The organism is Kitasatospora sp. NPDC004531 (assembly GCF_053602195.1).
In genome coordinates this window covers 55,768-112,426 of sequence record NZ_JBSGDD010000004.1, presented here as the reverse complement: position 1 = coordinate 112,426, position 56,659 = coordinate 55,768, and the positions used below count along the sequence as shown (strand labels likewise).

Here is a 56,659-nt window from a genome sequence, read left to right as displayed (position 1 = left end):
GGCGCGCACACCACCATCACCACCCGCTTCCCGAACGACGCGATCCGCCGCTTCTCGGCGATGCCGGACAGCGCCGAGTGGATCCACCGCCTGAAGGTGGTCGGCATCGACCTGCGCGACCCGGCGCAGGTGATGGCGCTGGCCGACGAGGTCGCCGCGGACGGCCCGCTGGACATCCTGATCAACAACGCGGCGCAGACCGTGCGCCGCTCCCCCGCCGCGTACCGGGAGCTGATCGCCGCCGAGTCGGCGCCGCTGCCCGCCGGGGCGCTGCCGGCCTCCACGGTGATCGGCCGGTTCGGCTCGGGCGCGGTGGACGTGCCGGCGCTGCCCGGGCAGAGCCGCTCCGAGCAGCCGGCGGTGAGCGCCGAGGAGGTCACCTCGCTGGCGCTGGTGACGGGCGGGGCCTCGCCGGAGCGGATCGCGGCGGGCACCGCGATCGACGCCGGCGGCCTGGTGCCGGACCTGGCGGACACCAACAGCTGGGTGCAGACCGTCTCCGAGGTCGGCCCGATCGAGCTGCTGGAGGTGCAACTGTGCAACTCCACCGCCCCGTTCATCCTGATCAGCCAGCTGCGTCCGGCGATGGCCGCGTCCACGGCGCGCCGCAAGTACGTGGTGAACGTGTCCGCGATGGAGGGCGTGTTCGAGCGCGGCTACAAGGGCGCCGGCCACCCGCACACCAACATGGCCAAGGCCGCGCTGAACATGCTGACCCGCACCAGCGCGCAGGAGATGTTCGAGACCGACGGCATCCTGATGACCGCCGTGGACACCGGCTGGATCACCGACGAGCGCCCGCACCCGGACAAGATGCGCCTGCACGAGGAGGGCTTCCACGCCCCGCTCGACCTGGTGGACGGCGCGGCGCGGGTCTACGACCCGATCGTCCGCGGCGAGTTGGGCGAGGACCTGTACGGTTGCTTCCTGAAGGACTACCAGAAGGGCAAGTGGTGACGGACGCCCAACTCCCGGTCGGTCCGCACCCGTTGCCGCAGCTGCCGGGCGCGGGTGCCACGCACCCGTTGCCGCCGCTGGTCGGCGCGGGCGTGATCGTGCCGACCGGGGACGGGCGGGTGCTGGTCGGGCGGCGCACCACGGCCGGCGAGCCGCCGACCTGGAGCCTGCCCGGCGGCAAGGTCGACCACCCCGGCGAGTCCTTCGAGCAGGCCGCGGCCCGGGAGTTGGCCGAGGAGACCGGCATCGTGCTGCCCGCCGAGCAGATGCGGGTGCTGGCGGTGCTGCTCGACCACGAGCTGGGCCGCACCCGGGTGACGGCGGCGGTGCTGGCCCCGCCGAGCCTGGCCGAGGCGCTGGTCACCGAGCCGCACGCGTGCGCCGGTTGGGAGCGCTTCCCGGTGGACGCCCTGCCGGAGCCGATGTTCTACCCCTCCGCCCAGGTGCTGGCCGCCTGGCTCCCGGAGCACCGCGCTCCGGTCGGCACCTGGCGCTACCCCGCGAACCCCTGACGCCGGACAGTTCGGACCCGGATGGTCCGGATGCGTATTGTGCGGCTTTCCCGACCGGGCCGCCGGGCCACCGCCCCGCCGCCGCCGGCCCGTCCGGCCCGCGCCAAGTCCCGTTCCGCCGCCGAAAGTTCGTCCACCCGCACACCCCGTGCGGCCTGCGACGACGGCAGTTCGACGCGGCCCTCGGCGGCGCCCGCCCCGGCCCCCGGCCGGCGCTGCGGCCAAGATCCGCACGCCGCGGCAAGGTATCAGTTCACCGACAATGCGGGAAACACTGGAGTTTGGCAGGTGGTCGGCGGCGTGCGGTATGTGTATCGTCGCAATGCGCTATCAGGGACTTACCGCGGGCAGCAGCTGGGGGCGGGGCAATGGCTGTGCAACTACCATCGGGGCTCAGCGGGCTGGTCGGCCTGCTCGGTGTCAAATTTCCCGGTGCCAATGAAGACGAACTGAACCAGCTGGCAAGCCAGTTGGAGAAGTTCGCAGGTGCTCTGGACTCCGCCCAGATGGCGGCCGACAAGGCACTGACGATGCTCCACGAGGTGTACAAGGGCGCCTCGGCGGACCGGCTCTCGGAGCTGTGGAGCACCATCACCAAGTACTCGAAGGTCATCGTCGAGGCCTGCCAGACCATCGCCAAGGTGCTGCGCGCCGCGGCCGTGGTGGTCGAGGCGGCCAAGACCTCGTCGATCGTCCAACTCTTCTCCATCCAGGCGAGCCTGGCGGCGGCCTCCTCCACCGGACCGTGGAGCACCGCGGCGGTGCTGCGGCTCGGCCGCGAGCTGATGAACCGCCTGCTGTCCGAGGCGGTCGCCCGGCTCGGCCAGACGCTGCTGCGCCCGATCGAGGACATGATCGTCAAGGCGGCGCAGCACATCGTGCCGACCCCGGCCAACAACTCCAACGGCCAGGGCTTCGACGTCGACGTCGCACAGGTCGCGCAGTGCGCGGCCGACCTTCGGCGCGGCGCGGACGACATCGAGTCGCACGGCATGGACTTCAAGCGGATCGCCTCCGGCCTCAAGATGGGCGAGGGCAACGACCCGTTCGGCAAGCTGGCGATCCAGGTCGCCGAGAAGATCCTGCAGACCATCGTCGAGGACGTGCTCAAGCGCATCCTCGCCTCGTTCCGGGACACCGCCGGGAAGATGGACAAGCTGGCGGGCAACCTCAACGACAACGAGGACAGCACGGGGACGGCGCTGAACGGCATCGCCTCGCTGGTGTCGAACCCGCTCAGCCCGAACATGTCCTCCGGCACCGGCACCGGTCTCAACTCGACGGGCGGCCGGGTCGGCGGCGGCGGCTCGGCCGACGCCGGGCTGGCCGCGTTCACCGCGCTGATGCCCAAGCTCGGGCCGGTCGGCAGCGGCGGCTCGCGCGGCGGCGGCAGCGGCGGCAGCGGGATCGACACGCTGGGCCTCAAGGGGCCGAACCTGGGCGCCATCGGCGGCGGGGGCGGCCACGCGGGCGGCGGCGGGGGCGGCGGCGCCGACTCCTCCGGCTCGGGCGGCGTCGGCGGCGCGGGCGGCTTCGCCACCCGGCTCACCCCGCCCGGCGGCAGCAGCGGCAAGAACGGCGCGCTGCGACTGGGCACCAGCCTGGAGGGCGACCGCCACGACGGCGTGGCCGGCGGCGGCTCCGGCTCGTCCTCCGGCTCCACCGGTACCAGCACCAACAGCGTCTCCGGCCGCCCGATGCCCGCCGGCATGATGGGCGGAATGCACATGGCCGGCGGCTACGGCCCGGTGGGCGGCAGCGGCATCCGCGGCGCGCAGCGCCGGGGCGGCCAGACCGGCGGCGGCAACTCGGGCGAGAACGGCGAGAACCCGGCCGACGGCGTCATCGCCGACCCGAGCATGATCGCCGCCGGCGCTCCCGCCCTCCAGCTCGGCCGGGTCGCCCCGGTCCGCCGCGAACCCGGCGAGGAGCGCGCCGAACGCGACGACCGCTACGACGACGACTTCGACGCCGACCTCTCGGACCTCCCGGACTTCACCGAGTTCTCCGACCCGGTCTGACCACCACCCCGAAGGCCCCGCCCGGACACCACCCGGGCGGGGCCTTCGGCATTGCCGCACGGACGAACGCGCGCCGCGAGCCGCCCGCCTGCGCCTCTCCGGGCCCGCCCGCGCTCGTCGTGCGAACCCCTCCCGCCCCCTGCGCATCTTCTTTCCCTCCCCTTCTGTTTCCCCGGACCACTTCCCTTGAATTGACCGTGAACGGTAAACTTTCCCCCTTGGTGGTATGGACCACGAACGAAGGCGGTGGCTAGGGTCGTTTTCGGCCCGCACCCTCGAACCTGCGACGGGACATGTCCGTGACCGACACTCTGGCGGCACCCGATGCCGACGGCTCTCGCTACGAGGCCGATCGGCTCGACGCGACCGCCGCCTGGGTGGCCCGCCACCGGCCGCCCGGCAGTGGTGCGCTGGCCGAAATCGGGGCCAGGGACGGCGCGTTGACCGGTCGGCTGCTGCGGGCCGGCTACACCGTGCACGCCGCCGAGCCCGATCCGGCGCTGCGTCAGCGGCTGCTCTCGGCGTTCGGCCGCCGCACCCGCCTGCGGCTGAGCGCCGCGGACCTCGCGACGCCGCCGCCGGTGCGCCGCCGCTTCGGGGCGGTGCTGCTGATCGAGGCCCTCCAGGCGGGCCAGGACCTGGAGTTGCTGCACGCGCTGCCCACCGATCTGCTGTTCGTCGCGCTCGCGCCGCCCGCGCTGGACGGGCGCCTGCGGCCGTGGCTGTCCACCCAGCAGGGCTGGCTGCTGGTCGAGGAGATCGATCTCGCGGCCCCGCGCGCGGCCACCCGCCGCCCGGCCCCGGGCAGTCGCGGCGTCCTGCTCCGTCGCGCGGGTTGACCCCGAAGGTCCCCGACTCCCCGTCAGCGGCCGGCCCCACCGGCTACGCTGCCGCCGTGTCGATCTCCGGAACCGCCGCCTACACCGACCGCTCCGCCCTCCCCCGACCGGTGCGCCGCGCCGTCGAGTTGGCGGAGCGTCTCGGCTTCGCCGCGTCCTGCCGCCCGGAACAGGGCCGCCTGCTCCAGGCCCTGGCCGCCGGCGCGCCCGCCCGGATCGGCGAGACGGGCACCGGCTGCGGCGTCGGCCTGGGCTGGCTGCTGGCGGGCCGGCGGCCGGGGGTGCGGGTGGTGAGCGTCGAGCGGGACGCCGAACGGGTGGCTGCCGTACGGGAGTTGTTCGCGGACGTCGCGGACCTGGAGATCGTCCACGGCGACTGGTCGGCCCTCGCCGCGCACGGCCCGTTCGACCTGCTGGTGCTGGACGGCGGCGGCAACGGCAAGCGGTCCGCGCCCGCCGACCCGGACGCCCTGCTGACCCCGGGCGGCACCCTGGTGGTCGACGACCTGACGCCGCTCACCGCCTGGCCCCCGACCCACCTGGACCGCCCGGACACCGGCCGCACCGCCTGGTACGACCACCCGTCGCTGCTCACCACCGAGGTCCGCCTCGCCCCGGACCTCGCCACCCTGCTGGCCACCCGCCGCCCCTGACGCCGGGCCGGCGGCCGCTCAGTACCCGATGGCCTCCCGCAGCAGCAGCACCGTGCCCTGCGCGAACCGCGTCGGCGCGTTGAACACCACCAGCTGGTTGACGGCGCTGGGCACCCCGTAGGCGGCCTCGGTGCGCACCGTCTCCAGCGGGAGCGCGTGCTCCTCCAGCCGGCGCAGCGCGGCGGGCAGGTCGGGGACGACCTTCTGCGCGCCGACGATCCAGATCACCCGGGCGGCGCCGCCGGTGGTGGCGGGGAGCTGGCTGCCGCTGCCGGAGGCGAGCACCACGGAGCCGGTCTCGGTGACGGCGGCGACGCTGCCGACGACCACGTCGGGGCCGGCGAGCAGGGTGCGGATCCCGTCGGCCTCGGTCTCCCGGTCCATGGTCAGGACGCGGGGCTTGACGGCCCGGGGGTAGCGGTCGCCGGCCAGGTCGTCGTCGATGCCGGAGAGCCGGAGGGTCTCGCTGGAGTAGGCGTAGACGCTGTCCTTCTCGTCGACGAGTTCGCGGACCCGGGCCCGGGCGGCGTCGGCGTCCGGCAGGATCTCCACGGCGAAGCCGCGGGCGGTGAGCGCGTCGGCGGCGCGCCGCAGGCTGTCCGCGGTGGCGGGCTCGGTGTACCGGGGCGTCTCGGCCCCCTGGCCGCCGGGGGCGGCGCCGCGGAGCGGGGTGGTGTCCAGGTAGCGGAGTTCGTAGACCCGCTCGGTGAATCGCCAGCCGTCCGGGGTGCGCCGGTAAGTGTCGTGGTAGATGGCGTAGTTGAGGCCTTCGAGGCCGCCCCGGGTGCGGGCGATCTCGTGCATGTGGGCGCGCCCGGTGGCGGTGTCGCCGTCGATGGTGATCGCGCCGGGGTGGGTGTTCTGGACGAAGAACACCCACTGTTCCTGGAGCTTCTCGCCGCCGAGGCGGATCTGTTCGGGGCCGGTCAGTTCGATCGGGATGTTGGGCATCCGCAGCACGCCGTCGGCGGTGAACAGTCCGGCGAGGCGGGCGCGGTCGCGCATCATCACGGCGTCGGTGAACTCGGTCTGCAGTGCCTGGATCTCCACGCGGTCGGCGATCGCCTGGAAGGTGGTCATCATGGTCTCCGTTCGTCTCCCGGCCGGTGCCGGTACCGGTACGACCGGACGGCCGCGCGGAATGTGAGGCGGGGGGCCGTGTCACATTCCGGCGCCCTGTCCGGTCGTACCGGTGGGAGACCCGATCACCGACCGAGGGGACGACGCACCGTGGACCTGGCCCAGCAGCAGACCGATCCGGACGACGCGATCATGGGCGAGCGCCGCCGGCTGACCAACCTGGCGTACCGGCTGCTCGGCTCGCTGGCCGATGCCGAGGACGTCGTGCAGGAGACGTACGCCCGCTGGTACGCGCAGACCGAGCGGCAGCGGGCCGCGATCGAGTCGCCCGGCGGGTGGCTGACGACGGTGGCGGGGCGGATCTGCCTGAACCTGCTGGGTTCGGCGCGGGCCCGCCGGGAGCGCTACGTGGGCGAGTGGATCCCGGAGCCGCTGCCCGCGCACCGGGACGGCGGCGACGCCGACCCGGCGGACCGGATCACCCTGGACGAGTCGGTGCACATGGCGTTCCTGGTGGTGCTGGAGTCGATGACGCCGGCGGAACGGGTGGCGTTCGTGCTGCACGACGTGTTCCAGTACCCGTTCGCGGAGGTGGCGCAGGTGCTGGGCCGTTCGGCGGCGGCCTGCCGCCAGTTGGCGACCTCGGCCCGCCGCCGGATCCGGGCGGCGCCCGCGCCGGCCACCTCGGCGACCGCCCAGGCGGGTGTGGTGCGGGAGTTCAGGCGGGCCTGGGAGGAGAAGGACGTCCGCGCCCTGATGGACCTGCTCGACCCGGACGCCACGGTGGTCGCGGACGGCGGCGGCCTGGTCGGCGCGCTGCTGGAGCCGCTCACCGGCCGGGAGAACATCGTCCGGGCGTATCTCGACTCGTCGCGTTTCGGCGTCCGCACCACGTTCCTGGAGCGCACCGTCAACGGCCAGCCGGGCCTGGTCGCGCAGGTGGACGGGGTGACGTCCACGGTGTTCGCGTTCCGGGTGGCCGACGGCCGGATCACCCACATCTGGGGGGTGCGCAACCCGGAGAAGCTCCGTCCGTGGACGGCGGCCGACGGCGGCGCGCCGGCCTGAGGGATCACCAAGTAGCCGGTGGCAGGCGGGTGTTGGTGATCCGGAGGGGGTCGGCGGCCTGCCATTCGATCATCATGATGGTGGCGTCGTCGGTGAGGGTGTCCTCCTGGTGCTCCAGGATCGCGTGCATCAGGCGGCGCAGCGCCTCGGGGGCGGGCTCGCCGGCGGCGGTGGCGCGGATGACGAAGTCGGTGAAGCGTTCCAGGCCGAAGAACTCGTGGTTGGCGCCCTTGGCGTCGACCACGCCGTCGGTGTAGATCAGCAGCCGGTCGCCGGGCTGGAGGGAGGCGGTGCGCACGGTGCGCGGGCGGTCGGCGAGGCGGGACAGGCCGAGCGGCAGCTCGCCGGGCCCGGCGAGGGCGTCGGCGACCACCTGGTCGGCGCGGATCAGCAGCGGCGGCGGGTGCCCGCAGTTGGCCCAGTGCAGGGTGCCGGTGGCGAGGTCGAGGCGCAGGAACACGCCGGTGGCGAACCGGTCGGGGTACCAGGTGTGCAACGCGTCGTCGATGGTGGCGACCAGGTCGGGCAGGTCGGCGCCGTTGCGGCGGGCGTTGCGGCAGGCGCCGAGGGCGAGCGCGGCGGTCAGGCCGGACGCCAGGTCGTGGCCCATCGCGTCCAGGACGGCGGCGCGCAGCACCCCGTCGGCGAGCGAGTGCTCGAAGGCGTCGCCGCCCAGGTGGTAGGCGGGCTCCAGGACGGCGGTGCAGACCGCCCGGTCGGTGCGGACGGTGCGCGGCGGCAGGAACGCCCGGAGCATCTCGGCGGGCAGGCTCATGGTGTCGGAGCGGGTGCCGTGGGCGTAGCTGTCGCTGGTGGCTAGTTTTGAGGTGATCATCATCGCCAGCAGCACGGTCAGCAGCCGGCAGCGGCGGATCGCCTCCCGGTCCAGGGCGGGGGTGCGCAGGCCCAGCACGCCGAGCCGCTCGGCGCCGTCCGCAAGCGGGAACCAGGCGACCAGGTCCGTGCCGCCGTCCTCGGCGACCCGCATCTCGCCGGTGCGGAAGGCCCAGCCGGCCAGCGTGCCGTCGATCGGCAGGTCGCTCCCGTCGCCGCCCATCGCCACCAGCCGGTGCTGCTGGATGTCGGCCAGGTACACGGCGCTGCTGCCGAGGCCGAGGGCCCGGGTGTACTCCTCGGCGATCCGGGGCGCCTCCCGCGGGTCGAGGGTGCGCCCGGTCACCAGGAAGCGTTCCAGCAGCAGCTCGCCGTGGTTCAACGGCAGGGTCTCGTCGGGCATGGTTCCCAGCCCATCCCGGATCGGCCGCCCGCGCGCGCCGACACGGTCCGCAGGCGGCCGAACGGCTGGCCGGGGCGGGCCCGGCCGGCCGGTTCGGCGCGCTACATCCCGGTCTGCCCGTCCAGCAGTTCGCGGACGATGTCCAGGTGGCCGTTGTGCCGGGAGGTCTCCTCGATCAGGTGCAGCAGCACCCATCGCAGGTCCATCTGCCGGCCGTCGCGCATCGGCCTGACGGACTTCGCGTCCAGGTCGTGCTCGGCGACCAACTCGCGGTAGCGGGCGCTCTGTTCGCGGTACTCGGCGATCAGCTGCGCCAGCGGCACCTCAACGGCGGTGCGCATCTCCGGGTCCGGGTCCTCCTCGGTGGCGTGCACCAGCGGCCCGGTCTGCTCCCTGCCGAGGAAGACCACCTCCAGCCACCAGTTCTCGTTCCACCGCAGGTGGTTGATCAGGCCGCAGACCGTCATCAGCGGCGAGCCCGGCAGCGGCGACCTGCGGGCGTCCTCGGCGGAGATCCCCTCGCACTTGGCCACCGCGGTGGCCCGGGCGTAGTCGAGGAAGGTGGTCAGCTGGGTGCGCTCGTCCCAGGCGGGAGGCGTATCGGTTCGCTCAGTCATCGCGGGCAGTCTGCCGCACGGTTGACGACCGGTCGAACCGATTTCCGCCGCCGCGTCCCGGCCGTCGGCCCCCGCCGTCGGCCCCGTCACCGCCGCCGGAGCCGCCGCCGTGCTCAGCCGAGGTGGGCGACGCCGCCGTAGCAGCCCGCCTGCGCGTCGGTGACGGGCGCGGTGTCGGCCTCGGGGTTCCACCGGGGGCTGGCCACCACGCCGGGGTCGAGCAGCCGCCAGCCCTGGAACAGGCCGGTGATCTCGTCCCGGCTGCGGGCCTGCAGGTCGGTGCCGGAGCTGCGGTAGACCTGCTCCATCCGGGCGGTCGCCTCGGGGTCGAAGTCGGCGGTGAAGTGGCTGATGACCAGGTAGCTGCCCGGTGCGAGGCGCGAGGTGAACGCCTCGACCACGTCCTGGGCGTGCTGCCCGGGCCGGTCGGCGACGAAGTGCAGCACCGCGACCATGCTGAGCGCCACCGGCCGGTCCAGGTCGAGGGTCTGCGCGGCGGCGTCGAGGATGGTCGCGGCGTCGCGGATGTCGCCCTGGACGTACGCGGTGCGGCCCTCGGGGGTGCCCTCCAGCAGTGCCTCGGCGTGGGTGAGCACGATCGGGTCGTTGTCCGCGTAGACCACCCGGGCGGCGGCGTTGACGCCCTGGGCGACCTCGTGCAGGTTCGGCGAGGTCGGGATGCCGGTGCCGATGTCCAGGAACTGGTCGATGCCGAGTTCGGCGATCGTCCGGGTGGCGCGGCGCATGAACGCGCGGTTGGCGCCCGCCGCGAGCCGGGCGTTGGGGAAGGCGTCGAGCGCCCGGCCGGCGGCCTCCCGGTCGGCGGGGAAGTTGGTCACGCCGCCGAGGTAGTAGTCGTACATGCGGGCCGAATGGGCCTGGTGGATGTTCAGGTTGATGCCGATCTGCGGCGTCTGCTGAGCGCTCTCGTCAGCCATCGCGCGTCCCCCCTGGTCGCCGAACTCTCGTCCTCCGCCCCGGCGTACCGGGGCTGTGCCCCCTCGCGCCGCGGTGGCGCGATCATGGCGCACCCCGTGCGTGGAGCTCATCAGATCATGCACCTGGAACGGCCGGACCACCAGGCTGGTCGCGTCCCCGTGGACTCCATGCCCACCGCCGCGCCCGCCGATTCCTCCCCGCGCCCGCCGACCGGGTACTGTCGCTCCGCATGCCTCAACTGGCCGTCCTGCTTCCGGTTCTGTGCTCAGAATGTTCGGGGAGTTCCGTTTTCACCACAGCGATCCCGATACGCTGAAATGGTGGTGTGAGGGAGGCGAGAATCCCCTCGTCGGGGCGGCACGGGGCAGCACGGGGCAGAGCACGGCAGAACAGGGCGCGGCAGAGCAGGGCACGACAGGGCAGAGCACGGCAGGGCAGGGCATGGCATCGGCGTCCGGCGCGAGGGGGGACGCGGACCGCGATCCGATCGGTGCGGGAGTGGCACTCCCGCTGGGAGGGGTGACAGTGGACCCGGAGTTCGGATTGGCGGCACCGCAGCGGCGCGATCAGCTGACCTTCGACGCGTTCTGCGAGACCCACGAGCAGGCGTGGCTCGCGGCGGCACGGGCCTGCCGACTGTCCGAGGAGCGGGCGCACGCGGTGGTCGACGCCGTCCGCGACTGGCTGTGGGGCGACTGGCAGATGCTGCTGCGCGAACCCGCCCCGGCCGCCTCCGCGTGGCGGGTCCTCAAGGAGGAGATCGCCAGGGCCGGCCTGGCCGAGAGCGCCGAGCACGCCGAGAGCGCCGAACAGGCCGGGCCCGCCGGCTCCGACCCCGAGGACGAGTGGCGGGCCGCGATCCGCACCGCCATGCACCGCATGCGGCTGACCATGGAGTTCGCCCCGGACGTGAACGGCACCTACGAGGCGATCCTCTCCCTGCCGGAGCGCCAGCAGGACGTGATCATCCTCCGCTACGCGCTGGACCTGCGGGACGAGACCGTCGCCGAGTACCTGGACTCCACCGTGGTCACCGTCCGCTCGCACGCCCGCCACGCCACCGACCGCCTCAAGGAGAAGCTCGCCCGGAGGAACGCGTGAGCGGAAGATCCGCCGCCGCGAAGGTGGTGCTGGAACGCAGCCGCGGCGCGGCCCCGGCACCGCTGCGCCTGGCGCACCGGCAGGCCAAGCACGAACTGGCCATGCTGAGTTCGCTGATCCTGGCCAACCCGGCGGCGGCCGGCTCGCTGGCCAAGCTCGTCGACAGCGAGGTCGAGCGCCCCGACGGCGCGCTGGTCCTGGGCGTCCTGCTGCACCTCGCCGACTACGAGGAGGGGGCGCGCTTCTGGTGGGAGTTCGCGGCCGGCGGCGGCAGCCACCTCGCCGCGTCCTGCCTCTGGTTCTGGCACCAGTCGCGCGGCGAGCCCAGGGACGCCGACTTCTGGCGGCTGCAGGCCGAGTCGCTCGCCGAACTCCCGCAGCCCGCCTGGAAGTTGCACTCCCCCGAACGCCCGCTGGTGCCGCACAGCGTCCGCGCGGAGATACTCGCCCTCTGCAAGCAGGGCATGGCCCCGCGCCTGCCTCCGCGGCTGGCCGCCGTCCTCAAGTCGCTGCCGGTGGAGGAGGACGACGGCGACTGGCCGGAGATCCCGCACTGGAGTCCCGACGTCGTCCACCACCTCCGCAGCGCCGCCGAGGACCACTGACTCCCCCCGCCCGCACGGGGGGAGCCGGGGGTCGTCAGGCCCGGACGGGGGGTCAGGCCCGGGCGGCGTCGCGCTCCAGCAGCGCCACCACCGCCTCGGCGATCCGCGCCGCGAACGGATCCCTGACCGCCGCCCAGTGGTCGGCCGCCACGTCCACCAGCGCCATGTCGGGCCCGAGCAGGGCCCGCCAGTGCGCGACGGCCTCCTCGGGCAGCTCGGCGGCCACCAGCACCGACGGCACGTCGACCGGTTCGTCGGAGACGTACGCGCCCACGGCCGCCCAGTGCCTGCGGATCGCCCCGAACCGCTCCCGCAGCACGTCGACCGTCATCGAGGACCCCGCGGCGTCCACCAGCGCCGCCAGCACGCTCAGCCCGTGGTCGGTGTCCCCGGGCGACAGCCGCAGCTCCGCCGGGACCAGGGCCGGGGCGTCCACCGCCCGCAGGATCGTGTGGACGAACGAGTCCAGCTCGCCGTCGGCCTCGCTCGCCGCGCTGCCGTCCGGGGCGGGCGGGTCGATCAGCAGCAGCCGCGGCGGCGTGGCGCCGTCGTCCCGCATCCGCAGCGCCATCACGTAGCCGAGCAGGCCGCCCAGCGACCAGCCGCCGAGCACGTCCGGCAGCGGCCCGGCGCCCAGGTTCTCCCGGTGCCGGTCGGCCATCGCCTCGACGGTCTCCTGCTCCCCGTCGGGCGACAGCGTCACCCGCCAGGCCTCCGGCAGCGCGTTCGTCAGGTCCTGGTAGGTGGACTGGTCGGCGCCGCCCGCCGGATGGACGAGGTGCAGGTGCGGCGCGCCCGGCTCGCCCTGCCGCAGCAGCACGGTGCGCCCGGGCGGCCGGTCGGCCTCCGCCGGTTCCTGCCCGGTGAGCTCGATCAGCTTGCCCAGGGTGGGGGTATCCAGCCACTCCATCATGTCGAGCTGCCGGCCCGCGGCCTCCTGGACCTTCCCGAACAGCTCGAACACCTGGAGCGAGTGCCCGCCGGCCGCGAAGAAGTCGCTGTCCGGCTCCGCCCCGGCCAGGCCGAGCGTCCCGCACCACAGGTCGTGGACGGCCCCGGCCGGTCCGGCCTCCCGGGCCGCTGCCGGGGCGGTCTCCGCCCCGTCGCGGTCGTCGGCGGACACGGCCGGGCCGGTGGTGGCAGTGGTGCGGGAGCGGACCCGCAGGGTGCTGATCGGCACGTCGGCCCGCACGCCCGCCTCCAGGACGTGTTCGAGGTCCTGGAGCAGGGTGCGCACCGTCGCCGCGTCGAACCTACTGGTGTCGTAGCCCGCCTCGATCACGGTGGCGTCCGGCCCCTCGTAGACGCCCAGCGTGAGGTCGTTGCCCGCGCTGGTGTTGGGGCTGGGCTTCAGCACGGTCTCCCGGTCGCCGAGCAGCACGCCGGCGCCGATCTTCCCGTGGTAGGTCAGCAGCACGCTCGGCGTCGCGCCCAGGCGGTGGCGGTCCTCGACCGGCAGCGCGCTGTGCACCAGCGAGAACGGGACCTGCTGGTGCGGCAGGCTGCCCCAGAAGTCGTCCCGGGCCCGGGCGACCACGTCGTCCAGGGTGTCGCCCGCGCGCAGTTCCCCGGTCGCGACCACGACATTGGTCAGGTAGCCGACGCAGGCGGCGTCGCGCTCGGTGAAACGGTTGGCCACCCCCACCCCGACGGCCGTCCGCCCGGGCACCCCGCCGAGCCCGAGCACGGTGTGCATGGCGGCCAGGTAGCAGGCGAACGGGGTCATGCCGCCGCGGTCGGTCAGCGCCGCCGCGCCCTCGGACGCCTTCGCGCCGAGCACGTGCCGCACCACCCCGCCCGGCGCGCCGAGGGCCTGCTGCGGCTGCTCGCGGTCGGGCACCAGGGTGGCGCTCCCGACCCCGGACAGGGTGCGCACCCAGTAGTCCGTGCCCTCCTGCCAGCTGCCGTCGGACGCGGCCTGCCGGGCCCGCACGGCGTACTCGGCGAACTGCACCGGCGGTTCGGCGAGCTGCCCGCTGCCGGACCGGGCCAGCTCGGCGCGGTACAACTCGGCCAGTTCGCGCACCAGTTGCTGCATCGACCAGCCGTCCACCACCGAGTGGTGCGCGGTCAGCAGCAGCTCGCCGACGTCCCCCGCGGTGACCAGCGAGAGCCGGGCGAGCGGGGCCTTCCCCAGGTCGAACGGCGTCCGGTGCAGGTGCTCGGCCACCGCGTCGAGCAGGTCACGCCCCGGGGCGACGGCGGCCCGGGCCTCCTGCGGCCAGCTCACCACGTTGAGCGCGACCGGCACCCGCGGGTGGACGTCCTGCCACACCGCGCCGTCCTGGTGCACCAGCGCCGTCCGCAGCGCCTCGTACCGGTCCACCAGGGCCCGCCAGGCCCGGTCGAGCGCCGGCGCGTCCAGCGGGCCGACGGACATGCGCCACGTCAGGTTGTAGAGGTCCTTGTGGGAGGACCGTTGCTGTATCCACCACAGCGCCTCCTGCTGCGGTGCCGAGACATGGCGGATCATGACATTCCTCCGGACCGTTCCCATTGATGTCGATTCAGCGTTGCCGATTCCGCTTGCCGATGGCGCCCTTCGCCCATTCGGTGACCACCATGAGCGCCTGGCCGGGATTCAGCCGGGGGTCGCAGAACGTCGTGTACCACTCCCCCACCCGATCCATCTGCCCGGGCTCGTAGACGCATTCGGTGATGAAATCCGGAGTGGTCTCCAGGTGCAGGCCGCCGACGATTCCGCCGGCGCCGCAAATGGCCTCCGTCGCCTGGCGCACTTCCGACATCACGTCCTGGATCAGCCGGGTCTTCAGTGCGTCGGGGGTGTTCACCGTGTTGCCGTGCATGGGGTCGATCAGCCAGATCACCGGGTGGCCGGCCACCCGGACGGCCTTGGCCAGGCCGGTCAGCTGCTCCGCGGCGCCGCCCGCGCCCATCCGGGCGATGAGCGTCAGGCGGCCGGGGACGCGGTCGGGGTCCAACCGCTCGCACAGGGCCAGCAGTTCGTTCTCGGCGATGCCGGGGCCGACCTTGCACGCCACCGGATTGGAGACCCGCGCGAGCAGGGCGACGTGGGCGCCGTCGGGGCTGCGGGTGCGGTTGCCGATCCACGGCCAGTGCGTCGAGGCGAGGAACGGGTCCCCGGACTCGTCGCGCCGCACCATCGGCAGCTCGTAGTCGAGCAGCAGGGCTTCGTGGCTGGTCCGGACCCGGGAGTCGCGGTCCAGGTGGGCCATGATCTCCCGGGCCGCGCGGTAGCCCTCCAGCATGCGGCGGGGCTGCGGCAGCCGGAGCGCCGGATCCGGCACCGGGCTGTTCACCATGTGGCCCAGGAACACCGGCAGTTCACGGCCGCCCACCACCTCGGTCGGCCGCGACCGCGGCTTGGCGAACTGCCCGGCGATGCGGCCGACCCGGGTGACCGGCAGCGAGGTGATCTCCGTGACGCGGTCGGCCAGTTGGTCGAGCAGGGCCACCTTGCCGCGCACGTGCGCGGCCGTCCGCTCCGCCGGGTCCTCGGCGCAGTCGCCCGCCTGGATCACCAGCGCGTTGCCCAGCGCCACGTTCGCGAGGGATTCCCGTAATTCCCGTACTGCTTTCGCATTCACCAGGGGAGGGGTGACCGCCAGTTCGGCGGTCACCTCGGCGAGTGCTGCTCGATCAACCCACTCCGGCTGATGCGGTGCCGCATGATTCAGGAATGCGGCCCTGGAATCTTCCCGACTTTCTCGGAAAGGCTTCGCGGAAGACACGATTCTCCTGATGCTAAGAGGATTTCTCACGTGGTGATGTCGTGAGGGTGCGGCATCATGTGCTGTTCGTGGGCGCCGGGCGATCGCTCAGGAGCCGGCCGGGGAGCCCACCGGGCTCTTGCTGTCGTCGCCCTTCGCGGCGCCCAGCCGGAGTTCGCCCCAGCGCACCGCCGGCACCATCAGGAAGCTCGCCGCGACGAAGAGCCCGCCGAGCAGGATCCAGCCGAACGAGCCCCAGTAGACGAGCAGTCCGGTCAGCACGAGCGGGCCGACGAGCTCCGCCACGGTCAGGCCGGAGCCGAAGAACGCCTGGTACTGGCCGTGCCGGCCCTCCGGCGTGAGGCCGAAACTTATCTCCCACGTCGCGGGGCCCTGCATCATCTCGCCGGTGGTCTGGATCGCGGTGGCCGTCAGCAGCAGCAGCACCGCGGACCAGGCCGATCCGCCGCTCCCGGAGAACGCGAAGACCACGCAGCTCGCGCCGAGGAACAGGCCGCCCCGCACCACGTACCGGCCCGCGCTCGTCAGGTCGGTGACGCCGCGCGCCATGCGCACCTGGAAGACCACGACCGTCAGCGTGTTGAGCACGAACATGGCCGCCAGCACCCACTTCGGGGCGTCGGTGTGCAGCACGATCCACAGCGGCAGCGCCACGTCGATCAGCGGGCCGTGCAGCACCAGGACGAAGTTCAGCGCGCTGATCGTCACGTAGGGGCGGTCCTTGAGCACCGTCTGGGCCTTCTCGCCCTTCGGGGTGGCCGGGGTCCGCTCGACGCTCGGGATCCGCAGCAGGAACAGCGCCGCCGCCAGGAAGCCGCAGGCGTCGAGGGCGAACGCCGTGAGGTACGCCTCCCGGGTGTCGAAGATCAGCACCACACCGCCCAGCGCGGCGCCCAGCGCCAGCCCGGCGTTGGTGCCGACCTGCATGAACGCGCGGACCGCGGTGATCTGGTCCTTCGACACCACCCGTGCCAGCAGCGCCTGTTGGGCCGCGGAGCCGGCGCGCTGGCCGACCGCGTACAGGGTGGCCGCCAGCACGAACAGCGGGAAGGAGCGGAGGAAGACGTAGGAGCCCACCGCCAGCGCCGCGCAGCTGTAGAAGAAGACGGCGGTCTCCCGCGCGCCGCGGCGGTCCGACACGTGTCCGAGCGGTACGCCGGCCGCCAGCGCCACGGTCCAGGCGATGGTCAGCCCGAGGCCGAGCTTGGCCGGCGACAGCCCGACGATCTGGGTGAAGAACAGTGCGGACGTCACGTAATACATTCCGTCGCCGGTCCTGGCGATCAGCTGGACCACAGCGAGGGTGCGGGCCGGACCACGAAGGTCGGTCGCTTTCATAGTGCTACTCCCGGGGCTTCCCATTGCCTTCTCATCACTCACTGGACGGCCGTCAACTCCCTGGTGGCCGTGCGCTCTCCTCGGCGGAGGCCGGCGCGGCGCTCGCGAACAGCTGCGCGCAGGCGTCCTGCAGGGCCTGCCGCTGCTCGCCGAGGACGCCGCGGACGTCGCCCAGCAGCCGCTCGAACTCCGCTTCGTCGCCGCCGCGGACGGTCTTGCGCAGCTGCTCCACCCCGCCGGCGAGCGCCTCGTGCACGTCCGGCGTCATCGGGTTCCCGGCCTGGACGTCCCAGTACACTTCGGGGGCTCCGGAGGCGATCCGCGCCAACACGGCCAGCAGGGTGGCGTGCGGCGGAGGCGCGACGGCGATCAGGTCGTCGATGTCCGCGTCGAGGGCGTGCAGCGCGTGGCCGAACGCCAGTACAGTCGCGTGCGTCAGTGCCTGCGACACGGCGGCCAATCGGTCGTGACGCACGGCATCCATACGCACGACTCTACCGCCGAACGCCTCGACCATGCCCAACAGGCTTTCCACCAGCGGGCCTTGACGCAGCGTCACGGAAATCACCGGACGCCCGCGCATGCCCAGCGCCGGCGCGAACATCGGGTTGAGCGACACGGCCTGGCGGTCCGGGAAGCCGCGCACGGCCGATGCCATGCGCGTCTTCACGGACAGCGTGTCGGCCAGCAGCGCCCGCTCGGGGAGCAGCCCGGTCACCGCCGGCACCGCGTCGAGGGCGACCGGCTCCGGCACGGCGAGCAGCACCAGGTCCGCGCCCGCCACTTCGGCGGCCACGGCCCCGCCGGGCGCCCGGATGTCGCCTTCGAGGAAGCGGACGCCCGGCGGCGCCGCCCCGGGCGGACAGGGATCCACCACGCACACCTCGACGCCCGCTCCGGCGAGCAGCTCGGTGAACATCCGGCCGACCGCGCCGGAGCCGCCGGCCACGACGGCGCGCCGGATCCCTCCGGGCGCCGCCGCGGTGTCAGGACTGGTCATGCGGGGCCTCGTCCTCCTCGATCGGCGCGGCCGCGCCGGTGAGCGCCAGCGCCATCGCGCGGGACTTCACCAGGGTCTCCTCGTACTCCCCGACGGGGTCGGAGAGGCTGATCACCGCGCCGCCGACGCCGAACGAAGCCTGCTCGGGCGTGGAGACGATGGTGCGGATGACGATGCTGAGGTCCGCGGCGCCGTTCAGCGAGAACCAGCCGAGCGAGCCCGAGTACACCCCGCGCGCTCCGCCCTCCAGCCGGTCGATGATCTCCATGGTGCGGAGTTTCGGCGCGCCGGTCATGGAGCCGCCGGGGAAGCAGGCCCGCACGCACTCCACCGCCGAGACCCCGGGCCGCAGTCGGCCCCGGACGGTGCTCACCAGCTGGTGCACCGGCGCGTACGTCTCGACGTCGAACAGCTTCGGCACGTGGACGGAGCCCACCTCGCAGACGGTGTTCAGGTCGTTGCGCAGCAGGTCGACGATCATCAGGTTCTCGGCGCGGTCCTTCTCGTTGTCCAGCAGGTCCTCGCGCAGCGCCCGGTCCTGCTCGGGCGTGGCGCCGCGCGGCCGGGTGCCCTTGATCGGCTTGCTCTCCGCGACGCCGTCCGCGCCGATGGCGAGGAATCGTTCCGGCGAGGCGCTGAGCACCGCGACGTCCGGGAACTCGAACAGCGCCCCGTACGGGACGGGACTGATCTCCCGGAACAGCCGGTAGGTCAGCGACGGGTCGGGGACGGCGTCGGCGGTGAACATGTTGGTGAGGCAGATCTCGTACGACTCGCCGTTCTTGATCTCCTCCAGGCACTCGTGGATCCGCGCCAGGTACTGCTCGCGGTCGTGCCGCGCGGCGAAGGTGTCCACCAGCGCCTCGGCGGTGACCGGCGGGCGCCGCTCGCCGGCCCGGGCCGCGGGCAGCAGCTCCAGGCGGTGCGCGGTCTCGTCGAGCCACTTCACGGCGTCCGGGTCGTTGGGGGCGGTGCCCAGCGCCAGCAGGTAGGTGCACTGCTCGGCGTGGTCCACCACCACCGCCCGGTCGGCGAACAGCAGGGCGGCGTCGGGCGTCGGCGAGGTGTGCTCGGCGGACGCCCCGACCTCGGCCTTCAACTCGTAGCCCAGGTACCCGACGTAGCCGAGGTTGAAGTCGAACGGGAGGTCGTCGGCGGCCGGCAGCGCCCGGGCGCGCAGCTGCGCGTCCAGGTACTCGAAGATGCCCTGGCCGGGGTGGTCGACCACGCCGTCGGCCGTCTCCACCCGCACGGTGCGGGTGGCCACCCGGTAGGTCACGTACTCGGCGAGCGGGCCGGTGCCGTCGCCCAGCACGGAGAACCGGGAGTTCCCGTCGGCGTGCGAGCTGCTGTCCAGCCAGAACCCGCACCGCTTCCCGGCGACGAGTTCGGCGTGCGCGGTCGCGGTGTCGGGGTAGCTGGGCAGGCGGCGCACGTGCAGCGGCCGGCCGGCCGCCGGCTCGGTGACGCGCGCCCGGTCGCGGTGCCGCAGGGTGAGCGCCTTGAAGTTCCTGAGCAGTTCGCGGCCGTACTCGCTGGAGATGGACTCCGGGTGGAACTGCACGCCCCAGATCGGCTTGGAGCGGTGCCGCAGCCCCATCAGGACGCCGTCCTCCGTCCAGGCGGTGCGGATCAGCTCGTCGGGCAGTTCGGTGACGGCCAGCGAGTGGTAGCGGACCGCGGAGAACGGGGACGGGAGCCCGGCGAAGAGCTCGTCGCCGGTGTGGTGGATGCCGGAGATGCGTCCGTGCATCGGCTCGGGCGCGTGCTGGACGGATCCGCCGAACAGTTCCGCCATGCCCTGGTGTCCCAGGCAGATGCCGAGCACCGGCAGCCGGGAGTCCAGGATCGCGGCGGCGCTGACGCCGAAGTCCCGCTGCCGGCCGGGGTGTCCGGGGCCCGGCGAGATCACGATGTTGTCGTAGTCCCGGGGGCGGACGGCCGACCAGTCCACGTCGTTGCGCAGCACGGTGGGCGGCTGCCCGTTCACCTCGCCGAGCAGCTGGTAGAGGTTGTAGGTGAAGGAGTCGTAGTTGTCGACGAGGAGCGTGCGGACCGGACTGCTCATGGCCGGCCCCCCGCGATGGCCTCCCCGCCGTCGATCACCAGGGTCTCCACCCGGCAGGTCTCCTCGATGATCAGGTCGTACAGGCGGGCCAGGAAGTCCTGGCTGACGCCGTTCACGGCGCCGAAGTCCGCGGCCCGGCGCTGCACCGCGTCGATGCGGTGCGGCTGCATCATCGGCACCGCGTGCTCGCGCTTGTGGTGCGCGATCCGCACGCAGCACTCGATGCGGTCCCGGACGGTCTCCAGCAGCCGCACGTCGATGCCGTCGAGTTCGGCGCGCATGCGGGTCAGGCCGTCCGTGCCGTCACTTTCCGTTGCGGCCATGGCAGTCACTTTCGGAAGGAGGTGGTGTAGCGGGGACGGTCCTCCTGGTCGCGGTGGCCCTCGCCGTCGCTGAACAGGCCGGACTCGGCCAGCAGGGCCGTGACGTCCCCGGTCTGCGGGTCGTCGTGCTCGATGCCCAGGGCGCCGCCCGGGCGCAGCAGCTTGCCGGCGCCGGAGATCACGTGGCGGATCACGTCGAAGCCGTCGGCGCCGGAGAAGATCGCCCGGGCCGGGTGGTGGACGGCGAACTCCGGCGAGATCTCGGTGCCCTCCGGAACGTACGGGGGGTTGGCGAGCACCAGGTCGACCTTGCCGCGCAGGGAGGCCAGCAGGTCCTCGGCGGTGACGTCGGCCGCGTGGACGGTGATCGGGGTGTCGCCCGCCGCCGCCTGCGCCGCCGCGTTGCGGCGCGCGCACTCCAGCGCCGCCTCGTCCAGGTCGACCGCGTGCACCTGGGCGTCGGGGCGGGCGTGGGCCACGGCCAGCGCGACCGCGCCGGAGCCGGTGCAGAGGTCGACCACCACCGGGTTCTCGATCCCGGATATCGCGGACAGGCCCCAGGCCAGCAGGGACTCGGTGGGGGGCAGCGGCACGAACACGCCCTCGTTGACCGAGACCGTGACGCCGCCCAGCCGGGCGCGGCCGGTGAGGTGGCCGACCGGGATCAGCTCGGCCCGCTTGGCCGCCAGGGCGCGCACCTCGCGGGCGGCCTCCTCGGAGACCCGGTCCTGGGGCTCGTACGCGCCGAGGACGTGGGCGAGCAGTTCGTCGGCGTCCTTCTGCGGGCGCGGCACGCCGTTGGCGGTCAGCGTCCCGACCACCTCCCGGGCGAGCTCCTCGGCCGACAGGCCGGCGGAGGCGGAGGCGGTCGACTCGCCGCGGCTGGCCGCGTAGTAGTCGAGCAGGCCCTGGGTGAGCGCCGGGTTCAGGCGCGAGGCCGCGAGCAGCTCCGGCGGCGGCGTGAAGGTCGGGTCGAGCTCGTTCGCCCGCTCCGTGTACGCGACCCGCAGGTAGTGCTCCATGGTGGCCGGCCAGTAGATCGGGACGGTCCAGTCGGCCTCGTAGCCGGTCGCCAGCATGTGCGTGACGGTGGCTTCCACCACCTCCTCGCGGGTGGCCGGCTGGATCGGCGGCCGGACCGGCCGGAACGGCTCCAGGTCGATGGAGGCCTCCTGGCCGAGCAGCAGCCCGGCCATCTCGCGGGCCAGCAGCGGGGAGAGCGTCAGGCCGTCCCGGTAGGTGCCGGTCATCATCCACAGGCCGTCCAGGCCGGTCTCGCCGAGCAGCGGCATCCCGTCCAGCGACACCGGCCGGTTGCCGACCTGGATCTTGCGCACGCCGCTGTCGGCCAGGTCCTTGCGCACCTGGCGGACGGCGCAGTTGAGCAGGAACAGCGCGTCCGAGATGAGCGCGGTCTCCCGCGGGTCGACCGAGACGATGTTCGTCGCGCCGACGTAGACCTGGCCGCCGGGGCGGGGGACGACGTGCAGGCCGCACGCGAAGGCGCGGTTGGGGGTGCGGATCACGGTGGTCGGGCTGGTGCCGTCCGCGGTGTCCACCAGGGCGGAGACGCCGTAGCCGCTGATCAGCCGGGGGATCTGGACGGCCTGGTCGGGCACGGTGTCCAGGATCTCCTGGGAGTAGGCGCCGGCCGCCAGCACGGTCTTGTCGGTGCGCAGCACGGTGCCCGACTCCAGCTCGATCCCGCGCACCCGGCCCTTGGCGTGGTCGACCCGCACCGCGCGCTCCGCGATCAGCATGCCGCCGGCCGCCAGGTAGGCCTTCTCCAGGCGCAGCAGCAGCTCGCCGGCGTTCACCGCGTGCTCGTTGGGCAGGTACATCGCCTGCAGCGGGCGGGCCGTGGGCTCGGCGTCCAGCCAGTCGATCTGCTCGGCGTCCAGGTCCTCGAACTTCTCGCCGTAGGAGACGAGCGCGTCGCGGATGGCCCGGTAGTTGCGGGTGTCGATGTCGGGCACGCCGACGGTGTTCAGCATGACGACGGTGCCCTTGGCCGTCAGCAGGTCGCCGTCGGTCGGGTCGAGGTGCAGCTGCTCCAGCCACTCGGGCCACAGCTTGGCCGCCTGGTAGGCCCAGTCGAGCTTGAGCCGGCCGTGGTCGCTGTTCAGGTGATCGGCCGTCACCTCGCCGAAGGTGCCGAGCATCGCGCCGGCGGCCGCGGACGCGGCGCCCGGGCGGTGCGGCTGGCCGAGCACGGCCACCCGCACGTCGCGCCGGGCGAGTTCCAGGCCGAGCGAGAGCCCCAACGCGCCGTTGCCGACCACCACGACGTCGTACGAGTGGTTTCCCTCAGACATCAGGGTGTCCCCTTTCCGATTCGAATCTTCCAGCCGGGACGATCATTTCGACAGTTCCTCGGCCAATCGCCGCCGGTCGATCTTTCCGTTGCCATTGAGCGGAAATTCGTCGAATGCCGTCAGCGAGGCGGGAACCATGTAGGAAGGAAGTCTTTCCCGGAGGATCCGGAGCAGATCTTCGGTGTTGCCGGCCGGGCCGGTGAAGGCCGCGGCCAGTACTGCGTCGCCGCCGGTCGCCGCCCGGGCGACCACGACGGCGTCCTGCACGCCGGGCTGCTCGCGCAGCACGGCTTCGATCTCGCCGAGTTCGATGCGGTAGCCGCGCACCTTCACCTGGTGGTCCAGGCGTTCGCAGTAGAGGTAGCCGTCCGCGGTGGTGCGGACCCGGTCGCCGGTGCGGTACCAGTGCCGGTCGGTGAGCGGCGTCGCCGGGTCGTAGGGCGTCGCCGCGCCGCCGTCCCAGCTCAGGAACCGTCCCTCGTTGTTCGCCGGGTCGAGGTAGCCGGCGAAGCGCTGCGGGCCCCGGACGCACAGCTCGCCCTCCTCGGCCTGCTTGCCGTCCTCGTCGAGGACGACGCACTCCAGCGAGTCGAGGCCGAATCCGATGGGCACGGTGCCGTTCGGGGTGCGCGGCCACTGCGCGACCTGCTCGGGCAGCGTGTACTCGGTGCAGATGATGGTGAGTTCGGTCGGCCCGTAGGCGTTCTCCACCACCCCGTTCGGCGCTGCCGTGTGCCAGGCCTCGGCCTGCTGGAGGGTGAGGGGTTCGCCGGCGAACATGCTGCGCCGCAGGGTGGGCATCGACCCGGGCCGCAGGGGTTGCACCCGCTGGGTCAGGGAGATCACCGAGGGCACCGAGAACCAGTGGGTGAGTTCGCGGCGCTGCGCGAACCGGGCCGCCGCGAGCAGGTCGTTGCGGCCGGGGACCACCACGGTGGCGCCGGAGCCGAGCGCGGCGAACGTCGCCAGCACCGACAGGTCGAAGGTCAGCTCGAACGGTTGCAGCACCCGGCAGCCGGGCCCGAGTTCGTAGTGCGCGACGGCGTGGCGCAGGTACGCCGAGATGTTGCGGTGCTGGACGGGCACCCCCTTGGGCTCGCCGCTGGAGCCCGAGGTGAACAGGATGTAGGCCAGGTCTTCCGGCGCGGCGGCGGCCTCCGGCAGCTCGCCCGCCGCGGGCGCGCCGGAGTCCAGGGCGAGCACCCGGACGGGCAGCCCGTCGCCGAGCCGTTCCTGGTCGGCCAGGACCAGGTCCAGCGCGGCGGCCCGGGCGATCGCGGCGTTGCGGGCGGCGGGGAACGACGGGTTGAGCGGCACCACCGCGGCGCCCAGCCGCAGGACGGCGAGGTACCCGGCGTACGCGGACACCGTGGCCGCCGCCAGCAGGCCGACCCGCCGCGGCACGGCGCCGTCGTCGGCCGCGAGCATGCGGACGGCGATTTCCTCGGCCATGCGCTCGAGTTCCGCGTAGCCGACCACCCGGTCCGCGATTTCCAGCGCGGGCCGGTCCGGGAATTGCCTCGCCGAGGCGGCGAACCATTCATGGAGAGGTACGGTTTCTGTGTTCATTCCCGTTGCACTGCCTTTTCGAATGGGATGTGACACCGTGCTGCCGCCGGGAGACCTGGCCCACGAGCCGCCGGAACTACGGCAGCAGGCTGTGCGGCGCCGATCCGCTGACGATCATGACGATCCGGTCGGTGGGCGCGAACTTGCCGGCGTCCGCGGCCTGCCGCAGCCCGCCCCAGCAGATGAAGGCGGACTTCTCCGACTCGTAGTCCACCGGGATGTCCAGCTCCGCGCAGGCGTCGATCAGCAGCTGTGCCTCCGCCTCCACCCGCGCCGGGTCCACGGAGTCGATCTGCGCGCCGGTCTCCGCCACCAGCTCGCGCACCAGCGGCAGCGTCCGGTTCGGGTTGGTCGACTGGAGGGTGGGCTCGAAGGCCTTCTCCGGCGGCACCATGTCGTTCAGGTCGATCGAGTCGCGGCCCTCGCGCAGCGCCTCGCCGAGCAGGCCGGCGTCGGCGGCCTGGAACAGGTGGTAGGTGTGGTCGCCGACCGACGGCAGGCCGGCCTCGTGGGCGCGCCGGATGCCGCGCTCGATGCCGAGCGGGCCGTAGCCGCTGGCGATGGTCACCGCGATGATCGTGGCGTCGGCGGCGCGCTCCGCGATCGCCAGCCCCAGCGGGGCCTTGCCCTCGATCTTCCACTGGCTGGGCGTCAGCCGCAGCGCGCCGCTCTCCTTGCCGAACGCGATGGCCGCGTCGGCGGCGTCGGCCATGTTGCCCGGCACCGCCACCACGCGCGAGTCGCCGATCAGCGCGGTCGGGCACTTGTAGGCGGAGGCCTGCGGGGCGAACGCCGTGCAGGTGATGCCCAGGCGGTCCATGTGGTACTGGTACGACCGCGCGGTGTTCCCGGAGCTGTGCATGGTGACCGACGTCAGGCCCCACTCCAGGCACTTGGCGGCCAGCAGCACGCCCTCGTTGTCCTTGAAGGTGCCGGTGTCGTTCAGGGTCTGCGGCAGCAGCCGGACGGACGCGACGCCGAGCGCCTCGGCCAGTCGCGGGGCGTCCACCGGGACCAGCGCCTTCTCGTTGCTGCGCAGGGTGTCGGGGTCGGACACCGGCAGGAGCGCGGCGTAGCGGCCGACACCCGGGGTGTCGGTGACCGCGTCGGCCCAGCTGCGGACGTCGGGGAGCGACGGCGTCAGTTCTTCGCCGCAGCGGGTGCACTGCCACTCGTTGGGGCCGTCCACGATGCCGGCGCCGGGCTCCGCGGAGCAGGTGTTGCAGATGAGTTGCATTCTCTCGATCCCTCGGTCGTCAGGTCAGCGCTCCCCGTCCTGCGGCCCCGGGGGCACGTCGGCGCCCAAGTGGCCGCAGGAGGGGGAACATTGAGGATGCGTCGGACGCTTGTCAGGAAATGCGCAGGATCTCGGCGACGCGCTTGGTCACCGACGCCGGGTCGTCGTGCCGGTCGGCGAGCGCGGCGCCGCCCATGGTGAAGCCCCAGGCCCCGGCGGCGGCGATGGAGGTGATCTGCTCCGCGCCGCGGACGCCGCCCGCGATGAGCAGCGGGGCGGGCCCCGCGGCCGCGGTGCGCTGCATCAGCAGCGCCGGGTCGTAGGACTTCTGCCGGTAGGGCATCAGGACCAGGCCGGCCACGCCGGCGGTGGCGTTCAGCTGCTCGGCCTGGGCGGCCAGTTCGTCGGGCGTGCTGGCCAGCTCCAGCGGGCTGCCGGACATGGATCCGACGAACGGCCAGTACTCGGGCTTGCCGCTCTGCGCGAACTCCTGCGCCGCGCTGGGCCGCCAGGTGCCGACCACCCGGTCGACGCCGAGGTCCAGCGCCAGCTGGTAGCCGCGCTCCTGGCCGGCGTCGCTCGTGTCGGCGAGCTCCAGCAGGACGGAGCGGCCGTCCGCGTGCGCGGCCTCGGTGAGGTCCTTGGCCATGATCGGGTCGGTGCCCACGTCCTTGAACGCGATGAGGCGGAGCTCGTCGACGGCGAGCTTCTGGTACACGTCGACCGCGTCCGGGATGGTGATGTCCTGCTCGGTCAGCATCAGAACAAAGTTCAACGCCACTTCGTCTCACATCCTAAGGGTGTCTACGGCCAGTCGGCAGTTCTTTTGTTCATGAATTTCGATTCGTCCACGCACTTACCGGCCCGTGGGCAGGCGGGGGCGCGATCGCGATGATTCGCGGCGGCTATCGGGCCGATTTGCGCAGTTCCCTCGCCATGTCGTGCGGCGTCGGGTTCTGGAAAAGCACCTGGAGGGGCAGATCGACCTCGAACGCCTTGTTGATCCGGGCGATCAGCTGGATCGCGAGCAGCGAGTAGCCGCCGCTCTTGAAGAAGTGGCTGTGGACGCCCAGGCCGCGGTCGCCCAGCAGCTCCGACCACAGGCCGGTCAGCAGGTCCTCGGTGGCGTCGCCCGGGGGCGTGGCGTCCGCGGCGCCGGCGTCGACGGGCGTCGCCTCCGGCATCGCGGCCCGGTCCACCTTGCCGTTCCTGGTCATCGGGAAGCTGTCGAGCCTGAGCAGCGCCGACGGCACCATGTACTCCGGCAGCCGGCTCTCCAGCGACCGCAGGACCTGCGCCTCCGTCACCGTCGGCGGGGCCGTGAAGTACGCGACGATGCGCTTGTCGCCGGCGGCGCCGTCCCGCAGCATCACCGCGGAGGCGGTGACGCCCGGCTCGCGCAGGATCGCCGCCTCGATCTCGCCGAGCTCGATCCGGTAGCCCCGGACCTTGACCTGGTTGTCGCGGCGTCCGATGAACTCCAGGGCGCCCGCCGGGGTCGCCCGCACGATGTCGCCGGTCCGGTACAGCCGGCGGCCGGCCCGGCCGGTGAACGAGTCCGGCACGAAGCGCTGGGCCGTCAGGGCCGCCCGGTTGTGGTAGCCGCGCGCCATCCGGCCGCCGCCGATGACCAGTTCGCCGGCCACGCCCCGGGGGACGAGCTCGCCGGTGTCGTCGATCACGAAGGCGTCGTAGCCCCGCATCGGGACACCGATGCTCAGCGGCTCGCCCGGCTCGACAACCGTCATCGTGGCGGCGTGGGTCTCCGTCGGGCCGTACAGGTTGTACGACTGCCAGGGGCCCTCGCCCAGGGTGCGCCACAGCTTCTCGCTGACGGCCTCCCCGATGACGAGCATCCGCGTTCCGGTCGGAATCTCGTACAGCACGCCGAGACCCGTCGCCATTTCCAATTGGGACGGCGTGCAGTCCATGAGGTCGATCTCGTGGCGGACCAGGAGATCGACGAGCAGCCGCGGATCGCGCCTGACATTCTCCGGAACGATCACCATGGTAGCGCCGTCGGCCATCCATGAGAACTGAATGACGTGACCGTCGAAGAAAATCGGCGAATTGAGCGCGACCGACTTCGGCGCCGGCCCGTCGCCGATGATTTCCTCCGCCAGCGAGACGGCCAGCCAGTGAATTCCGCGGTGGCTCATCGTCACGGCCTTGGGCAGGCCGGTGGAGCCGGAGGTGTAGATCAGGTAGGCCAGGTCGTCGTGGCGCACGGTGACGGCCGGGCGGTGCGACGGCTCGGCACTCCAGGTGTCCTCGTCGTCGAGCAGCAGCACCTGTCCGCGGCCCTCGACCTGGCCGAGGGTCTCCCGGTCGGTCAGCACCGTGGTGCTGGCCGCGTCCTCCAGCATGTAGTGGATGCGGGCCTGCGGCAGCGCGGGGTCGATCGGCAGGTAGGCGGCGCCCGCCTTGAGGATGCCGAGCACCCCGGCGGCCAGGTGCGGCGAGCGCTGGGCGCACAGCGCCACCACGTGCTCGGGGCCGATGCCCCGCGCGCGCAGCCGCCAGGCGATCCGGTTGGCCCGCTCGTCGAGTTGACGGTACGTCCAGGCCTGCTCGGCGTAGCGGACCGCGACGGCGTCCGGGGTCCGGTCCACCTGCGCCTCGAACTGCTCGTGCAGGCCGACGTGCTCGGGCCAGGTCGTCTCCGGCGCCGTTCCGGCCGCGACGAGCTCGGCCCGCTCGGCGGCCCCCAGCAGCCGCACCCGCGAGGTCCGCAGGGCCGCCGGGTCGTGCCGCGTCATCGAGTCGAGGATCGTCAGGTAGTGGCCGGCCATCCGGCGGACGGTCTCCGCGTCGAAGAGGTCCGTCGCGTACGTGAAGCCGCCGATCACCCCGCGGGGGTCGTCCACCAGGTCGAGGATGACGTCGCACACGGCGAAGCCGTTCTCCAGCCTGGTGAAGTCCAGGCCCACCTCGTGCAGCGACCCGACCCGCTCCCCCGCGACGTCGAACCCGAACATCACCTGGACCACCGGCGACCTGCTGAGGTCGCGCGAGGGCTGGAGGGCCTCCACGACCTGCTCGAACGGCACGTCCTGGTGGGCGTACGCGCCGAGGCAGGTCTCCCGGACCCGGCCCAGCAGCTCGGAGACGGTGGGGTCGCCCGCCAGGTCGGTGCGCAGCGCCAGGGTGTTGACGAGGAACCCGATCAGGTTCTCCAGCTCGACCCGGTCGCGGTTGGCGACGGGGGTGCCCACGACGATGTCCGCGACGCCGCTGTGCCGGGCGAGCAGGAGCTTGAACCCGGCGAGCAGGGTCATGAACAGCGTGGTGCCCTCGCGCCGGCCGAGGTCGCGCAGCCGCTCCACCAGGTCGGTCGGGATCAGCACCGGCTCGAACGCCCCCCGGTGCGACTGGACGGCCGGACGGGGCCGGTCCAGCGGCAGGTTCAGCGCGGCGGGCGCGTCCGCCAGGCGGCCCTGCCAGTAGGCGAGTTGCTCGGCGGCCGGTCCGCCGGAGAGCCAATTCCGCTGCCAGGCCGCGAAGTCGGCGTACTGCAGCGTCATCGCCGGCAGGTCCGGCGCGGTCCGCCGAGCCCTGGCCCGGTAGCAGTGCGAGAGTTCGCGGGTCAGCACGTTGAACGACCAGCCGTCGAAGGCGATGTGATGCACCGTCAGCAGCAGCAGGTGCTCCTGGTCGCCGACGGCCACCAGCCGCGCCCGGATCAGCGGGCCGGTGGTCAGGTCGAAGGGTTCGCGGACGAAGTCGTCCACCAGGGACCGTACGGCGGCCGCGTCCGACTGCCGGAGGTCGTGGAACTCCCACGGGAGGTCGATCCGCTCCAGCACGAGCTGCCGCGGCCGTTCGCCGCCGGCGGGGAAGACCGTCCGCAGCGCGTCGTGGCGCTCGACCACGTCGTTCAGGGCGGCCCGCAGCGCCGGCGCATCCAGTGCGCCCCGCAGGCGGTACTCCACGGCGGTGGTGTAGGTGGTGGTGCCCGGTCGCAGCTGCTCCAGGAACCACAGCCGCTCCTGGGCGGGCGACAGCAGGGCGCGCTCCTCGCCCTCGGCGGGCCGGATCGGCTCCGGCGGGGCCGCGGGCCGGGCCTGCCGCATCCGGGCGGCCAGCGCGGCGACGGTCCGGTCCTCGAACACGTCCCGGGGCGTCAGCGCCCCGGCCAGCACTCCCCTGGCCCGCGCGATCAGGCGGCTGACCAGCAGCGAGTGCCCGCCGAGCTCGAAGAAGTCGTCGTGGACGCCGACCCGGGCGGCGTCCACGCCCAGGACGTCGGCGGCCAGTTCGGTGAGCAGCTGCTCGACCGCGTCGCGCGGGCCGACGTGGCCGTCGCCGGATCCGGCGAGGTCCGGCGCGGGCAGCGCGGCGCGGTCGACCTTGCCGTTCGAGGTCAGCGGGAGCCGGTCCAGGCCGACGATCACGGACGGCACCATGTAGTCGGGCAGCCGGGTGCCCAGCTGCTCGCGCAGCGCCCTGGGGTCCGCGCCTCCGGTGACGTAGCCGACCAGCCTGGTCCCGTCGCCCGGGTGGGCCACGGCGGTGACCACGGCGTCCGTGACGCCCGCGAGCCCGGCGAGGGCCGCCTCGACCTCGCCGAGTTCGATGCGGAAGCCGCGCAGCTTGACCTGGTGGTCGATCCGGCCGAGGAACTCCAGCGCTCCCGCCGCTCCCCGGCGGACCAGGTCGCCGGTGCGGTAGAGCCGGGCGCCCGGCGGGCCGAACGGGTCGGGGACGAAGCGCTGCGCCGTCAGGCCCGGCCGGCCGAGGTAGCCGAGGGTGACTCCGGCGCCGCCGATCAGCAGCTCGCCGGCCTCGCCGTCGGGGACGGGGTTCAGCGCCTCGTCCACCACGTGCACGGTGGTGCCGCGGATCGGCGAGCCGATCGGCACCGGGCCCGGCCCCGGGTGGGAGCCGGCGGCGGGGAACCAGGTCGAGTTGACGCAGGTCTCGGTCGGTCCGTAGAAGTTGATCACCTCGACACCGGGGACCTGCGCCGCGCACTCGGCGACCAGTTCGGGGTCGAGCGCCTCGCCGCCGCACATCAGCCACGGCAGGCCCGTCCCCTCCAGGGCGCGCACGGCGAGGATCTCGCGCAGCACGGCCGGCGTCACGCCGAGCACGTCGATCCGCCCGCCGGTGACCAGCTCCCGCAGCTCGTCCATGTCGATGCCGGTCTGGCTCGGGGTGAGCACGACGGTGCCGCCGGAGGTCAGCGGCGCGCAGAGTTCCAGGTTCGAGGCGTCGAAGCTGAGCGACATGCGGTGCAGGAACCTCAGCGGCTTGCCCTGCCAGAGGTCCGCGACGGCCCACCGGGTGTGGTTGACGATCGCGCGGTGCGGGACCATCACGGCCTTGGGCTGCCCGGTGGAGCCGGAGGTGTAGATCAGGTAGGCGAGGTCGCCGGGTTCGACCGCGACGGCCGGGCGGCTGCCGGGGTGGGCGGCCCAGGCCTCCGGGTCGTCCAGGACGAGGGTGTCCAGGCGGCCGCCCGCCGGGGAGGTGGCGCGGTCGGCGAGCAGGACCGTGGCGCCGGAGTCCTCCAGCATGTAGGCGATGCGGGCGGCGGGCAGCGCCGGGTCGACGGGCAGGTAGCCGGCGCCGGCCTTCAGCACGCCGAGCAGTCCGGCGATCGTCGAGAACGAGCGGCGGGTGTGCAGTGCGACGACGTGCCCCGGCCGGACGCCCGCGGCCAGCAGGCCCCGGGCGATCCGGTTGGCCTGCTCGTCGAGTTCCCGGTAGGTCCAGGCCCGCTCGCCGAGCACCAGCGCGGTGCTCTCGGGGGTGCGGTCCACCTGGGCTTCGAACAGCTCGTGGAGACAAGTGCGGTCCACCGGAGCCTGAATCGGCTCGTTGCGGGAGGAATCCCCCATGGTACTCAAGTTCGCTCCTGCCGGAATTCGTTACGGATGTCGGAACGGTGGAACTCGATCAGCCCGTTTGACCGGCGGCCCGGCCGCGAATGCTCAGCGGGCGCATATCGGTCCACACCTCTTCGACATACGCGAGACAGTCGGCTTCGGGGGCGGCTTCCCGGACGATCCGCCAGCCCACGGGGATTTCCCTGCCCTCGGGCCACACGCTGTACTGCTCCTCGTCATTGACCACCACGTAGTGGAGCGTGGTCAGGTCGGCGCCCTCATTCGGCATGGTGATTCCTTGTCGTTGTCCAAGTGCCAACACTGAATTACGCGAGCAGGGCGTCGAGGCGCGCGGCCCGTTGCTCCAGTTCGGCGACCGGAAGCGGCTCGGCGAGGCCGGGATCGATATCGGCGACCGATTTCCGGGCCTGCTCGCTGAAATGGACGGTGCCGTCGTCGTCGATGCGCTCCACACCGTCGCCGCGCGCGTGCTTCTCGTTGAACGCGATCGCTGCGGCCCGGTCGGTCCCGGGCGGCAGGTCGAGGGTGACCGCGCCCTGCTCGATCCGCACGGGATAGCCGCCCGGGAGTCCTCCGGGGGCGGCGGTCGAGCAGCGCAGCGGCGCCGCGCCGGGGAGCAGGGCGTGCAGCGCGGGGATCACGGCGGCCGCCGTGACCTCGTTGTAGCGCCGGGAGCGCGGGATCGGCGGCGCCTGGTAGGCGAGCTCGTCGGCGCGCCGGCCGTCCTCGCCCAGGAAGACCATGCAGCGGTCGGCGGGGTCGGCCGGTTCGCGGGACAGCATGACGTCGAGCAGTTGGGAGTGGTGGCCGACGACGCGGATGCGCGGCGCCTCGGCGTCGGGCCGGGCGGCGCGCAGCGCGGCGCGGCAGCGGAGGTCGATCATCGCGGCGTTGCCGAGGCCGAGCGTCGGCGCCAGTCCGAGGCCGGCCAGGACCGGTCCGGTGACGTCGGGGAAGGAGAGGTTCGCCACCGGCCCGGTCCAGCCGGCCTGCCGGGTGGCCCGCATGACGGCCAGCACCGCCGGTAGCTGGTAGGGCAGTTGGAGCGCGAGGCCGCCGCCGAGGACGGCCGACGCCGCGGCGTCCTCCCGTCCGGCCAGCGCCCAGGGGCCGCGCACGGCCGCGCACTGCACCACCAGGTCGGGGCGGGTGCGGGTGAGCAGTTCGGCGATGTCGTCCGGCCGGGTCGCGTCGAGCGTGACGGGTTCGACCAGGCAGTCGGAGATGCTGGCGGCGGTGCCGGCGACGGCCGCGACCGTCTCGGCGGACCGTCCGGCCAGCACCAGGCGCCGTACCCGGCCGCCCTCCGCCAGGCGGTACGCCAGCCGTGCTCCCATGTCGCCCATGCCGATGACCAGCACGGTGCTCGTGGGCGCGGAACTCGGGAAACTCGACGATGACATGGGGTATTCGCCGTTCTCTCGGGGTGCTCAGTGCCTCGTCGCGTCGGTGGGGGTCGCGGGTTCGGCGAGCAGGTGGGTGATGCTCCGGCCGACGTGGGTGGGTCGGACGTCGGAGCCGGCCAGCATGTCGGGGGTGGTGACGCCGGTCAGCACCAGCAGCGTGTCGAAGCCGGCCCGTTGCCCGCCGGCGATGTCGGTGTCCAGCCGGTCGCCCACCACCAGCGGTCGGCGGGCGCCGTGGGCTTCGGCCTGTTGCAGGAACAGGGTCGGTTCGGGCTTGCCGACGGACAGGTCCGGCGTGCGGCCGGTGGCGGCCGTGAGCGCGGCGATGAGGGCGCCGTTGCCGGGGACCAGGCCGCGCTCGGCGGGCCAGCTCTCCTCCAAGTTGGTTGCCACCCACAGCGTTTGCGCACGTTGCAGGGTCAGGGCGGCTTCCGCGAGGCCGGGCCAGCCGATGCCGGGGTCGAAGCCCTGCACCACGGCCTGCGGCCGGTCGTCGGCGGAGTCGACGGGCTTGAGCCCGGCGGCCGCCACCGCGTCGCGCAACGCGTCCGGGCCGAGGACGAGGACCGCCGCGCCGGCCGGCAGGCGCCGGGCCAGGGTGGCCGCGGCGATGGCGGTGGGGGTCACCACCTCGTCGGCGGTGGCTCCGATGCCGGCGTTGCGCAGCATCTCCGCCGCCTGGTCGGGGCGGCGGCGGGGGCTGTTGGTGGTGAAACGCAGCGGCACACCCTTGGCGCGGATGGCCGCGATGGTCTCCGCCGCGCCCGGGATGGGCTGCTGCCCGAGCACCAGGACGCCGTCGACGTCCAGCAGGATCAGATCGTAGAGGTCGATGAGGGAGGTCATATCGGCCAACCCGACTCTCGCCGACGGCTTTTCGCCGGGCAGGTCGGAGTCGTTGACACTCGCTTCGCGTACAATGGCAGCCCTTTCGAGCCAGTCGCGTCGATCGCGCTGGCTTGTCCCTGTCGTACGGGTAATCCGATGAATTGCCGAAAGATGGGACAGAGCCATCTCGATCTTCACAAACGGGCCACAAAAGTGGGCCCGCCGAAGCGGAAATCGACGAACGCGTCGATTCGGTTGCGCTTAACTCATTGGTCATCTGTGCGACAACGGCCGGGCCGGCAAGGATTGCGGATCCCACCCCGCCTTGCTTTCCGTGTGCTATCCACAGCTCCCGCCTGCGGATGTACCAAACGTTAACATCAACTGCTGGGGACACGTCAACACCTTTCAGGAGTGCGATCGCAAGGGCGCGCCCCCTGTTTCACCGACGAACTGTCAGCTGGAGCACCGTCACCGCCTGGGTCTCAGCGGTGGTTGACGATGACGGAGATGCCCCAGCCGATCGCGGCCAGCACCACGGCGAAGATCAGCCCGGCCAGGGTGCGGCCGAGCACCCCGGCGGCGGGGCGCTCGGCGGGCGGGCGGCCGGGGAGCGGCGCCGGGTGGAGCAGGCGCAGGCCGAGCGCGAACAGGGCGGGCAGGCCGGCGCCGGTGAGCAGGCCGACCACGACGATCCGCCAGAGCGCGTCCAGGTCGATCCAGGAGTTCACGGGCTGACCTCGTCGTCTCTCCTGGCGGGCCCGGGCACCACCGTGCCGGTCCACGCGGCGTTGACGTTCTCCGGAGTCACGGCCGGGTGGCGGGAGGCGAGGAAGAAGGCCGCCGACGCCAGGAGCAGCACCCCGAAGACCACCACCACGCCCGCCGTCCCGCCGATGCCGTCCGCGACCCAGTAGGCGGACGCGCCGACCAGCGCGGCGGCCGGCAGGGTCAGCACCCAGGCGGCGACCATCCGGCGGGCGAGCTGCCAGCGGACCCGGGCGCCGCTGCGGCCGATCCCGGAGCCGAGGATCGACCCGGTGGCGACGTGCGTGGTGGACAGCGAGTAGCCGAAGTCGGTGGAGCAGAGGATGACGGCGGCCGAGGCCGACTCGGCGGCCATGCCCTGCGGCGGTTCGATCTCCACCAGGCCCTTGCCCAGGGCCCGGATCACCCGCCAGCCGCCGACGTAGGTGCCGAGGGCGATGGCGAGCGCGCAGCACAGGATCACCCAGTCCGGCGCCTTCGCCCCGGGCGGCAGGGCGCCGTCGGCGATCAGGGCCAGGGTGATGACGCCCATCGTCTTCTGCGCGTCGTTGGTGCCGTGCGCGAGCGAGACCATCGACGCCGAACCGACCTGCCCGTACCGGAATCCGCGCCCGCGCGGCCCCTCGGGGACGCCCCGGGCGAGGCGGTACACCAGGACGGTGCCGGTGGCGGCGACCGCGCCGGCGACGAGCGGCGACAGCGCCGCGGGCACCACCACCTTGGAGACCAGGCCCTGCCACTTGACGGCCGAGAAGCCGGCGGCCGCCACGGTCGCGCCGATCACCCCGCCGATCAGCGCGTGCGAGGAACTGGACGGGACGCCGAGGTACCAGGTGGCCAGGTTCCACAGGATGCTGCCGGTCAGGCCGGCGCAGACCACGGTCAGCGTCACCGCGCCGGTGGCCACCAGCCCGCCTGCGATGGTCGCGGCGACCGCCGTCGACAGGAACGCCCCGACCAGGTTCAGCACCGCCGAGATCGCCACCGCGACCCGGGGCGGCAGGGCCCCGGTGACGATCGAGGTCGCCATCGCGTTGCCGGTGTCGTGAAAGCCGTTGGTGAAGTCGAAGCCCAGCGCCGTCGCCACCATCAGCGCCAGGACCGCGTCGTTGCCGGTCACGGGTGTGAACCTAGCCCGCGCGCCGGGGCCGCGCGCCGAACGGTGCGGGCCCGCCACCCGATCGGCGCAGCACGGCGGCGGGGCGGGCGTCAACCGCCGCGCCGTTCGGCCGCACCCCGACATTCCCCGGGATCGGTCGCGGTGCGGCTCCGGGTCCGTTCAGGGACGGCTTGCCGCACGGGCCGACGAGGCCTTCCGAGACTGCTGACAGGCTGTCAGAATCCGCTGCTGGCAAGCTGATTGGTCTTGCCGCGCCTTGGACCAGGGAGGCCGACATGACCGCCGAACCGACCACCTCGAAGGGCGCCCGCACCGCACCGGGCGTCGGGCGCGGCGCGGTGCTGCGCGCCGCCGTCGCGGCCGTCGCCGTCGCGGGCCTGCTCGCCGCGCTCGCCCCGGCCGCCGCGGCCCGGCCCGCCGTCGACGACGCCGCCGCGCCGCGGTCCGACTGGCGGGCCGTGGACGCGGCCCTCGCCGGGATGACCGGCCCCGGGTACTCGACCTCCGCCCTCGGCGCCGTCCGGCTGGCCGGCCGACCGGCCTGGAGCAACGCCACCGGCGTCGCCGACCTCGCCACCCGCGCACCCGCCGACCCGCGCGGCGCGTTCCGGATCGGCAGCGCCACCAAGACCTTCGTCGCCACCACACTGCTCCAACTCGTCGGCGAGCACCGGCTGGGCCTCGACGACCACCTGGAGGCCCTGCTGCCGGGGGTCGTCCCGAACAGCGACGCGATCACCGTCCGGCAGTTGCTCGACCACACCAGCGGCGTCGCCGACTACACCCAGGACCCGGCCTTCGACTTCTCCGACGCCTGGCTGGCCGGCGGCCGCTACACGTCCTACCGCCTGCGGGACCTGGTGGACATCGCCAACCGCTACCCGCCGGCCTTCGCCCCCGGCCAGGACTGGCAGTACTCCAACACCAACTACATCCTGCTCGGGATGATCGTCGAGAAGCTCACCGGCCACCGCTGGAACGACGAGGTCACCCGCCGGGTGATCCGCCCGCTCGGGCTCCGGAACACCTGGATGCCCGGCGACTTCCCGTTCGTCCCGGGCCCGCACGCCCACGGCTACGTCAAGTCGGCCGCCGGGCCGGTCGACGTCACGGTGCTCAACCCGTCCATGGCGGGCTCCGCCGGCGGCGGCATCTCCACCGCCGCCGACCTGACCGCCTTCCTCGACGCGCTGCTCGGCGGACGGCTGCTGGGCCCGGCCGAACTCGCCGCGATGAAGGAGACCAGCGCCCACGGCGAGGGCCGCACCTACGGCCTCGGCCTCCAGCGCCTGGACACGCCGTGCGGCCCGTTCTGGGGCCACGCCGGCGGCATCCCCGGCTACAGCACGATGATGCTGGCCTCCCCCGACGGCAGCCGCCAGTTCGCCGCGAGCACCACGTTCTACGACGCCCCGGACCCGGCCGCCGCCAACGCCGCCTGGTGGAAGCTCACCGTGACCGCCCTGTGCGGCGCCAACACCGGCGCCGGTGCCGGTACGACGGCGGACGGCCCCGGCCGCCCGGCGCGGACCGACGCCGGCGGCGGGGCCTGAGCGGAGCCCAGGGGGCGGTCAGGGGTGGTCAGGCGCGGGTGGCGTCGTCCGCGATGCCCTGGAGGACGGCCTCCATGCCGGTGCGCAGGCTGGCGAAACGGCCGCCGACGATCGCCTCCTCCTGCTCCGGGTTGCTCTCCACGACCTTGTGCAGCGGGGTGCGCAGGTTGCCCAGCCGCATGCCGTGGCGCAGCCGGGTGCCGTCGCCCTCGGGCGTCAACTCGTAGTGCCAGCGGGCGAAAGCGTCGCCCTGGGCGGTGTCGGTGCCGGGCAGCACCGACCAGGCGAACCGCTCGTTCGGGGTGCACTCGGTGATCCGGTTGACGGTCTGCCACTGGTAGCCGTCCGGCCGGGCGTTGTGCCCCGCGAAGTGGGCGCCGACGGCGGGCGCCTCGGCGCCCTCCAGCCACTCGGTGCGCTGCAGCTCCGGGCTGAACCGGGGGGAGGTGGCGATGTCCGCCACCAGCTCCCAGACTCGCTGCGGCGGAGCGGCGATCGTCACCTCGACCAGCACGCCGGGTTCGTCGGAGAGTCGCACTGTCCTGCCTCGTTCCTGTGTGTCGGTGGTGTTGCCCGGTCAGGGTTTCACCGCGAACGGGCGGCCCGGACCCCGGGGTGGGTGGCTACGCCCCGGACGGCCCGCCCGGGCGGCTTCCGCGCAGGCGGTTCCCGAGCAGGCGGTTCCCGGGCAGGCGGTTCCCGAGCAGGGCGAACAGTGCGGCGACGGCGAGGAAGACCGCGGCCACCGCGACGAAGCCGGCCCGGGCGCCGCCGGCGGCGCCGACCGCCGCGAACACCCCGCCCAGCAGGGCCACGCCCAGGGCGAGCGCGGTCTGCTGGGCGGTGCTGACGATGCCGCTGCCGACGCCGATCCGCTCGGACGGGATCGAGGACAGCACGGTGCGGTACACGGTGGGGACGAACAGGCCGTTGCCCACGCCGATCAGGAACATGCCCGCCACCAGGTGGAAGAAGCGCAGGTGGGGCCACCACAGCAGGGCGGGCCCGATCAGGCACAGCAGCCCGAGCGCCTGGACGGCGCCGCCGATTTGCAGCGTCCGCGCGCCGATCCGTCCGATCAGCCGGGGCGTGCGGACCGCCGCCAGGAACTGGCCCAGTGCCATCGGCGCCATCGACAGGCCGGACTCGAAGGCGCCCATGCCGTTGTCGCCCTGCAGCGCCAGGGCGAAGACGAAGAGGAAGCCGCCGAACGCCAGGAAGCCGCTCCCCAGCACCAGCAGGCCCCGGCTCATCACGGCCTGCCGCAGCAGCGCCGGCGAGATCAGCGGGTCGGCGCCGCCGTCCTCCACTCGCCGCTCGTACCGCCACAGCAGGCCGCCGGCGCCCGCGGCCAGCGCCAACAGCGCCCAGCACCACAGCGGCCAGTGCGACTGGCGCCCGACGCCGAGGGCGATCAGCAGCGCCGACGCGGACACCGCGAACAGGGCGGTGCCGCCGAGGTCCGCACCCTGCCGTTGCCGGGCCCTGGTCTCCGGCACCCAGCGGCGGACGCCGATCATCGCGAGGACGCCCAGCGGCACGTTGACCAGGAAGATCGGCCGCCAGCCCAGCCCCGCGAGGTCGGCCCACACGAACAGTCCGCCCAGCAGCTGCCCCACCGCCGCCGACAGGCCGCCCACCGCGCCGTAGTGGCTGACCGCCCTGGTCCTGGCCGGCTCCGCCAGCGCGGCCTGGATCGTCGACAGCACCTGCGGCAGCAGCAGCGCGGCCGCCGCCCCCTGCACCACCCGCGCGCCGACCAGCGCGGCGACGCCCGGCGCGAGCCCGCACGCCGCCGAGGCCAGCGTGAACCCCGCGACACCGACCTGGAGCAACCGCCGCCGCCCGTAGCGGTCGCCGAGCCGGCCCCCCAGCACCAGCAGCACGGCATAGCTGATGCCGTAGCAGCTGACCACGAACTGCGAGGCGGACGGGGAGACCCCGAAGGACTCCTGGACGGACGGCAGCGCCACGTTGACGATGAACGCGTCGACCGTCGTCAGCGCCGCGGCGAGCAGCAGCACCGCCTGCCCGAGCCCGCCGATTCCCTCCGCCGTCGGCGCGGGAGGCGCCTGGGCGGTCACGGTGGTCCCCATGGGAGCTGTCCTTTCAGCAAGAAGATTCCCTCGGGTAGGAAACCGGCCGAGGGTGCGGCCTGTCGCAGCGGCCACATCACGCCAGGCGAAACATACCTGGGGGAAGGTATTTTTCTTCCGCAAGGGCCGGCGGAGGGCCCGCACTCCCTCCGGGACGGCTCCGGGTCAGTCGCGTCCGGCCGGTCGCGGCCGGGCCCGCAGCGCCGGGAACAGCAGGTCCCGCACCTCCCGCCAGCGCTCCGCGAAGTCGGCGCGGCCGTGCAGGTTGTTGGAGATGTGCTGGGCCCCGAAGAACGCGGCGACCGCGACCCGCGCGGCCACGTCCGGGTCCACCCCGTCCGCCAACTGCCCCTGGTCGCACGCCTCGCGCAGCAGCGAGGTGATCAGCTCCGTCCAGTCCACGTACGGCGGCGGCAGCTCGACGTCCACCACCGCCCGCTCGTTCTGCAGGCGCGTGCCGGCCTGCATGATCGGGTCGTTCAGGAACGCCGACGTCGCCTCGTTGAACATCTCGACGACGGTGTCCAGCGGCGACAGCCCCTTCTCCCGCACCGCCTCCAGGGTGCGCGGCCAGGTCGCGTAGAGCTCCTCCACCACCGCGACCGCCAGGGCCTGCTTGTTGGGGAAGTGGAAGTAGACCGCCCCCTTGGTCATCCCGACCTGCTCGGCGACGTCCTTGATCCCGGTCTGCTGGTACCCCCGCTCGGCGAAGAGCTCCGCCGCGCACCGCAGGATCTCCGCCCGCGTCCGCACCGCCCGGTCCTGCCGCAGATCCGGCCCCTGCGGCACCCCCGTCCGCCCGGCCGACCACAGCGGCACGGCCTCGCCCACGCTCCGCTCCACCGCTCGCTCTCCCTTCGTCGGGTCCTGATTGCCGGCAATATACCTTCCCACCGGTATCTTTACCCCCGCCGGCCCCTCAGCCGGCGAGGGCCTCCAGGGCCCGGCGGGTGACGTCGGACGGGGCCGCCGCGATGACGTCGTCGAGCGCGTCCATCGACGACTTCAGGTCGCTGATGGCCAGGGCGATGCGGGCGCGCTCCTGGTGGAGGTCGGCGAGCAGGTCGGAGCAGGTGGGGACGAGGCGGTCGCCCGCGTCGCGCAGGCACGGCAGGACGGTGGCGATGGTCGCGGTGTTCAGGCCGGCCGCCAGCAGGCTGCGGATGCGGCGGACCACGGCGACGTCCTCCTCCGCGAACTCCCGGTAGCCGCTGGGGCGCCGCTCGGGGTGGAGCAGGCCCTGCTCCTCGTAGTAGCGCAGCAGGTGGACGCCCACGCCGGTCCGTCGGGACAGCTCACCGATGCGCACCACGACCTCCCGGACCGCCGGGCGGGCTGCGGCCCGCGCGACTTGACTCTCATACCGATGTGAGACTTTAGCGTCTGCGGCATGAAGGTCAACAAGGGTTTCGCGACGCTCGGCGCGCTCTGCGCGAGCGTCTTCGTCGTGGGTACCTCCGAGTACCTGATTGCCGGGCTGCTGCCCCAGGTCGGCGCCGATCTCGACATCTCCGTGGGAACCGCCGGGCAGGCGGTGACCGCGTACGCGCTCGGCGTGGTGGTCGGCGGGCCGCTGATGGCGCTGCTGACGGCTCGCCTGCCGCGCAAGGGCCTCGCCGTCGGGCTGATGCTGCTGTTCGCGGCGGGCAGCGCGATCAGCGCCACGGCGCCGTCGTTCGGCCTGCTGCTGGTGGGCCGGGTGGTGTCCTCGCTGAGCCACGCGGCTTTCCTGGCACTGGCGTTGGTGACGGCCACCCGGGTCGTCCCGGCCGAGCGGACGGGCTCCGCCATCGCCACCGTGGCCTCCGGCTTCACCGTGGCCACGCTCCTCGGGGTGCCGCTCGGCGCACTGCTCGGGCAGGACGCCGGCTGGCGCACCCCGTTCGCCGTGCTGACCGCGCTGGCCCTGGCGGGCGCCGTACTGCTGGCCGCCGTCCTGCCCCGGCAGGAGGGGGCGGCGACGCGGCTGCGCGACGAGGTGCGCGTGGTGGCACGCCGTCCGGTGCTGCTCGCCATCGCCACCACGGCGGTGGGCTTCTCCGGGGTCGCCACGGTCTTCACCTACCTCGCTCCGCTGCTGATCCGCGTCTCCGGCTTCTCCGCCACCGCCGTCTCCGGCCTGCTGCTCGCCTACGGCGCGGGCAGCTTCGTCGGCAACCTCGCCGCCGGGAAGCTGACCGACCGCTCCGTGGGCGCCACCGTGCGCGGAGTCTTCGGCGCGCTGGCCGGGACGCTCCTGCTGATCCCGTTCGCCGTCGCCCGGCAGCCCACCGCGGTGGCCGCCGTCCTGCTCCTCGGCCTCCTCGCCACCGCCACCATCGCCCCCCTCCAGGGCCTGATCCTGCGCCACGCGGGCGCCGCCCCCACCCTGGCCGTCTCCGTCAACGTCGGCGCCTTCAACCTCGGCGCCGCCGCCGGCTCCGTCATCGGCGGCGCCCTCGTCGCCGCCGACGCCCTCCGCTGGACCGGCCTGGCCGGCGCCGCCCTGACCCTGACCGGCCTGGCCCTCAGCCACCTCGCCCTCCCCCGCACACCCGCCCCGCACCCCGCCGCTGCCACCTGACCCGGGGGCGTCGTGGAGCGTCGGCACCTTGGCCCCCGTCACCTCGGCCGGCCGGGGCGGCATCCGCACACACACGCTGCCCGGGCCCACAACTCCCGCCGCTCCCAGGCGAACACAGTCACGGGACAGGATCGACACGGCCTCCTCGGGCCGAGACTCGCCTGCGGTACCCATGACACTCGGACCGACCGCCCCAACTCCCCTTCCTCCCAGCCGAATACAGCAGTCGCAAGTCCGGCACGACCCGTCACCTCACCCGGCCAGGTCCTCGGCCCAGTAGCGGCCGGAGGGCAGGCCGTCGCGGAGCAGGGTGAGCAGGGCCGGGGCGACCTCCTCGGGGAGTGGCTCGGTGGAGATGTCTCCGTCCGGGGTGGCGTCCTGGAGCATGCGGGTGCGCATGCTGCCGGGGTCGACCGCCCAGACGCGCAACTCCGGTTCCTCGCGGGCGAGTACGGCGGTGGCGAGGTCGAGCGCGGCCTTGCTGGCGCCGTAGCCGCCCCAGCCCCGGTAGGGCATCACGGCGGCCACGGAGCTGATGTTGAGGACGGCGCCGGCGTGGCGGCGCAGCTGGGGCAGGACGAGCTGGGTGAGGGCGATCGGCGCGAAGGTGTTCACCTGGAAGATCTGCTCCAACTCCGGCAGCGGGTGGTCCGCCAGCCGGGGCAGCGCCCCGGCCCCGCCGGGGGCATTGAGCGTGCCGGCATTGTTGATCAGCAGACTCACACCACCGAGCCGCTCGGCAGCCCCGGCCAGCCGCACCCGGTGGTCCCCGTCCGCGATACTGCCGGGCAGTGCGACGACCTCGGTGACGGCGGCCAACTCGGCTTCCACATCGGCGAGTTCGCCCCCACCCCGAGCAGTGATCACCAGCCGCCACCCGCCGCCGGCCAGCACCCGGGCAAGGGCCAGGCCGAGCCCCCGGGAGGCCCCGGTGACGAGAGCGACGGGCAAACCTGCGGGGCGCTGTTCTGCATCCATGCCGCAAACGATCTCCCGCCCCCACCCCCCACCGCCTCCGCCGCCGGACCCGGACCCGGCTCGGACCTTGGAACTAAGCACGCCACCGCCCCCGGGCCCGGCGGGCTGGCGGGGCGTCAGGCGAGTGCTGCGCCCCAGGCCTTCGCCCGTTCGAGCTCGCCCTCTCGCAGGGGGCCGCCGAGTTCTTCGACGAGGAAGCCGACGGGGTCGGACGTGAGGTCGTAGTGGTGGCGGGTGAGTCGCGCGGCGATGCCGTCGGCCGCCGCTCCGGCGTGCTTCGACTCGACGCGGGTGTCGTACGCGGCGGCGCGGACGCCCGCTCCCCCGTCCGGCAGCGAGCGGAACCAGGCGCGCAGGCCGGGGCTCTCCTCCGGCGCGCCCGCCTTCGCGGCCAGGGTGCGGCTGAGACCGGTGGACATGCCCCTCATGTGCGTGGGGCCGCCGACCACCAGCAGGTCCGCGTCCGCGACGGCCCCGGCCTCGGCCTCGGCGACCGGCAGGCACCGCACGTCGGCGTCCGGCACGGTCGTCCGGATGCCGGCGGCGATCGCCTCGGCGACCTGCGCGGTATTGCCGTACATGCTCTCGTAGACGATCACGGCACGCATGGCTGCGTTCACCTCTCTCTCGGCTCTCGGGTCTGCTCCCGAGTCAGCGGTTCGTCGGCGCCGGGCCCGGGAGGCACCGTGACGACGGGGCACAGCGCCTGCCGGATCAGGCCGTGCGGGACGGAGCCGAGCCGCATTCCGGTGAGTCCGCCGTGGCCGTGCCGTCCGACCACGACGGCCAGCGCGTGGGCGGACACCCGGACGAGTTCCTCGACGGGGCGGCCGTCGACGACCTCGTGGGTGAGGTCGAGGTCGGGTTCGTCGGCGGCGCAGCCGGCGGTGCTCTCGAAGAGCCGTCGCCGGATCTCCGCTTCGCTCTCCGCGGGTTCGAACGGCCGCACCGGTGTCCGCCGCACCCACACGGCGCGCAGGGCCGCTCCCCGTCGCCCGGCCAGGTCGGCGGCGAAGCGCACGGCGGCCGCGCAGTCCGGGGAGCCGTCGACCCCGACGACGACGTAGGGCGGTCGAAGGCTGACGTGCTCGGGCTCCCGGACGACGGCGACGGGGCAGTGCGCCTGGGCGCTGACCGGTACGGCCACGGAGGAGCGGCTCAGCACCTCCTCGATCCGGCCGAGCCGGCGTGAACCGAGCACGACGAGCGCGGCCCGCGCGGACTCCCCGCACAGCAGCGGCGCCGGGCTCCCCTCCCGGAGGACGGGCCGCACCTGGAGCCGGGGGTGGCGTTCCAGGGCGAGGGCCTCGGCCTGCTCCAGCGCGGCGGTTCCGGCCTCCCGCAGTGCCCGGAGGCGGCCGCGGCCGTCGCCGTGCAGCTCGCGGGGCTCGTCGGGGACGGCCAGCACCAGGCGGAGCGGGAGCCCGCGCCGGTCGGCCTCGGCGGCGGCCCAGCCGACCACCATGGGGCTGACCTGCCGGGCGTCGACGCCCAGCACGATCGGACGGGCTTCGGCGGGCGATGTCATGGCTCCTCCACCGTCGCGGGCGGCCGCTGTCCGGTGACAACCGGCTCGCCTTCCACGCTAAGCGGCCCCGGCGCACCGGGCGAGGGCCGACCGGCCCGCCCACCGGGGCCTCGGGACCCGCCCCGACCGGCCCGACCGGCACCGCATCGTCCGGCACCCGGCACCGGACGCCCGCGCCGCTGGACGACCCCTGCGACGGGGGCCCAACGGCCCATGCGCCGGGCCCCTGACGGCCCATGCCGGCCCGTGCTCGCGAGCGCGAGGCTCGGAGCAGGAGGAACAACGAGGAACGACCGACGATTCGACGCGCCGGCGACACCGGCGGCCGGTCCCGGCGGCGTTCGAGGACTCCCGTTCGGCCTTCGCGCGCTCCGTCCGGCCGCCCGGTGAGGCTAAGGAGCGGGAGGTCGCCGCAAGCTGTGACGGAGGCGTCCTGACCGCCCGGCCCCGCCGGGCACGAGCGACAGGCCGCCGCACCGTGCAGGTCATCGGTGGCAGCTGACGGAGGCCCGGGAGCGGTCCCGGGCCCGATCGGAAGGACGGAGCCATGGCGGAGGAACCGAACCTCGACGGCAAGATCGTCGTCGGGGTCGACGGATCGGAGCAGTCCCGGAAGGCCCTGCGCTGGGCCGTGCGGCAGGCCGGGTCGACCCACAGCGTGGTGGAGGCGGTGCTGGCCTGGCAGCCGCCGTTCTCCGGATGGGGCAGCGCGGTGGGCGCCGACGACGAGGCGCAGCTGGGGCGGGCGGCACGAAAGGCCCTGGCGGAGAACGTCGAGAAGGCCGTGGGCGCCTCGCCGCCGGTGGAGGTCCGGCTCAGGGTCGAGGAGGGCACCCCGGCCTGGGTCCTGCTGTCCGCCGCCCGGGAGGGGGCGTCCCTGCTGGTGGTCGGGCACCGCGGTCTCGGCGGCTTCGAGGGCGCCCTGCTGGGCTCCGTCGGGCAGTACTGCGTGCAGCACTCGCCCTGCCCGGTCCTGGTCTTCCGGACATCCGAATGACGGCGCGCCGCCCGCCGTCCGGGACGGTCCGCTCCGCCGGCCCGTCGCCGCCGCCCGCCCCGAGCCGCATGCCGATGAACGCAACCCTGTCCCGCCTTCCCTTGGAGCACGCCGTGTCCGAAGCCGAACCGCTCGTCCGCACCCCCGGGGCCGCCACCGTCCTGCCGACAGGGCGCATCCGGGTGGACCACCTGTCGAAGGACGCCTACCAGGTCGCGGTCCGCGGCCACCGGCTGGTGGTGGACCAGCCGTCCGACGCGGGCGGCGACGACACCGGCCCCACGCCGACGGAGCTGTTCGCGGCGTCCCTCGCGTCCTGCGTGGCGTTCTACGCCGGCCGCTACCTGGCCCGCCACGGCGTGGCCGCGGACGGCCTGGCAGTGGAGGCGCAGTTCACCATGGCGACCGACCGGCCGGCCCGGGTCGCGGAGATCACCGTCACGGTCGACGTGCCGCCCGGGCTCCCGGCGGCCCGCCGCGACGCGCTGCTCGCGGTGGCCTCGAACTGCACCGTCCACCACTCCCTCCAGCAGCCGCCGACCGTCCGCATCGCGCTCGGCCCGTCCGGGGACGACGAGGGGTGAACACCGTCCCCCCGGCGCCGACGGGGCCGGGCAGGTGGGGCGGACTTCACTGGCGGGCGGCCGCCCCTGCTGCCGCGGCGGTGGCGGTTGGCCCGTTGGTCCCGGGGCTCCGGGATGGTGTCCTTGATCCGGCGTCTGCGCAGGTAGCAGCGGTTGCGGCGGGAGCTGTAGGCCTTGTCGCCGCCGACCCGGTCGGGCCGCGTGCGCGGGCGCCCGCCGTCGGGTCGCGGGACGCGGATGCACTCCATGACCGGTATGAGCTGAGGGGTGTCTCCCCACTGGCCAGGTGTGATCAGCAGACCCAGCGGGCGTCGCCCGCCCTCGCCGGCCAGGTGGATCTTCGTCGCCAGCCCGACCCGGGAACGCCCGAGCCCTTCATCGGGGCGGTGCTGCAGGGGCGTCGATCTTTACCCGGGACGCGGGGCGGCGTCTTCCGGGCCCCGGCGGCGTGCTGGTGGGCACGGCAGGAGGCGGAGTCCACGCCACCATGCTCCAGTCGAGCCTGCCCTCCGCATCCGCGTCGGCCTGGACGGCCCGCAGGATCCTGTCCCACGTGCCGTCCGCGGACCAGCGCCGAAGCCGCTCGTAGACCGTCTTCCGACCGCCGAAACGCTCCGGAAGGTCCCGTCACGGGACACCGGTCCGCTGCCGGAACAGGATCCCGTTGATCACCCTGCGGTGGTCGTTCCATCGCCCGCCCCGCCGACCGCCTCCCGGCATATGCGGTGCCAACCGGGCCCGTTCGTCGTTCGTCAGATCTCCCCGCCCCATGCCGGACACAACGAGCCCCGCACGGAGAAGTCACATGATCCGCCGGACAGAACCTGGCCCAGCGAGCCGGGCGAGCAACCCCCCGCGAGCGCGAGGCCAAGGTGCGGGATCAGGTCCGGTCGCGATCGGCGGGGGAGCAACCCCCGCGAGCGCGGGACCGAGTCCAGGTAGGTGGAGCCGTGCAGGGTGAGGTAGGGGCAACCCCCGCGAGCGCGGGACCGAGCGTCGCGCCCGCCGCGCTCTACGGCCTCGCGATGGAGCAACCCCCGCGAGCACGGGGCCAAGGGACGTCGGCGAAATTGACCCCTGCCAGGAGCGGAGCAACCCCCGCGAGCGCGGGGCCGAGAGGCGGCTGGCGAGCTCGGACAGGCCGACGAACGAGCAACCCCCGCGAGCGCGGGGCCGAGGCCCGTCGGACATGCCCAATCAGCAGGTGGTCAGAGCAACCCCCGCGAGCGCGGGGCCGAGCTCCGGGACACCGCGTCGGTGGTGAACACGTAGGAGCAACCCCCGCGAGCGCGGGGCCGAGGGTGCGTGGGCTGGGGTTTTATCGGGTCGGGCGGGCGGAGAGAATCAGTCCGTCGAAGTCGACGGGCTTCCAGCGGTCTGTACCGGCGGTGCGGACGGTCCAGCCTTGTTCGTTGGTGGCGGGCTCGACGAGGATGGCTTGGCCGGTGCCGATGCGGGTGGCGAGGAGGTCCCAGAGGCGGTCGCGGATTCGGCGGCTGGGGTTGCCGACGAAGACGCCGGCGTGGACTTCGACCATCCAGCGGGTGAGGTGGCCGCGTAGGCCTTCGGGGGCGGCGATCAGGACGATGACGGTCATCGCAGAGGCTGCTTCGGGTGGTTGTCGAATTCGGGGCCGATGATCGCCAGGTGCTCGTCCTCGTCCCCCATGCCCGGGTCGATGGTTCGGGAGGTGGAGCCACCGCTGTCGGCAGACCAGTTGACGCCACCTTGGACCGTGCCGAGCTTCTCGTCCCACAGCTGGTTGACGTCTTGGTCGGCCAGGTCGATGCCGTCCGGGGTAAGGAGGGCTTTGACGTCCCGGACGATCCGGCCGAGGAGGCGGTCTTCTGCGATGCGGTCGCGCAGGCCGAGGCGGCCGTCACGTTCTTCGGTGTGGCCGCGGGCGGTGAGGTCGAAGGCGAGGGGGATGGTGTAGTCGGCTTTGTAGAGGTCGGCGATGTCGAGGACGAAGGACGTGGCGAGGCCGGTGTGGACGAAGCCGAGGCCGGGGCTGGCGCCGAGGCCGGTGATGACGGCGTGGCAGATGCCGTAGAGCGCGGCGTTGGCCGCGGAGAGGAGCCGGTTGAGGTCGTCACCGGCGGCGTGGGCGTCGCCGGGTTGGTAGATGCGGCCGTTCCAGGGGACGCCGGTGCGGCGCGCGTGTGCCTGGTAGAGCTTGCGGATCCGGGCGCCTTCGCGGCCGCGCAGTTGCTGCATGGTGGCGCTGTCCACGTCCTCGCCGGGGAAGCGCATGCGGTACATGGCGCGGGCGACGGCGAGACGTTCCTTGGTGCGGCTGACCAGCCATGCCTGCCGGTTCAGCAGTCCGGCTCCACGGCTCGGGCCGAGTCCGGCCGCGTACATGCGGACGCCCTGCTCGCCGACCCAGCACACGGTGGTGCCGGAGTCGGCGAGCAGGTTGACCGCGCCGTGGGTGATGCGGGTGCCGGGGCCGAGGAGGACGACGGCGACCATGGCGGCCGGGATGCGGACGGTTTCGCGCTTGTTGATGACGACGACGGCGTTCTCGTCGCGGTCGATGTGGCTGCGTTCGACGTAGACGCTGGAGACGCGGTCGGAGAGGCGGTGCAGGTCGTGGGGGTGGGCTTTCCACCAGATGTCGGCCATCGGTCAGCGGGCCGCGCCGGCGCCGGGGAGCGGGGCGAGGGTGAGCAGTCCGCAGCCGTAGGCCTTGGCGGGGCCGATGCCTTCGAGGAGGGCGGTCTTCAGGAGGGCGGGGTCGCTGATCCGCAGGTGTCCTTCGAAGGTGGCGGTGGTGAGGGTGACGGGGGTGCGGGTGCCGGGTTTGGTGAAGGTGCGCCGGTCGCGGTTGGTGATCCGGACCTCGCGGGCGGGCGGCCCGTCGCCGTCAGGGGTCCCCAGCCCGGGGGCAGGCGTGTGGGTACGGGCTTCGGGGACGGTGAAGCCCCAGCGGGTGGTGCGGTCGAGGAACCAGGCGAGTTGGTGTGCGGCGGTGCGGTGGGGGACGCGGTAGGAGCGGTGGCGGAGTTCCTCGGCCGTCTTGGTGCGGTGGGTGCTGCTGCCCGTCGGGTTGGAGGTGTTCTGCACGGGGCTGGCGGTGAGGCGGAAGGCGAACTCGCGGCCGAAGGCAAGTTGGGCGAGCAGCGGGGTGTAGTCGCGGACCGTGTAGTGCTCGCCGTCGGCGTCGGGCCATCCGGCCTGTTCGACGAGGTGGGTCCAGTCGGGTTTGCCGGGGGTGAGGACCAGGAGGTGCGGCCGTCGCGGGTGGTCGGTGTCGAGGCGCCAGAGAACCCGGTCGCCGGGGGCCTGGTCGGGGACTCCGGCCTGGACGGCGCCGTGCAGGGCGCGCGGGTTGGCGAGCAGGGTGCGGCTGGCCGCGCGCAGGGGGTTGATGCGGACGCGGGAGAGGTAGGTCATGGGTCGGGTCACCAGCCCAGCAGGGCGAAGGGGTCGTGGCCGCCGTCGGCGGGCGGCTCGGTGGGGAAGGCGGCCCGGAGGCCAGTGGGGACGCTGAGCCACTCGTGCCGGACCTTGCGGCTGCTGAAGCCGCGGCGGCGCGGATCGAAGCTGAGCGGGACGTCCCGGCAGGTGTCGTCCCCGTGCGGGTCGTCGAAGCTGGCCGCCAGGTCGACGCGGTCGGTCCGCCGCGGGGCCTGACCGCGCTTCGCCTGCCGCTCGTACGCCTTCCTGGTCTGTTCGTTGGCCTGCCAGGGTTCTTCCGCGAGGGCGATCTCCAGCGGTGTGTCGCGGCGGACGCCGAGGCTCAGCGGCTGGGTGGGCGTGCACGAACGGCGGCCGAGAGCGAGCGGGAAGGCGGGGTGGGTGACGGCCTCGCCGAGTGCGGCGACCAGTTCGGCGGGTCCTTCGACGGCGGCGAGGAACACGGCGTCCTGGAGGTAGTAGCGGTGCGTCACGTGGGTGTGCTTGCTGGGCGAGGTGGGCTTCTGGACGCCCTTCGCGTTGACGCCGGCCTGGGGCAGCGGCAGGCCGCGGTAGTCGCTGACGGTGTGGTAGTCGCGCAGGAGCGTGCCGGGTTGGTCCACCCGGACGCCGAGCCGCAGGCCGACCAGGTCGGTGAGGTCGGTTTCGCGGGGGCGTCCGGCGGCCGCGGCGAGCAGCCCGATGACACCGGACTTGGTGGGCTGCGGCGTGGTGTCGCGGCGGTTGAAGGCGCTGCGGTCGCCCCAGGACTGGAGCGGTCCGGCGAGCCGCAGCAGGAGGACCGCCCGGTCGTCCGGCGGGGTGGCGTCGGCGGGCATCAGCGTCCCGCCGTCCGCTCGGTGAGGGCGGTGCGCAGGCCCTCGCGGAGTTCGGCGAAGGTGCGGTTGGCACCGAACGCCTCGGCGAGCGCAGCCGCTTCGGGGCTCGCGGCGTCCAGGGTGTGGCAGACGGCGGTGTGGAGCGGTTCGTCGCCCCACTGGGAGGTGGCGGTGCGGTACTCGGCGGCGAGGCGGCGGGCCGATTCGGCGAGGATGCCGTCGCCGACCGGGACGGCGTTCTCGTACGCGGAGACCAGGTTGACGGGCTGGTCGGTGCGGACCACGACGGCCACCAGGCTGGGCCGGGTGCGGTGGGCGAAGGAGTTGCCGTAGCCGGTGGGCATGGAGCGGGCGAAGGAGTCGACGAACAGGTCGACGGCCTCGACGGCGGTCTTCTCCTCGCCGAGGTTGTCGGTCAGCTGGTGCAGGCCGACGGTGGCGTAGCGGTACAGGGTGGCCGAGTTGAAGCCGATGGTGCCGATCATTCCGGCGCCGGTCTCCTCGTCGCCGGTCTCGTCGTCCACCGCCGTGTAGTAGTCGAACTCGAGCTCGGTGGCGTGGGTGGAGAGGGCGTGCGCGACCTGGGTGGCGGCGTCGACGTTGAGGCCGGGGATGTCGGCGACCATCCGGCCGAACAGCGCCACGTCGACGGGGTGGCCCTGCTGGAGCTGCTCGCGCACCGGCAGGTTCTTCACCCGCTCCTCCAGCTGCTGGTCGTCCAGCGCCGCCAACTCCGCCGCGTCGGCGGCGACCAGGTCGACAATGCCCTCCAACTGTCGGCGTCCGTAGAACAGCAGGTACGCGGTGTCACCGGCCTTCTTGCCCGCGGCGATGCCCATCGGCTTCAGCAGGGCCCCGGCGATGCGCTGCGCGTCCTCGGCGGACAGGGCGGCACGGGCGATGAGGCGTTCGGCGAGCTTGCCCGCGATGCGCTTGGTGCGGGTGCCGAGGTCCTGCGGCTCGTAGCGCTCCGCGAAGTGCAGGCGGGTGGCTCGCTTCCAGGCCTGGGAGGAGACCCGGGAACGGCGCTTGCCGCCGAAGTGGGCCTCCTTGGGGCTGCCGTTGTCGTCGCGGTTGAGGTTGGCCGGCGGGACGGTCTGCAGGATGTGGACGTCGATGTAGAGGCGGGAGGGCACGCGCTTCTCCTGAGGCTGGGGGTGGGACGGACGGGACGGGGTGCGGTTGCCGAGGACGGTCACTCGTCGGCGTCAGGGGACTTGTTCTGCCATGCCCGGTAGCCCAGCGCCCACTTGAGCCGGACGTGGGGGCGCTGTTCGGGCTGGTGCCAGGCACGGATGTCGGCCATCAGGTGGTCGTAGTCGAGGGGCTGGCCGATCGTCCGCAGTTGGGTGATCAGGCCGCGCAGGTGGACCAGGAGGGCGGAAACGCTCGTCGCGGCGGCTAGTTGGGCGACTCGGGCGTCCAGTGCGTAGTCGCTGTACTTGCCGTCGCGGCGCAGTTCGCGCAGCGCCCGGCCGAGTTTGACGCCGCTGCGGTGCATCGGCCTGCTCTGACCCTGCTGGTGCAGGCCGTAGAGGGCGAGCGCGGCGTGCTCGGCCTGCTGCTCGTCGGAGACCCGGTCCCGCAGCGCCAGCACGTCGTCGACCTCGGTGCTGTAGTGCGGCCACATCTTCGGGCTGTCCATCACCGGCCGTCCGAGTCCGGAACGCAGGGCGGCCAGTTCTCCGCCGGGCGGCCGGCGCGGCTGTCCGGAACGGGGATCGATCCGCCAGCCGTGGTCGGGGGCGGTGTACTTGCCCCAGTACCGCTGTGGGGTCACGGCTCGATCAGTCGTCAACGTGGGCTCCAGAAGGGGTTTTCACAGGTTCTTCGGGCGCGCCGGACCAGTCCCGTACGGCGTTGCGGGCGGTGTGCGCGTGGCGCGGGAGGATGCGGGCGACCTCGCGGCTGAAGCTGTCGGCCGCCGTGCCGAGCGAGAAGGCGTGGGCCTTGCCCTGCTTGCCCGCCTGGGTGACGGTGCGCCCGGCGAACGTAGTGGCGGGGGCCGCCGCGAGCAGGGCGTCCGCGTGCTCCCAGGTCCGCCAGGCCGCCGCCTCCTCCCAGGCGAAGCGGCCGCGCTCCAGCAGCTCCTCGTCCCCGCCCGCAGACCGGACCCCGGCCAGCACCCGGCGGACCAGGCCGTCGAGGACGTGCAGCAGCAGTTCACCGGGTCGCTGCCCCCGGTCCCACGGAATGGGCTCGGCCCCGGCCGCGCGGCGCAGGTCCGCGGAGAGGTTGTTGAGGGCCCGGGCGAGTTGCTCGGCCTGTTCCGCGACGTCCAGCAGGAACAACCGCGTCCCGCTGTCCCCGTGGAGAGCGAGCAGCGGAAGGGGGATGGCGTCGTGGACGACGTCCTCGACCACTGCGGACTGCGTGCCGTACACCATGCCGAAGGTTTCGACCCGCAGCGGGTAGTCGGCGGGTAGCCTGCCGTCCTCCTGCAGGGCGCCGATCCGGTCGAGCAGCACGCTGGTCTCGAAGACGCCCTCGTCGTTCTGACGGACGGGCGCAAGCAGCGCGTCGAGCCCGCGCCAGGCGGCCTTGCCCGGCGCGTGGCGGCGCGGTCGGCGCTCGGGCGCCCGGTTCGGTGTCTTCTTCGCCGACGGGGTGAACGCCCAGGCGGTGTGGGGCTCCCACTCCGGCGGCGCGGCGAGCCGGTCACCGGCGCTGATCACGACGCGGGTCACCTTCGTCCCTCCCGCCCCGTCCTGCTCCGGGACCAGGCGGACGCGCCGCGCCTGCCAGGTCCACAGGTCGAGCAGGCCCGCGACGGGCCGCTGCTCCCAGGCGGGGCTGCCCGGAGTGCGTTCCCACTGGGGCTTGCCGAGGTTCGCGGCCGCCATGAGCGGGATGTTCAGTTGCAGCGTCTCGTACAGGGTGCGTCCCATCGGGACGATCACGCCGAGTTGCCCGAGGGGGCCGGTCGGGTTGCCGGTGGTCTTGCCCGCCTTCGCCTTGTCGTCCCCGAGGACGCCGGTCTTGATCGCGGCGGTGTCCCAGCAGTGGGTGTGCAGGAGCCAATGGGCCGCCTGAGCGGGCGTCAGGTCGAGCGGGTCGGCATCCGAACGACTGGCGAACAGCGGGACGTTGTTGCCGCTCGCCGCAGTGGCCACCAGGGCGGCCGCCCCCTTGGTCTCGTCCTTCGCCGTCCGCAGACCGGCCACCTGGGCGAAGGGCGCCACCTCGTCGAAGAGCTCGAAGCGCGCCCGGTGTTCGGCCAGGTACGCGAGCAGGTCTTCCCTCTCCTGGGCGCCGAACCCTCCCCGGGCCAGGCGCTCACCCTGCGCCGCCGCCGTCGCCGGCGCCCCCAGTGCGGCCACGACCACGGGCAGGAGCACTTGGCGCAGCACGGCGGGGAGCTGCGTGGCGAAGTCGACGGACAAGCCGTCGAACTCGTGCGCCCGCGTCAGCGCTTCGGCGATTCCCAGGTGAACGGGCGGGCCGCCGTCGAGCGGGCGCAAGGCCAACCACGGCTCGTCCACCAGGTTGTATTCGAGCAACAGCAGATCTCCCAACTGGTCATGTTTAGTCGGGGCGTTGAGGCCATCCTGGCACTCCGCTCGTCTGCTTGTGCGGCAAATGCTTCAATTGCCGCTTGCCCCTGCGGAACTGGTCGCGGGGATGGCCCCTGGTCGTGTTTGAGCGCCCTGGGCGGCACCAAGTAGGCCCCGCGCCCGCGGGGTTGGGGTGGGCAGGGTTCTCCCTGTCCACCCTCGCGCCATTTACGGGCGGCCGGTCACGACCAGCCCGAGCCGGTCGTCGTACCGGAGCCTGCAGCCGCCGAGCCTCGCCTCGTCCTGCTCGTCCAACTCCAGCGCTTTGCCGTAGCGAAGCCACGGATGGTCGCGCCAGCCCGGTAGCGGGCCGAGAGCGTGCTGTTCCACCACTGCGGTGAGCCCGGCCGGCAGTCGGACGGTACCGGTGAGTACGTCGTCCAGCAGCTCGGCCGCGGTCTCACCGTTCGGGCCCAGCGCCCGGCCGGTCATCGCCCGGTAGCCCCCACCGACCCTGCGGACCAGGATCACTTCCACACTCGGATCGCCGTCCCTGACCAGGGCCTCCATCTGCCCGTCGCGCAGCACGCCCCGGCCTCCGTAGTGCAGGCCCTCCAGGGTCGGCTGCCCGTGCTCGCCGACCCGGGCGAGCAGGTACGGCGCGGCTGCCTCCCGGCGCTCGGACCGGTTCTCGTTCCAGGCCTTCCGCGCCGTCGACTCCTCCTCGGCCCACTCCGACGGGACGATCCGGCCGCTGCCGTAGACCTGAGCGACCAGCTCCGGGACGTGGCCCGGAATGCTCCACTTGCCGCCGTCGGCCTTGATCACCTCGGCCGCCGTACGGAGCAGCGGGTAGCGGCCGTAGATCCTCTCTGAGGCTCGGAGCAGCCACGGGACTCCGTCGCCTGCCTGGCGCAGCCCCGTCACGACGACCGTCGGGTGCGTGAGCCCGAGCGGACGCGGGTTGCCGTCGTGGCGGTGCAGGCGGCCGATGCGCTGCAGCAGCAGGTCGATCGGTGCAAGGTCCGTGACCAGTAGGTCCGCGTCGACGTCGAAGGACTGCTCAGCCAGTTGCGTGGCGACGACCACCATCCGCTGGGGACGCGGCCGGCCGTCATCACGCCTGCCGAGCGCCTGCAGCACTGCCGCGGTGCGGTCCGCGCGGTGGCCGGCGTGGAGTCGGCCGTGCAGCAGGTGCACCTCCTGGTCGCCGAACTTCGCGCGCACTGCCTCGAAGGTGCGCTGGGCCCGGTCGACCGTGTTGCGGATGACCAAGGCGCAACCACCGTCGGCGAGTTGGTCCTGCAGGTACTCTGCAACCGCCTCGGCAGCCGGTCCCGACGGATCCTCGCCCTTCGGATCGGCCACCGGCTCTTCGAGGACGTGCACCTCGACCTCCAGGGCCTCCCGCCAGGTCTCGGTGCTGTCCACCAGCAGGTCCGGACCGTCCTCGCCCACCCATGCCGCCGTCACGTTCGGATAGCCCTTAGGTTGCGGGAGTTCGACCTCCGGCAGGGTCTCGGTGCACTGCGCCCCGGCCAGGTACGCCGTCACCAAGTCGCGGCGCTGCGCGGGCGGGAGCGTCGCCGACAGCAGGAGCACGGGCACGCCCGCCTGCCCGAGCCAGCGCAGGCCCTCCAGCAGGAACTGGGACATGTAGAGGTCCGCTGCGTGCACCTCGTCCAGGATCACCACCTTGCCCACCAGGCCGGCCATCCGCAGCATGACGTGCTTCGTCCGGGTCGCGGCTTGGAGGAGCTGGTCCACGGTGCCGACCGCGAACGGGCTGAGCAGACCGCGGCGGCGTCCGAGGAACCACTCGGAAGGGCCGCGCCGCTGTGGCTCGGGCTCCTCCTCTCCGAACGACCAGGTCATCCCGTACTCGTCCTCACCGACCGAGCCGTAGCAGTCGTCCGCACTGAAGCTGTCGATGCCGTCGGCGCCGTCGAGGAGGGCACGCCACTCCTTGTTGAAGACCCGCTTGCCGTGCAGCAGGGCCACCTGGTCGGCCAGTCGTCCGTCGATGTCCCCCAACCAGCAACGGACTTGAGTGAACATCGGGTCGGCCGTCGCCTGGGTCGGCATACCCAGAAACACCCCGTCCGCCCCACTCCTGGCCGCCAGCACCTCCGCCGCCGCGAGCGCCGCCTTCGTCTTGCCCTCCCCCATCGGCGCCTCGATGACCACCAGCCCCGGCCCGCCCATCCGGCGCACCGCATCCAACACCATCTGCTGCGACTGCCTGGAGGCGTCGTCGAACCTGTCCTGGAACAACTCAGGCCCGGGCACATCCAGTTGCCCCCACCCTCCGCGCAGTTCCAGGGCCGACCAGGCCGCCCTGGCCCGCTTGCGCGCTCCTTCCAGCGAGACCTGCGCGAGATCGGCGATGCCGCGGAAGTGCCGCTCGTTGCTGGCGATCCAATCCGCCATCACCACGAACCCCGAGAGCTGCAACTGCACCACCCGAGGCGGCACCTCACACGGCTGCACCTCGGCCAGCGGACACTCGCCGCCGAAGCCGACCTCCCGGCTGAAGACCTCGAGCAACACCGCCTGGGCCCTCTGCCAGGCAGGCCCGCGCCCCTGGAACTCCTCGTTCTTCTTCGGCGGCGCCAGATCCCCCACCGTCGGAAACGTGCCGTGATGCCCCGCCACCAACGGCCACACCCAAGCCGTCTGCTCCTCCGACCAGCCCGCTTCGGCAAGCAACCTCCGCAGCAACCGACCACCCGCCCGGTCGTGCCGCCACTTCTTGCCTCCCCCGACGGCGTACTCGTTCCACCCCAACCCCGCCGCCCGCACCGCTGCGGCACCAGCCGCATCCAAGCACTGGAAAGCCGGGGTCGCCTTCCCCAGGTCGTGCACACCACACAACCACACGAACAGCAACCGACCCCGACCCCGACCACCCACCACCGCATCCAGCCGCCGACGCGTCACAGGCGGCAGGTACTCGTCCCACATCACTTCGGCCACTGCGGCCGTGTCCAGCATGTGCGAAATCAGCAGATTCGCCGTCCCCCCGGCCTTCCCCGCCGACTTCCCCCACAACGCCCCCAGCCACCCGGCCGTCTCCCCCGAGAGCTCCCAACTCCCCACAAGCCCGCCCACCTTACGTCCCCGATCCACTACGCTCCGCAGCGTAGAACACCCCGCCGACAACTCTCGGACAGCACCCAGACCATGCGCACCTCACCACCGAACCCAACTAATAAAATCGCCGCCCCCTGACCCACAACACCCCAGCTCACCAAGCCTCGGCCCCGCGCTCGCGGGGGTTGCTCCAGCAACGGCTCCAGCATGACGGTCACGCTGACCTCGGCCCCGCGCTCGCGGGGGTTGCTCGGCGCGGTGCCCGGGGTGGGCAGCGTCAGGCCGCTCGGCCCCGCGCTCGCGGGGGTTGCTCCATCGTGGAGTGGGCCTGGTACTGACCACCCAACTCGGCCCCGCGCTCGCGGG

General features: G+C 73.2%; 47 protein-coding genes, 1 pseudogene and 2 CRISPR repeat arrays (2 of these 50 running past the window's edge). Of the genes and pseudogenes, 12 read left to right on the top strand and 36 right to left on the bottom strand.

The window, feature by feature from the left end; translation table 11 throughout:
- From ACWEMJ_RS03540 to ACWEMJ_RS03520, 5 genes are all read left to right on the top strand, one after another.
- On the top strand, window positions 1–957 hold the 3' portion of the coding sequence (locus ACWEMJ_RS03540; RefSeq protein ID WP_452135268.1) for an SDR family NAD(P)-dependent oxidoreductase. Its footprint begins 543 nt before the window's first position; only the last 957 of its 1,500 coding nucleotides appear in the window; its start codon lies beyond the left edge, outside the window; its stop codon occupies window positions 955–957.
- Window positions 951–1,469: a nucleotide triphosphate diphosphatase NUDT15 gene (locus tag ACWEMJ_RS03535; RefSeq protein WP_452135267.1), complete on the top strand. Its 519-nt coding sequence runs from the start codon at window positions 951–953 to the stop codon at window positions 1,467–1,469. The genes ACWEMJ_RS03540 and ACWEMJ_RS03535 overlap by 7 nt, the downstream gene beginning before the upstream one ends.
- A gap of 368 nt (window positions 1,470–1,837) precedes the next feature.
- Window positions 1,838–3,490 carry a WXG100-like domain-containing protein gene (locus tag ACWEMJ_RS03530; RefSeq protein WP_452135266.1) on the top strand — a complete coding sequence of 551 codons (1,653 nt, stop codon included), beginning with the start codon at window positions 1,838–1,840 and terminating at the stop codon, window positions 3,488–3,490.
- A gap of 299 nt (window positions 3,491–3,789) precedes the next feature.
- Complete coding sequence (locus ACWEMJ_RS03525) at window positions 3,790–4,329, top strand: hypothetical protein (protein ID WP_452135265.1); 540 nt, start codon at window positions 3,790–3,792, stop codon at window positions 4,327–4,329.
- Between the two features lie 56 nt (window positions 4,330–4,385).
- A complete protein-coding gene (locus ACWEMJ_RS03520; RefSeq protein WP_452135264.1) occupies window positions 4,386–4,982 on the top strand; it encodes an O-methyltransferase in 597 nt (198 codons plus the stop codon).
- Between the two features lie 18 nt (window positions 4,983–5,000).
- Here the strand turns inward: ACWEMJ_RS03520 and ACWEMJ_RS03515 are convergent, their stop codons facing one another.
- Window positions 5,001–6,062: an LUD domain-containing protein gene (locus tag ACWEMJ_RS03515; RefSeq protein ID WP_452135263.1), complete on the bottom strand. Its 1,062-nt coding sequence runs from the start codon at window positions 6,060–6,062 to the stop codon at window positions 5,001–5,003.
- Window positions 6,063–6,254: 192 nt separating this feature from the next.
- On the opposite strand from ACWEMJ_RS03515, the gene sigJ reads away from it, so the two are divergent.
- Window positions 6,255–7,130 (top strand): RNA polymerase sigma factor SigJ, encoded by an 876-nt coding sequence (gene sigJ, locus ACWEMJ_RS03510; RefSeq protein WP_452135317.1) that lies wholly within the window; start codon window positions 6,255–6,257, stop codon window positions 7,128–7,130.
- A 4-nt stretch (window positions 7,131–7,134) separates the two neighbouring features.
- Here the strand turns inward: sigJ and ACWEMJ_RS03505 are convergent, their stop codons facing one another.
- From ACWEMJ_RS03505 to ACWEMJ_RS03495, 3 genes are all read right to left on the bottom strand, one after another.
- A complete protein-coding gene (locus tag ACWEMJ_RS03505; RefSeq protein ID WP_452135262.1) occupies window positions 7,135–8,367 on the bottom strand; it encodes a PP2C family protein-serine/threonine phosphatase in 1,233 nt (410 codons plus the stop codon).
- Between the two features lie 101 nt (window positions 8,368–8,468).
- On the bottom strand, window positions 8,469–8,984 hold the full coding sequence (locus tag ACWEMJ_RS03500) for a DinB family protein (protein ID WP_452135261.1): 516 nt from the start codon (window positions 8,982–8,984) through the stop codon (window positions 8,469–8,471).
- A gap of 113 nt (window positions 8,985–9,097) precedes the next feature.
- The gene (locus ACWEMJ_RS03495; RefSeq protein ID WP_452135260.1) at window positions 9,098–9,922 is read right to left on the bottom strand and encodes an SAM-dependent methyltransferase; all 825 of its coding nucleotides are present in this window, start codon (window positions 9,920–9,922) and stop codon (window positions 9,098–9,100) included.
- Between the two features lie 544 nt (window positions 9,923–10,466).
- On the opposite strand from ACWEMJ_RS03495, the gene ACWEMJ_RS03490 reads away from it, so the two are divergent.
- Window positions 10,467–11,024, top strand: coding sequence for an RNA polymerase sigma factor (locus ACWEMJ_RS03490; protein ID WP_452135259.1), 558 nt, complete (start codon window positions 10,467–10,469; stop codon window positions 11,022–11,024).
- Window positions 11,021–11,629, top strand: a complete 609-nt coding sequence (locus ACWEMJ_RS03485; RefSeq protein WP_452135258.1) for a hypothetical protein — start codon at window positions 11,021–11,023, stop codon at window positions 11,627–11,629. The genes ACWEMJ_RS03490 and ACWEMJ_RS03485 overlap by 4 nt, the downstream gene beginning before the upstream one ends.
- Window positions 11,630–11,681: 52 nt before the next feature.
- Here the strand turns inward: ACWEMJ_RS03485 and ACWEMJ_RS03480 are convergent, their stop codons facing one another.
- The 16 genes from ACWEMJ_RS03480 to ACWEMJ_RS03405 form a co-directional block, all read right to left on the bottom strand.
- Window positions 11,682–14,102: a condensation domain-containing protein gene (locus ACWEMJ_RS03480; RefSeq protein ID WP_452135257.1), complete on the bottom strand. Its 2,421-nt coding sequence runs from the start codon at window positions 14,100–14,102 to the stop codon at window positions 11,682–11,684.
- A gap of 34 nt (window positions 14,103–14,136) precedes the next feature.
- Window positions 14,137–15,288, bottom strand: coding sequence for a 3-deoxy-7-phosphoheptulonate synthase (locus tag ACWEMJ_RS03475; RefSeq protein ID WP_452135316.1), 1,152 nt, complete (start codon window positions 15,286–15,288; stop codon window positions 14,137–14,139).
- A gap of 141 nt (window positions 15,289–15,429) precedes the next feature.
- Window positions 15,430–16,680 (bottom strand): MFS transporter, encoded by a 1,251-nt coding sequence (locus ACWEMJ_RS03470; RefSeq protein ID WP_452135256.1) that lies wholly within the window; start codon window positions 16,678–16,680, stop codon window positions 15,430–15,432.
- Window positions 16,681–16,732: 52 nt separating this feature from the next.
- Window positions 16,733–17,680, bottom strand: a complete 948-nt coding sequence (locus ACWEMJ_RS03465) for a prephenate dehydrogenase dimerization domain-containing protein (protein ID WP_452135255.1) — start codon at window positions 17,678–17,680, stop codon at window positions 16,733–16,735.
- Complete coding sequence (pabB, locus tag ACWEMJ_RS03460) at window positions 17,667–19,748, bottom strand: aminodeoxychorismate synthase component I (RefSeq protein WP_452135254.1); 2,082 nt, start codon at window positions 19,746–19,748, stop codon at window positions 17,667–17,669. Before pabB ends, ACWEMJ_RS03465 begins: the two co-directional genes overlap by 14 nt.
- Window positions 19,745–20,071, bottom strand: a complete 327-nt coding sequence (locus ACWEMJ_RS03455; RefSeq protein WP_452135253.1) for a chorismate mutase family protein — start codon at window positions 20,069–20,071, stop codon at window positions 19,745–19,747. Before ACWEMJ_RS03455 ends, pabB begins: the two co-directional genes overlap by 4 nt.
- Window positions 20,072–20,076: 5 nt before the next feature.
- Window positions 20,077–22,386 (bottom strand): FAD-dependent oxidoreductase, encoded by a 2,310-nt coding sequence (locus tag ACWEMJ_RS03450; RefSeq protein WP_452135252.1) that lies wholly within the window; start codon window positions 22,384–22,386, stop codon window positions 20,077–20,079.
- 42 nt (window positions 22,387–22,428) lie between these two features.
- The gene (locus ACWEMJ_RS03445; RefSeq protein ID WP_452135251.1) at window positions 22,429–23,955 is read right to left on the bottom strand and encodes an amino acid adenylation domain-containing protein; all 1,527 of its coding nucleotides are present in this window, start codon (window positions 23,953–23,955) and stop codon (window positions 22,429–22,431) included.
- Window positions 23,956–24,031: 76 nt separating this feature from the next.
- The gene (locus ACWEMJ_RS03440; protein ID WP_452135250.1) at window positions 24,032–25,192 is read right to left on the bottom strand and encodes a pyridoxal-phosphate dependent enzyme; all 1,161 of its coding nucleotides are present in this window, start codon (window positions 25,190–25,192) and stop codon (window positions 24,032–24,034) included.
- A gap of 112 nt (window positions 25,193–25,304) precedes the next feature.
- Window positions 25,305–25,952, bottom strand: a complete 648-nt coding sequence (locus ACWEMJ_RS03435) for a hypothetical protein (RefSeq protein ID WP_452135249.1) — start codon at window positions 25,950–25,952, stop codon at window positions 25,305–25,307.
- Window positions 25,953–26,097: 145 nt separating this feature from the next.
- On the bottom strand, window positions 26,098–31,035 hold the full coding sequence (locus ACWEMJ_RS03430; RefSeq protein WP_452135248.1) for an amino acid adenylation domain-containing protein: 4,938 nt from the start codon (window positions 31,033–31,035) through the stop codon (window positions 26,098–26,100).
- Window positions 31,036–31,093: 58 nt separating this feature from the next.
- On the bottom strand, window positions 31,094–31,312 hold the full coding sequence (locus tag ACWEMJ_RS03425) for an MbtH family protein (protein ID WP_452135247.1): 219 nt from the start codon (window positions 31,310–31,312) through the stop codon (window positions 31,094–31,096).
- Between the two features lie 37 nt (window positions 31,313–31,349).
- Entirely contained in the window at window positions 31,350–32,447 is a 1,098-nt protein-coding gene (locus ACWEMJ_RS03420; protein WP_452135246.1) for a saccharopine dehydrogenase NADP-binding domain-containing protein, read from the bottom strand.
- 27 nt (window positions 32,448–32,474) lie between these two features.
- Window positions 32,475–33,296, bottom strand: a complete 822-nt coding sequence (locus ACWEMJ_RS03415) for an HAD-IIA family hydrolase (protein WP_452135245.1) — start codon at window positions 33,294–33,296, stop codon at window positions 32,475–32,477.
- Window positions 33,297–33,763: 467 nt separating this feature from the next.
- A complete protein-coding gene (locus ACWEMJ_RS03410) occupies window positions 33,764–34,009 on the bottom strand; it encodes a hypothetical protein (protein ID WP_452135244.1) in 246 nt (81 codons plus the stop codon).
- Window positions 34,006–35,166: an anion permease gene (locus ACWEMJ_RS03405; protein WP_452135243.1), complete on the bottom strand. Its 1,161-nt coding sequence runs from the start codon at window positions 35,164–35,166 to the stop codon at window positions 34,006–34,008. Before ACWEMJ_RS03405 ends, ACWEMJ_RS03410 begins: the two co-directional genes overlap by 4 nt.
- A 275-nt stretch (window positions 35,167–35,441) precedes the next feature.
- On the opposite strand from ACWEMJ_RS03405, the gene ACWEMJ_RS03400 reads away from it, so the two are divergent.
- On the top strand, window positions 35,442–36,719 hold the full coding sequence (locus ACWEMJ_RS03400) for a serine hydrolase domain-containing protein (protein ID WP_452135242.1): 1,278 nt from the start codon (window positions 35,442–35,444) through the stop codon (window positions 36,717–36,719).
- Window positions 36,720–36,747: 28 nt separating this feature from the next.
- Here ACWEMJ_RS03400 and ACWEMJ_RS03395 read toward each other — a convergent pair whose 3' ends face one another.
- From ACWEMJ_RS03395 to ACWEMJ_RS03380, 4 genes are all read right to left on the bottom strand, one after another.
- Window positions 36,748–37,257: an SRPBCC family protein gene (locus tag ACWEMJ_RS03395; protein WP_452135241.1), complete on the bottom strand. Its 510-nt coding sequence runs from the start codon at window positions 37,255–37,257 to the stop codon at window positions 36,748–36,750.
- Between the two features lie 85 nt (window positions 37,258–37,342).
- Window positions 37,343–38,815, bottom strand: coding sequence for an MFS transporter (locus ACWEMJ_RS03390; RefSeq protein WP_452135240.1), 1,473 nt, complete (start codon window positions 38,813–38,815; stop codon window positions 37,343–37,345).
- Between the two features lie 165 nt (window positions 38,816–38,980).
- Window positions 38,981–39,658 carry a ScbR family autoregulator-binding transcription factor gene (locus ACWEMJ_RS03385; protein WP_452135239.1) on the bottom strand — a complete coding sequence of 226 codons (678 nt, stop codon included), beginning with the start codon at window positions 39,656–39,658 and terminating at the stop codon, window positions 38,981–38,983.
- A 76-nt stretch (window positions 39,659–39,734) separates the two neighbouring features.
- On the bottom strand, window positions 39,735–40,124 hold the full coding sequence (locus ACWEMJ_RS03380) for a MerR family transcriptional regulator (protein WP_452135238.1): 390 nt from the start codon (window positions 40,122–40,124) through the stop codon (window positions 39,735–39,737).
- Window positions 40,125–40,205: 81 nt separating this feature from the next.
- Between ACWEMJ_RS03380 and ACWEMJ_RS03375 the strand changes: the two genes are divergently transcribed.
- Window positions 40,206–41,378: an MFS transporter gene (locus tag ACWEMJ_RS03375; protein ID WP_452135237.1), complete on the top strand. Its 1,173-nt coding sequence runs from the start codon at window positions 40,206–40,208 to the stop codon at window positions 41,376–41,378.
- 252 nt (window positions 41,379–41,630) lie between these two features.
- Here the strand turns inward: ACWEMJ_RS03375 and ACWEMJ_RS03370 are convergent, their stop codons facing one another.
- The 3 genes from ACWEMJ_RS03370 to ACWEMJ_RS03360 form a co-directional block, all read right to left on the bottom strand.
- Entirely contained in the window at window positions 41,631–42,356 is a 726-nt protein-coding gene (locus ACWEMJ_RS03370; protein ID WP_452135236.1) for an SDR family NAD(P)-dependent oxidoreductase, read from the bottom strand.
- Window positions 42,357–42,472: 116 nt separating this feature from the next.
- A complete protein-coding gene (locus tag ACWEMJ_RS03365; protein ID WP_452135235.1) occupies window positions 42,473–42,964 on the bottom strand; it encodes a flavodoxin family protein in 492 nt (163 codons plus the stop codon).
- Window positions 42,965–42,972: 8 nt separating this feature from the next.
- A complete protein-coding gene (locus ACWEMJ_RS03360; RefSeq protein WP_452135234.1) occupies window positions 42,973–43,884 on the bottom strand; it encodes a universal stress protein in 912 nt (303 codons plus the stop codon).
- Window positions 43,885–44,431: 547 nt separating this feature from the next.
- On the opposite strand from ACWEMJ_RS03360, the gene ACWEMJ_RS03355 reads away from it, so the two are divergent.
- Both ACWEMJ_RS03355 and ACWEMJ_RS03350 read left to right on the top strand, forming a co-directional pair.
- Window positions 44,432–44,881 (top strand): universal stress protein, encoded by a 450-nt coding sequence (locus ACWEMJ_RS03355; protein ID WP_452135233.1) that lies wholly within the window; start codon window positions 44,432–44,434, stop codon window positions 44,879–44,881.
- Window positions 44,882–44,994: 113 nt separating this feature from the next.
- On the top strand, window positions 44,995–45,465 hold the full coding sequence (locus tag ACWEMJ_RS03350) for an OsmC family protein (protein ID WP_452135315.1): 471 nt from the start codon (window positions 44,995–44,997) through the stop codon (window positions 45,463–45,465).
- A gap of 53 nt (window positions 45,466–45,518) precedes the next feature.
- Here ACWEMJ_RS03350 and ACWEMJ_RS03345 read toward each other — a convergent pair.
- The 9 genes and pseudogenes from ACWEMJ_RS03345 to cas3 form a co-directional block, all read right to left on the bottom strand.
- A pseudogene (locus tag ACWEMJ_RS03345) lies at window positions 45,519–46,236 on the bottom strand (IS5 family transposase); the annotation flags it as partial.
- Window positions 46,237–46,370: 134 nt separating this feature from the next.
- Window positions 46,371–46,765: a CRISPR direct-repeat array (repeat unit 28 nt; unit sequence GAGCAACCCCCGCGAGCGCGGGGCCGAG).
- 18 nt (window positions 46,766–46,783) lie between these two features.
- Window positions 46,784–47,062 (bottom strand): type I-E CRISPR-associated endoribonuclease Cas2e, encoded by a 279-nt coding sequence (gene cas2e / locus ACWEMJ_RS03340; protein WP_014133706.1) that lies wholly within the window; start codon window positions 47,060–47,062, stop codon window positions 46,784–46,786.
- Window positions 47,059–48,093 carry a type I-E CRISPR-associated endonuclease Cas1e gene (cas1e, locus tag ACWEMJ_RS03335; protein ID WP_452135232.1) on the bottom strand — a complete coding sequence of 345 codons (1,035 nt, stop codon included), beginning with the start codon at window positions 48,091–48,093 and terminating at the stop codon, window positions 47,059–47,061. The genes cas2e and cas1e overlap by 4 nt, the downstream gene beginning before the upstream one ends.
- Window positions 48,094–48,096: 3 nt before the next feature.
- Window positions 48,097–48,864 carry a type I-E CRISPR-associated protein Cas6/Cse3/CasE gene (cas6e, locus tag ACWEMJ_RS03330; protein WP_452135231.1) on the bottom strand — a complete coding sequence of 256 codons (768 nt, stop codon included), beginning with the start codon at window positions 48,862–48,864 and terminating at the stop codon, window positions 48,097–48,099.
- An 8-nt stretch (window positions 48,865–48,872) separates the two neighbouring features.
- A complete protein-coding gene (gene cas5e / locus ACWEMJ_RS03325) occupies window positions 48,873–49,706 on the bottom strand; it encodes a type I-E CRISPR-associated protein Cas5/CasD (RefSeq protein WP_452135230.1) in 834 nt (277 codons plus the stop codon).
- Window positions 49,706–50,842: a type I-E CRISPR-associated protein Cas7/Cse4/CasC gene (gene cas7e, locus ACWEMJ_RS03320; protein WP_452135229.1), complete on the bottom strand. Its 1,137-nt coding sequence runs from the start codon at window positions 50,840–50,842 to the stop codon at window positions 49,706–49,708. The genes cas5e and cas7e overlap by 1 nt, the downstream gene beginning before the upstream one ends.
- 59 nt (window positions 50,843–50,901) lie before the next feature.
- The gene (gene casB / locus ACWEMJ_RS03315) at window positions 50,902–51,486 is read right to left on the bottom strand and encodes a type I-E CRISPR-associated protein Cse2/CasB (protein ID WP_452135228.1); all 585 of its coding nucleotides are present in this window, start codon (window positions 51,484–51,486) and stop codon (window positions 50,902–50,904) included.
- A 7-nt stretch (window positions 51,487–51,493) separates the two neighbouring features.
- The gene (casA, locus tag ACWEMJ_RS03310) at window positions 51,494–53,221 is read right to left on the bottom strand and encodes a type I-E CRISPR-associated protein Cse1/CasA (protein WP_452135227.1); all 1,728 of its coding nucleotides are present in this window, start codon (window positions 53,219–53,221) and stop codon (window positions 51,494–51,496) included.
- 207 nt (window positions 53,222–53,428) lie between these two features.
- Window positions 53,429–56,299 (bottom strand): CRISPR-associated helicase Cas3', encoded by a 2,871-nt coding sequence (gene cas3, locus ACWEMJ_RS03305; protein WP_452135226.1) that lies wholly within the window; start codon window positions 56,297–56,299, stop codon window positions 53,429–53,431.
- A gap of 157 nt (window positions 56,300–56,456) precedes the next feature.
- Window positions 56,457–56,659: a CRISPR direct-repeat array (repeat unit 28 nt; unit sequence CTCGGCCCCGCGCTCGCGGGGGTTGCTC) (it continues 979 nt past the right edge of the window).

Excerpts from the sequence above, each read along its gene's own strand:
- ACWEMJ_RS03530 (WP_452135266.1), top strand. The coding sequence starts at position 1,838 with ATGGCTGTGCAACTACCATCGGGGCTCAGCGGGCTGGTCGGCCTGCTC.
- ACWEMJ_RS03515 (WP_452135263.1), bottom strand. The coding sequence starts at position 6,062 with ATGACCACCTTCCAGGCGATCGCCGACCGCGTGGAGATCCAGGCACTG.
- sigJ (WP_452135317.1), top strand. The coding sequence starts at position 6,255 with ATGGGCGAGCGCCGCCGGCTGACCAACCTGGCGTACCGGCTGCTCGGC.
- ACWEMJ_RS03505 (WP_452135262.1), bottom strand. The coding sequence starts at position 8,367 with ATGCCCGACGAGACCCTGCCGTTGAACCACGGCGAGCTGCTGCTGGAA.
- ACWEMJ_RS03500 (WP_452135261.1), bottom strand. The coding sequence starts at position 8,984 with ATGACTGAGCGAACCGATACGCCTCCCGCCTGGGACGAGCGCACCCAG.
- ACWEMJ_RS03495 (WP_452135260.1), bottom strand. The coding sequence starts at position 9,922 with ATGGCTGACGAGAGCGCTCAGCAGACGCCGCAGATCGGCATCAACCTG.
- ACWEMJ_RS03480 (WP_452135257.1), bottom strand. The coding sequence starts at position 14,102 with ATGATCCGCCATGTCTCGGCACCGCAGCAGGAGGCGCTGTGGTGGATA.
- ACWEMJ_RS03470 (WP_452135256.1), bottom strand. The coding sequence starts at position 16,680 with ATGAAAGCGACCGACCTTCGTGGTCCGGCCCGCACCCTCGCTGTGGTC.
- ACWEMJ_RS03465 (WP_452135255.1), bottom strand. The coding sequence starts at position 17,680 with ATGACCAGTCCTGACACCGCGGCGGCGCCCGGAGGGATCCGGCGCGCC.
- pabB (WP_452135254.1), bottom strand. The coding sequence starts at position 19,748 with ATGAGCAGTCCGGTCCGCACGCTCCTCGTCGACAACTACGACTCCTTC.
- ACWEMJ_RS03455 (WP_452135253.1), bottom strand. The coding sequence starts at position 20,071 with ATGGCCGCAACGGAAAGTGACGGCACGGACGGCCTGACCCGCATGCGC.
- ACWEMJ_RS03450 (WP_452135252.1), bottom strand. The coding sequence starts at position 22,386 with ATGTCTGAGGGAAACCACTCGTACGACGTCGTGGTGGTCGGCAACGGC.
- ACWEMJ_RS03445 (WP_452135251.1), bottom strand. The coding sequence starts at position 23,955 with ATGAACACAGAAACCGTACCTCTCCATGAATGGTTCGCCGCCTCGGCG.
- ACWEMJ_RS03440 (WP_452135250.1), bottom strand. The coding sequence starts at position 25,192 with ATGCAACTCATCTGCAACACCTGCTCCGCGGAGCCCGGCGCCGGCATC.
- ACWEMJ_RS03435 (WP_452135249.1), bottom strand. The coding sequence starts at position 25,952 with ATGCTGACCGAGCAGGACATCACCATCCCGGACGCGGTCGACGTGTAC.
- ACWEMJ_RS03430 (WP_452135248.1), bottom strand. The coding sequence starts at position 31,035 with ATGGGGGATTCCTCCCGCAACGAGCCGATTCAGGCTCCGGTGGACCGC.
- ACWEMJ_RS03425 (WP_452135247.1), bottom strand. The coding sequence starts at position 31,312 with ATGCCGAATGAGGGCGCCGACCTGACCACGCTCCACTACGTGGTGGTC.
- ACWEMJ_RS03420 (WP_452135246.1), bottom strand. The coding sequence starts at position 32,447 with ATGTCATCGTCGAGTTTCCCGAGTTCCGCGCCCACGAGCACCGTGCTG.
- ACWEMJ_RS03415 (WP_452135245.1), bottom strand. The coding sequence starts at position 33,296 with ATGACCTCCCTCATCGACCTCTACGATCTGATCCTGCTGGACGTCGAC.
- ACWEMJ_RS03400 (WP_452135242.1), top strand. The coding sequence starts at position 35,442 with ATGACCGCCGAACCGACCACCTCGAAGGGCGCCCGCACCGCACCGGGC.
- ACWEMJ_RS03390 (WP_452135240.1), bottom strand. The coding sequence starts at position 38,815 with ATGGGGACCACCGTGACCGCCCAGGCGCCTCCCGCGCCGACGGCGGAG.
- ACWEMJ_RS03375 (WP_452135237.1), top strand. The coding sequence starts at position 40,206 with ATGAAGGTCAACAAGGGTTTCGCGACGCTCGGCGCGCTCTGCGCGAGC.
- ACWEMJ_RS03370 (WP_452135236.1), bottom strand. The coding sequence starts at position 42,356 with ATGGATGCAGAACAGCGCCCCGCAGGTTTGCCCGTCGCTCTCGTCACC.
- ACWEMJ_RS03365 (WP_452135235.1), bottom strand. The coding sequence starts at position 42,964 with ATGCGTGCCGTGATCGTCTACGAGAGCATGTACGGCAATACCGCGCAG.
- ACWEMJ_RS03360 (WP_452135234.1), bottom strand. The coding sequence starts at position 43,884 with ATGACATCGCCCGCCGAAGCCCGTCCGATCGTGCTGGGCGTCGACGCC.
- ACWEMJ_RS03355 (WP_452135233.1), top strand. The coding sequence starts at position 44,432 with ATGGCGGAGGAACCGAACCTCGACGGCAAGATCGTCGTCGGGGTCGAC.
- cas2e (WP_014133706.1), bottom strand. The coding sequence starts at position 47,062 with ATGACCGTCATCGTCCTGATCGCCGCCCCCGAAGGCCTACGCGGCCAC.
- cas1e (WP_452135232.1), bottom strand. The coding sequence starts at position 48,093 with ATGGCCGACATCTGGTGGAAAGCCCACCCCCACGACCTGCACCGCCTC.
- cas6e (WP_452135231.1), bottom strand. The coding sequence starts at position 48,864 with ATGACCTACCTCTCCCGCGTCCGCATCAACCCCCTGCGCGCGGCCAGC.
- cas5e (WP_452135230.1), bottom strand. The coding sequence starts at position 49,706 with ATGCCCGCCGACGCCACCCCGCCGGACGACCGGGCGGTCCTCCTGCTG.